Source organism: Streptomyces microflavus (assembly GCF_014650075.1).
Taxonomy (GTDB): Bacteria; Actinomycetota; Actinomycetes; order Streptomycetales; family Streptomycetaceae; genus Streptomyces; species Streptomyces microflavus.
Genome location: NZ_BMUG01000006.1, coordinates 230685 through 287996, shown reverse-complemented (window position 1 = coordinate 287996; position 57312 = coordinate 230685). Strand labels below are relative to the sequence as shown.

The following is a 57312-nucleotide window of genomic DNA, read 5'->3' as shown; positions in this document are numbered from 1 at the left end:
GGGGGCGCTCGCCAGCGCGAGGAGGGCGCCGAGGCCGAGGAAGGGCAGGATGCGCAGCACGGTGGAGGCGTCCTGGTTGGCGAGCGATCCCGCCGACCAGAAGCGGAAGCGGTCCAGGGCGGCCGGGTCGGTGAGGACGACAGCGCTGGTCAGCGAGGACAGTACGGCGGTCACCGCGACTCCGGCGAGCGCCAGCTTCACCGGTGTGGACCCCGAACGCCCCATCCGTCCCAGCAGATAGACGACGATGCTCGCCGCCATCGCCCCGGCGAACGCGAACCAGATGTAGCCGAGGAGCGAGCCGATCCCGGCGACCCCGGCGGCGATCACGATGGCGAAGGCCGCTCCGGCGCTCACCCCGAGGATGCCGGGGTCGGCGAGCGGGTTGCGGGTCAGCGCCTGCATCACACAGCCGGAGAGGCCGAGGGCGGCGCCGGCGGCCAGCCCCAGGGCCGTACGCGGAACGCGCACCGACCAGATCACGTCCTCGATCCGGGGTCCGGTCGGCCGGCCGAGGAGCGCCTTGAGGACGTCGCCGGGCGGGATCCCGAGGGCGCCGAGACCGAGCGAGAGCAGGCACAGCACCACCAGCACGGTGGCGATCACGGCCACGAGCAGGGTGGGGCGCCATCGGGCGGGGCGGGTCACGGGGCTGGCTCCACGGTCCGGTTCCTCACGGGTGGTTCAGCAGGGATCAGCAGGGGGTCCGTCCCGCCGGCACGGGCGGTTCGGCGGGGGTGGTGCGGTCCGGCCCGCCGGGATCGCGGCGGGCCGGACCGGGGAAGGGCGTCAGGACGCGGGGTGGACGACCTTCGTCTCCGTCTTGCCGTCGACGGCGGCCGACAGCATCGGGACCAGGCGGTCGACGGTGTACGGGATGCTCAGCGGGGTCACGAAGGAGATGGCGCTGCCGAAGTGGCTGCTCTCCTTGATCATGAGCTCGCGGCCCTCCTTGACCGCGTCGAGCTTGCCGTACAGCGGGTCGGCGTGGAGCTTGCCGGCGTCCTTGGCCGGGTCGGTGACGATCCAGGCGACGGCGTCCGTGTCGAGGAGGTCGGTGCGCTCCTTGCTGATGTTGGCGCCGAACGCGTCGCCGACGACCTTGTCGAGGCCCGCGGGGAGCTGGAAGCCGAGGCCGGTGAGGACGCGGGAGCGGTTGTCCTGGGGGCCGTAGACGTACATGCCCTCGTACGGCGTCGCCATGACGGCGGTCCTGCCCTTGAACTCGGGGTGCGCGGCCGCGGCGTCGCTGATGTGCTTCTCGGTCTTCGCGACCAGCGCCTTCGCCTCGTCGCTCCTGCCCAGGGCCTTGCCGACCTGCTCGGTCTGGTCCTGCCAGGAGATCCCCCAGTCCGGGACGTCCTTGGGCTGGGCGACGACCGGGGCGATCTTGGAGAGGGTGCGGTACTGGTCCTTGGTGAGGCCCGAGTACAGGGCCAGGATCAGGTCGGGGCGCAGCGAGGCGATCTTCTCGACCTGGGGGCCGGTGCCGTCGTCGTGCAGGACGGTCGGGCGCGGCTTGTCGCCGAGCGCCTTCTCCGCCCAGGGGCCGACCGCGCCCTTGAAGTCGCCGAACCACTCGGTCGTGCCGACCGGGGCCTTGCCGAGGGCGAGGACCGCGTCCTGGTCGGAGAGGCCGACGGTGACGATGCGCTTCGGCTCGTTCTTGAGGGTGGTGGCGCCGTACTTGTGGTCGAGGGTGACCGGGTAGGCACCCTTCGGCGCGCTGTCGGCGGACGGGGCCGCGGAGTCGCCGCTCTCGCCGGACCCGCAGGCGGCGGCTCCGAACAGCAGCAGGGCGGACGCGGCCACGGCGGTCAGCCGGGTGCGCTGGAACATGCGGGACATGGGCGGATTCCTTCGGGAGGGTGGGCGTGCCACGGGAGGCGGGGGCGTGGGGGCTCGGGGGTCAGAGGTGGGGTGCGGCGCGGCTGCCGGACCAGGCCCGCCAGAGCGTCGCGTACGGGCCGTCGGCGGTGCGCAGTTCGTCGTGGGTGCCGCTCTCGACGACCCGGCCGGCCTCCAGCACCACGATCCGGTCGGCGGCGACGGCCTGGGTGAGCCGGTGGGCGACGACGAGGGCGGTGCGGCCGGCGAGGGCGGCCTCGGCGGAGCGTTCCAGGGTGCGGGCGCCGGCGCTTCCCGCCTCGGCGGTCGCCTCGTCGAGGACGGCGACCGGGGGGTCGGCCAGGACGAGCCGGGCGAGGGCGAGTTGCTGGGCGCGGGCGGGGTCGAGGCGGTGGCCGCCCTCCCCTACGACGGTGGCAAGCCCTTCCGGCAGGGCCTCGGCCCACTCCAGCGCGTACACGGTGGCCAGGGCGGTGCGCAGGTCGGCGTCGGTGGCGTCGGGCCGGGCGAGGCGGAGGTCCTCGGCGAGGGTCCCGGTGAAGACGTGGACCTCCTGGGTGACCAGGACGACGGAGGGGCCGGCCGGGCCGGGTGCGCTCTGCGCTACGGAGACCGTGCCGCCCGTCGGCTGCTGGACGCCCGCGACGAGCCGGGCCAGGGTGGACTTCCCGGCCCCGCTGGTCCCGACGAGGGCCACGTGTTCGCCGGCGCGGAGGGTGAGGGAGACCTCGTGGAGGACGGTGCGGCCGGGACCGTAGGCGTGGCTCACGGCGTCGACGGTGACGGCCGCCCCGGCCTCGGTCCGCTGGTGCGGCAACTGCACCGCGCTCTCCTCGATGTCGGTCACCCCCACCAGGCGCGCGAGTCCGGCCGCAGCCGACTGGGCGTCGTCGAGCAGGACGAGGGCGGCGTTGACGGGTCCGAAGAGGCTGTGGAAGTAGAGGGCCGCGGCCGTCGCCGTACCGATGGAGACGGATCCGTCGCGGACCAGGAAGAACCCGGTGACCAGTACGGCGGCCAGGCCGATGTACTCCGCGATGTGCAGGCGCGCGTAGAAGCCGAGCACCAGGTGGACGCTGCGCATGGTCAGCTCGACGGCCTTGCGCGAGCGCCGCGCGCTCTTCTCGGTGTGCTGCTCCTCCAGCCGGTGGCCGCGTACGGTCACCGCTCCGCCGATGGTCTCCAGGAGCTGTTGCTGCTGGGCCCCGTTGGCGACCCGCTGGTCGGCGTAGACCGTGACGGCCCGGCGTACGTACCACCGTGCGGTGAGCGCCTGGACGGGTACGGCGAGGAGCGCGGCGAGGAGGAACCGTACGTCCAGCAGGGCCATCGCGCCGAGGGTCAGCACGATCGCGAGGACCGAGCGGGCCATCTCGGGGAGGGCGGAGCGTACGGCCTCCGCGACCCGGGCGACGTCTCCGGTGACCCGGGCGGTGAGGTCGCCGGCGCCGGCCCGCTCCAGGCGGTCGGCGGGGAGCTGGAGGGCGCGCTCGACGAACTGCTCGCGCAGCCGGGCCAGTACGGTCTCGCCGAGCCGGGCGACCTGGGTCAGCCCGAGCGTGGTGGTGACGCCCTGGACGACCGCGACCACCAGGAGGAGGACGACGGGCAGGGTGAGGGCGTCGGCGGGGCGGCCGTCGGCAACGATGTCGACGATGCGGCCGAGGAGCGGCTGGACGAGGAGCCCCACGGCGGTCGCGCCGACGAGGACGCCGAGGCCCAGGAGTGCCCGGCCCCGGTCGGGGCGGATCAGGGTGCGCAGGGCGGCCCGGGTGCGGGCGCCGGAGGCGATGGGGAGCAGTTCGGCGCTGTCGTCGGCCGTGCCCGGTATGCCCGATGGGGTGCTGGTCATGTGAGGACCGCCGTGCGGTAGACGGGATGGTCGCGTACGAGGTCCTCGTGCGGGGCCTCGGCGGTGATGGTGCCGCCGTCGATGAGGACGACGCGGTCGGTGGCGGCGAGCAGCGCGGGGCTGCTGGTGACCAGGACCGTGGTGCGGCCGGTGCGGGCGCGGCGGATGCCGGTGGCGATACGGGCCTCGGTGGCGGCGTCGACGGCGGTGGTCGGGTCGTGCACGACGAGGACGGACCGGTCGGCGGCGAGCGCGCGGGCCAGGGCGACGCGCTGGCGCTGGCCGCCGGAGAGGGAGCTGCCGCGCTCGCCGATCCGCCCCGAGGTGCCGCCGGGCAGGGTGGCGGCGACCTCGTCGACGGCGGCGGCGTCCATGGCCGGTCGCGGGTCGGCTCCGGCGGGGGCAGCGGCCGTGACGTTGTCGAGGAGGGTGCCGTCGAAGAGCTGGGCGTCGTGCTCGGCCACCAGCAGCGCGGAGCGCAGGGCGGCGGGGGCGAGCTCGGTGACGGGGGTGCCGTCGAGTTCGATGCGCCCCCGGTCGGGGTCGCAGCGGCGGGCGAGGCAGTGCAGCAGGGTGGCGGCGTCGGCGGTGTCGGTGACGACGATGCCGAGGTGTTCGCCGGGGCGCACGGTCAGGTCGATCCCGTCGAGCCCGGCGTGGCCGAGGCCGTGCAGGCGCAGTTCGCCGGTGGCGGGGGCCGCGGGCTCGGCGGTGCCGCCGGTGGTCTCGCCGGGCGCGGCCAGCACGTCGGCGATGCGGGCGGCGGAGGCGCGGGCCCTGGCGAGTTCGGCGCCGACCCAGGCCAGCACGCTGATCGGGCCGGGGAGGAAGAGGGCGAGGCCGACGGCGGAGACGAGGGCGCCGAGGCCGATGGAGCCGCTGAGCACCAGGCGGCCGCCGACGAGAGCGACCAGGGCGATGAAGGCGCCGGTGAGGGTGAGCATCAGGCCGGTCTGGAGTGCGGCGGCGCGGGCGGCGCGCACGTTGGCCTCCCGGGAGGCCTGGCTGGTGGTCCGGTAGCGGGCGACGGCGGCGCGTTCGGCCCGCAGGCCCTTGAGTACGCGGACCCCGGCGACCAGGTCGGCGGCGACCCCGGAGGCGTGGGCGGCGCGCTCCTGTTCGGCCTCGCTGCGGTGCTCCAGGGGGCGGGCGAGGTAGTGGCCGAGCGCCATGAGGACCGGGGCGCCGATCAGGACGAGGAGGCCTAGGGGGACGGAGGCGCGCAGCAGGAGGACCGCGCCCGCGACGACTCCGACGACGGCGGCGATGCCGAGGGTGAGGGCCATGTTGAGGGCCCCGACCCGCCGGGCGTCCTCGGTGGCCACGTTGACCAGGGCCCCGGGGGGCCGCCCTGCCTCGGCGCCGCCGTGCGGGGCGAGCACCCGGCGTACGACATCGAGGCGCAGCTGGTGCGCGGCCTGTTCGGCGGCGCGCTCGCCGGCCCGGGCGCCGAAGCGGAAGCCGTAGGAGAGCATCGCGTAGACGACGGCGAGGACGACGAGCCAGGCGGCGAGCGCTCCCCCGTCGGGACGGACCACGGCACGGTCGACGATCAGGCCGATGAGTACGGGGACGAGCGCCTCGCCGGTCTGGTGGGCGGCGCCCAGCAGCGAACCGACGACGACGTCCCGGCGCTGCCCTGCTACGGCGCGCCGGATGACACCGCGCCCGGACGTGTCAGCCCCCACCCACCCGCTCCTCAAGCCTGTACCGGACAAGGCAGGAGGGGCGACTTCCGGCCACCCGTCTCCAGCCAAACGAAGGTAAGGCTAACTTGTCCGGCGCCCGGTGCGGAACGGGCCCCCGGTGGACGTTCCGCGGGGGCGCGCTCAGCGTTCGGCGAACGTCCTCCGGCGCGTCGGCGGGCAGGTTCTCGCGAAGGACACGCTCTGCCGCGCGGGGTGAGCGCCGGTACGGGAGTGGGCGGCCGGCTCACCCCCGTACCGCGGGCTCCACGTCCGCCCCGGAAGCTCAGACCTCGGCGAACGGGTCGTCGATGAACGGGGTCGCCTGGTGGAAGTAGAGCCGCCACCCCGCCCCGGTCAGCCGCCACAGGGAGCTGCGGTGCGAGCGCAGCCCCTTGGACTCGGTGTCGAAGGTGAGGTGCACCAGATCCGAGCAGAGCTCCACGCCCTGCATCCGGGAAGCGGTCAGCGGGCCGGGGCGCGGGGCGTCGTCGGCGGTGAGCGCCTCGATGATCGTCTCCCGGTTCCAGAGCCGTCCGCTGGTGCCGATCTCCCGGAACCCGGGGTGCAGCAGGGAGGCGAGGAGATCCGCGGAGGCGCGTACCACCGGGTCCAGCAGGCGGAGTTCGCCTTCGATGGCTGCGGCCACGGCGGGCGACGGCTCAGACACGTGTCATCTCCACAAGTTTTGCCACGGTGTTCCAGTTGCGGGTGGTGGCGGTGAGGCCCGCGGTCTGCCGGGGGCGTGCCAGTGCCTCGGCCAGCTTGGAGCGGCCGAGTCCGTCGGGAGCGTACAGGTAGAGGCAGCGGTCACCGAGCTCGAAGGCCTCCGGCCGGTAGGCCTGTGCGTCGAGTGCGGCGAAGCGTCCGCTCTCCACGGCCCGGTCGAAGTAGGTGACGTGGAGCTGCTTGCCCTCCAGCTCGGCGGCGGGGAAGGGGCAGGCGTCCGCGACGGCGGCGAGATAGGAGGCGCTGCGGACGATACAGCTGACGGAGAATCCGAACCGCTCGTGCAGGGCCTGTTCGAGAGCGGCGGCGAGCGCGGTCTCGTCCTTGCTGTCGCTGCGGAAGACGGCGTTGCCGCTCTGCAGGTGGGTGGCGATGTCGGTGTGCCCCAGTTCGCCGAGCACGGTGCGCAGTTCCGGCATCGGGACCCTCTTGTGGCCGCTCACATTGATCCCGCGCAGCAGCGCCGCGTACTTCGTCGTCATGGCCCCACACACTAGAGCGATCTTTCCTCCGGCGCGCAGCCGCCGCGCCCCGTGGGGGAGGGCGCGGCGGCTGCTGTGCGCGAGCGTTGCCGGACGGGGGCGGTGGGGCGCCACCGTCCGGCGGTGGGTCCTACTCGACGATCTTGAGGAGCTTGTTCGCCGTGCCCTCGGTCGCGTTGGAGATGGCGTCCGGGGTGGCTCCCTCGGTGAGCGCCGTGGCGACCTGCTCCGGGGTGGCGTCCTGGTGGCCCGCCAGGTAGACGGCGGCCGCGCCGACGACGTGCGGGGTGGCCATGGACGTACCGGAGATGGTGTTGGTGCCGGTGTCGCTGTCGTTCCAGGTGGACGTGATGTCCGAGCCAGGGGCGTAGATGTCCACGACGGGGCCGAAGTTGGAGAACGAGGACTGCTCGTCGGCCTCCGTGGACGAGGCGACGGTGATCGCCTCGGGGACGCGGGAGGGCGAACCCTGGCCGGCGTCGCTGGACTCGTTGCCCGCGGCGACACCGAAGGTGATGCCGGCGGCGATGGCCTTCTGGACGGCCTCGTCGAGAGCGGGGTCGGCGCCGCCGCCGAGGCTCATGTTGGCGACGGACGGGCCGGACGCGTTGGCGGCGACCCAGTCGATGCCGGCGATGACCTGCTCGGTGGTGCCCGAGCCGTTGTCGTCCAGGACGCGGACACCGACGATCTTGGCCTTCTTGGCGACGCCGTGCGCGGCCCCGGCGATGGTGCCCGCCACATGGGTGCCGTGCCCGTTGCCGTCGTCGGCGTCGTCGTCGTTGTCCACGGCGTCGAAGCCCGAGGTGGCCCGGCCCTCGAAGTCCTCGTGGGTGACCCGGACGCCGGTGTCGATGACGTACGCGGTGACGCCCTCACCGGCGGCGTCGGGGTAGTTGTACGCGTTGTCGCCCGCGGTCTCGGCCTGGTCCACGCGGTCCAGACCCCACGACGGCGGGTTCTCCTGGGTGGCGTTGATGCTGAACTTCTTGTTCTGCACCACCTTGGCGACGGACGGGTCGGCGGCGAGGCGCTTGGCCTCGGTCTCCGAAAGTCCGCTGGCGGAGAAGCCGTTGATGCTGGAGGAGTAGTTGCGCTGGAGCTTGCCGCCGTACTCCTTGGCGAGCTTCGACTTGTCCGCCTTCTCGCCCAGCATGACGATGTAGCTGCCGGAGACGGCGGTCTCGGCGTCCGCGCCGTAGACCGTGCCCATGGGAGCCGGCGCGGCTCCGGCGAACGAGGTTCCGAACAGGGTGACTCCGGCTGCGGCCGCCACAGCGGTGATCGCGGCGGTGAGCTTGGTCCGGCGGGTGGTGCGCTGGTGCTTGGCCATGAAGAGGGGTCTCCTCGTCAATCTCTGTGGGGGGATTGACCTCCGGCCGGAAGATCTCCGGGGGTTGGCTCGAAACCCTGACCGATTGACGAGCACAGATCAAGACCCCCTTGCAGCTGTGACTTACTCAACAAGGTTTCGTAACAAGAAATCGGCCATGGCGGGCCACAACGGGCAGTGGCCGTCAACGCCCTTGCAACAAAGCTATGTCGGCGGGGCGCGAGGAAGGACCGAGCACAGAAGACCTCCAGCTCAGAGGCGCTGCCGGGCCGTTCGCAGCACCTCACACCGCACCCGGTTGCACCCGACGCCGACACCGCCGGAGGGAGGCGGGTATGCGTGAAGACATGTGAACGTGCGTGAAGAAGTGCGCGAGAGGGGTGAAGTCCCCCGCCGGAGATGTGGAGTCACCCGGGGGGTGCGTGCAGATGCAACGACCACCGGCATCGCACAGACGAACGCCCCGCCCCGCACGGCCGCTCTGGACGGCGGTGCGGGGCGGGGCGAGAACGTCCGGATATCATTCCGGCCGATCCGCTCAGAGCGACAGCTCGGCCTCGATGAGATCGGCCGCCCGGGGCGTACCGCCCTCCTTCGCCATCTGCTCGCGCAGCCGGGCGGACCGCTCGGCCACCTCCGGGTCGCCGAGCAGGGCGAGCACGGCGGCGCGCAGCGTGGCGGCGTCGGCCTCCTCCATGGGCACGTGCCGGGCCACGCCGAGCGCCTGGAGCATGTCGGCGTTGCCGAACTGGTCGACGGCCTGCGGCACGGCCACCATCGGCGTCCCCGTGGCGAGCCCCTCCTGACTGCCGCCCGCCCCGGCATGGGTGATGAACGCGTCGGCCTGCCTCAGCACCGCCAACTGCGGCACCCACGCGTACACTTCCACATTCGCCGGTACGTCACCGAGCTCGTCCGGGTCGACATGCGCGCCGATCTGGAGCACCACGTGCCAGCCGGGCAGATCGCCGAAGGCCGCGACGCACTCCCGGTAGAAGGCGGGCTGCTTGGTGAACGAGGAGCCGAGCGAGACCAGCAGCACCTTCTCGGCCCCGGCCGGCCGCTGCCACTCCCCCTGGTCGGCCCGGTCGCCCTGGCAGGCGCCGACGAAGGTGTACATCTCGCGGTCCACCCGGTCCGCGTTGGGCTGGAGCGCCTCGGGGATCAGGACGATGCCTCGGCGCGGGCGGGCCACGAAGTCGTCGCTGGAGAGATGGCCGAGGCCGTTGCCGGCGAGCCAGCTTTCGAAGCGGGCGTAGTACGCCCTGCCGCGCTCGGTCTCTTTCAGCCCGGCGGTCATCGGCTCGCCGACCTCCTTCTCGTACCCCTCCCAGGGGACCAGGTTGGGCCAGAGGGAGACGGCGGGGACGCCCCAGCGATGGGCGAGGACGCGGGCGGGATAGGAGGTGATGTCGTGCAGGACGAGGTCGGGCTCGTCGCCCTCGAAGGCGGTGACGAGCTGGGGGAAGGCCTGGATGGCGTCGGCGAGGAAGGGTTCGAGGTTGTCGATCAGCTCGGTGCCCCAGGCCTCGGGGTCGTCGTCCGTCGGCAGGGTCGAGGTGTAGATCACCGGCTCGGCGCCGGTGCCCGCGACCTTGTCGGCGAACGAGGCGGGGATGGCGTAACTGACGCGGTGCCCACGGCTGACGAGCTCCCGGATGACGTCGAGGCTCGGGTTCACATGTCCGTGGGCGGCGATGGAGAACATGGCGATGTGGGCACGCGGGGATTCCGTCATGCCGCCCACCATAAACGAGACGGCACGTCTCGTCTAGCTATTTCTGGTGCCCTCCTCAGCGCTGGTAGCGGGCCAGGACCCGGTTGCCGTCGTCGACCAGCCGTTTGCGCAGCTCATCGGCGCCGATCGCGCCGCTGTAGTACTCCTGGAGCGCGGGGGTCGCCACCTTGTCCTTCCACTCGAGGTAGCCGCGTACGGTCTGCGCGGGCGCCGGGCGCAGATACCGGGCCAGCGCGGTCCCGGTGGCCCAGCCGTGCTCGGCGGTGTGCAGGGAGGGGTGGGCGAGGGCGGTGGTGCCGGTGGGCAGCATCCAGTCGCCCCGGGCCAGCCGGACCATGTTCGGTGGCCGCAGCAGGAAGTCGATGAAGGCGACGGCCTCCTTCTTGTGCGGGCTGTCCTCGGCGACGGAGAGGGTCTGCGGGCTCACCCCCTGGGTCGGCCCCCCACTGCCCGCCGGGGCGGGCAGGACCGTCCACTCGAACCCTTCGGGGGCCTGCTCGACGATCTGCTGGCGGTAGGCGAACCCGAGCGGAAGCATCGCGTACCGGCCGCCGAAGAAGCCGGGCAGGGCGTCGGAGCCGCCCATCCCGAGCGCCGTACGGGCCGCGCTGCGGTCGGTGTTGACCTGGTCGTGGATGGTGCCGGTCACCACCTTGTCGCCCTCCTCGAAGCGCAGCTCGACCCTGCCGTCCGGCTCGCGGTGGAAGAGCTGCCCGCCGCCGGAGAGGCCCAGGTTGAGGGTGACGGAGACGGGCTCCTTGAGCGGCCAGGCGACCCCGTAACGGTCCTTGCCGGTCAGCTCTTTGCTGACCTTGCGGAACTCCGCCCAGCTCCAGGGCTGTTCCGGCGTCGGGATCCGCACGCCCGACGCCTTGAGGATCTTGCTGTTGGCGATGAGGACGCGGGGTTCCTGGAGGAAGGGGACGCCGTAGGTCCCGCCGTCGAAGGTGGTGGTGCGCCAGGACTGCTCGGGGATGTCGGCCTTCAGCCGGTCCGGGAGGAGGGTGCGCAGGTCGGCGAGGTAGCCGCCGTACGCGAAGTCGGCGAGGTCATCGGATGCGTCGTGGATGATGTCGGGCGCCTCGCCGCCCTCGAAGGAGGTGAGCAGCTGGTCGTGGACGTTGTCCCAGCTGCCCTGGACATAGTCCACCTGTACGCCGGGATGGGCGGCGTTCCACTCCTTCACCAGCTGCTTGTTGGCGTCGACGGACTCCTTCTGCCAGGCCAGCGACTGGAACCTGAGGCGGATGGTGCCGTCGGCGTCCCTGCCGTCGTCGGTGCCCGAGCAGCCGGTGAGGAGGAGCACGAGGACGGTGGCGGCGACCGCGGCGCGACGGGTCGGGGTGCGGCGCATCAGCCCCTCACCGCCCCGGCCGTCATCCCGCCGGTGATCCGGCGCTGGATGAAGGCGAAGAGGACCAGGGAGGGCAGTGTGGCGAGGAACGCGGCGGCGGCCAGCGGACCGAGGTCGGCCACGCCCTCCGCGCCGAGGAAGTGGGTGAGGACGACCGGCAAGGTCTGCTTCTCCGGGGTCTTGAGCAGGACGAGCGCGAAGAAGAACTCGTTCCATGCGGTGATGAACGCGAAGAGGGCGGTGGCGACGATTCCGGGGGCGAGCAGCGGGGCGACGACCGAGACCAGGGTCCGTACGCGGCCCGCGCCGTCCACTGCGGCGGCCTCCTCCAACTCCGCGGGTACAGCGCGCACATAACCGGCCAGCATCCACAGCGCGAAGGGCAGCGACCAGACGACGTAGACCAGGATCAGCCCCCAGAGGGTGTTGATCAGATGCAGGTTCTTCAGCACCAGGAAGAGCGGGATGATCACCAGGACGAACGGGAACGCCTGGCTGACCACGACCCAGCCGGTCGCGGCGGTGGCGAGGCGGCCCCGGTGGCGGGCCATCACGTAGGCCATCGGCGTGGCGATGACGACGGCGATCAGGGCGGCGGAGACGGCGGTGATCAGCGAGTTGGCCGCGGCCTGGAGCAGCGGCTGCTCGTCGAAGGCCTGCCGGAAGTTGTCCAGGGTGGGCTGCTCGGGGATCCAGGTGGGGTGGAGCGAGCCCAGTTCGCGGGCGGGCTTGAAGGCCGTGGAGAGCAGCCACAGGAACGGGAAGGCCAGGAACACCAGGTACGCCAGGAGCGCGAGGTACTGGCCGGCGCGGGCGGCCCTGCTGGTGGGAAGACTCATCGCGTCCCGCCTCCTTCGGGGATCCTCATCGCTCCTCGCCTCCCTTGATCCGGCCGACGAGGTAGCAGGCGAGGATCACGGAGATCACCGCGACCATCACACAGCCCATCGCGGCGGCGTACCCGAACTGTCCGTAACGGAAGGCCTCCTCGTACGCGAAGAGCATCGGCAGCCGGGTCCGCCCGCCGGGACCACCGCTGGTCAGCACATAGACGAGGGCGAAGGAGTTGAAGTTCCAGATGAAATTGAGGGCGGTGATGGCGAGGGCGATGGGTTTGATCGCGGGCCAGGTGACCGTACGGAACCGGCGCCAGGCGCCCGCCCCGTCCAGGGCCGCCGCCTCGTGGAGTTCGTGCGGGGTGTTCTGGAGCCCGGCGAGCAGGGCGACGGTGGTCTGGGGCATGCCCGCCCAGATGCCGACGAGGATCACGGCGGGGAGCGCGGTGGCGAGGCCGGTGAGCCAGTCCCGGCCGTCGCCGAGGCCGAGGTCGCGGATGGTCTCGTTGAGGATGCCCGCGTCGGGGTTGTAGACGAGCCGCCACATGATGCCGACGACGACTTCGGGCATCGCCCACGGGATGATCGCCAGCGCCCGGGCCAGCCAGCGCATCCGCAGCTTCTGGTTGAGGAGCAGGGCGAGACCGAGGGCCAGCAGGAACTGCGGGACGGTGACGCCGAACGCCCAGATGAGGCCGATCCGGAAGGAGTCCCAGAACAGGGTGTCGTGCAGGAGGTCCTGGAAGTTGAGGGTGCCGATCCACTGGGTGGAGCGGGTGCGGCCGGACTGGGCGTCGGTGAAGGCGAGCGCGATGCCGTAGAGGAGGGGCCCGACGCTGAGGATCAGGATCGGGAGGAGGGCGGGCAGGACGAGGAACCAGGCCGCCCGGTCCCGGGCCGCGGCGCCGGGCGGCCCTTTCTCCTGTGCCCGCCTCGGCCTGGACCGCCCCTTAAGGGACGTTGATGTCACGAATAGGACCTCTTCGCCGTCTAAGTGAGGTTCATACCGTTCTGGCAGCCCTGGTGGCCTCCGTCATCGTGCTGACGGGCCGTCGGTTCGTCAAGGTGGCCTGCGCGGATGCAAAATCGCACCCATGGACGAGATGCGTGCGCGTGAGGTGCTGACGGCCGCCGGTTTCCCAGGCACGGCGGAGCTGCTGGCGCTGGGCGAGAACGCGGTCTTCGCGGCCGGCGACCTGGTGGTGAAGGTCGGCCGGGACGCCACCGGCCACCCGGAGCTGGCGGCCCGGGCCGAACGGGAGGTGGCGGTCGCCGACTGGCTCGCCGCGTCGGGTGTCCCGGCCGTGCGGGCCGCCGAGCACCGGGTACGCCGGGTCGAGGGCCACCCGGTGACGGTCTGGCACCGGCTCCCCGCCCCCGTACGCCCCACCGAACCCCGCGATCTGGCGCCCCTGCTCTCCCGGGTGCACGCCCTGCCCGCCCCCGAGGGCTTCACGCTGCCGCGCCGCGAACTGCTCGGCGGGGTGGAGCGCTGGCTGACCCTGGCGGGCGACACCATCGACCCGGACGACGCCGACTACCTCCGCGGCCGCCGCGACGGCTTCGCGGCCGCGGCCGCCGCCCTGGTCCCCCACCTGCCCCCGGGCCCGATCCACGGCGACGCGCTTCCCCGCAACGTGCACGTCGGCCCCGACGGCCCGGTCCTGGTCGACCTGGAGACCTTCTCCACGGACCTGCGGGAACACGACCTGGTCGTCCTCGCGCTCTCCCGCGACCGCTACGGCCTCGCCCCCTCGGCCTACGACGCCTTCACGTCCGCGTACGGCTGGGACGTACGGGAGTGGGAGGGCTGCACGGTCCTGCGCGGCGCCCGCGAGACGGCCAGCTGCGCCTGGGTCGCCCAGCACGCCCCGGCCAACCCGAAGGCGCTCACCGAGTTCCGCCGCAGGGTGGCGTCACTGCGTGAGGACGATCCCGAGGTCCGCTGGTACCCCTTCTGAAGGGACAGCGGGCCGGCGGCCGGACGAGGTCGCCGAGCGTAGGTTGATCTCATGGGATTCTTCGACAAGCTGACCGGAACCAAGCGCCCGGAAGCCGGGGTGGCGCCGCGACCGGCCGAGGAGTTGCGGACGGCCCTGCTCGGTCTCAACCGGCCGGACGTCCCCTACGTCATCAGCGACGGCGCGGCGCACGGCGCCGGTCTGGTGGCGGAGTGGCGGATCGACGAACCGGCCTGGCAGACCTTCTTCATCGGATCCCAGCTGACGCACGCCGTCCGGATCAGGATGCGCCTGGCCGAGGACGTCACCGAGGTGCGTGCCGTCGAGGAGAGCTGGGAGGTCACCCGTGTCGGGAATCCTCCGCGGCTCCGGACTTCGGCGGCGTACGCGCGCGGCGCGGGCAGGACCGTGTCACGCCGCTACACACTCCACCGAGGGGAGAGCGGCCGCCTCGAAGCGACCGAGTCGTTCAGCTTCGACAGCGCGCAGCTGACGGCCCCCCTACGGAACACCACCCTCGAGTCCGGCTGGACCTGGCGAGGAGTGATCTTCGGCAAGCTCTGACTCCGGCTACGCCCCCTGCCGGTCACCTGCTCCGCGGAATCACCGGCCAGGCCTGTTCCACCACCGCCGCCGGGTTCGCCGTGCGGCGCAGATAGGCCTGGAGCGAGGCGGACTGTTCGGCCGCCGCCCGGACCTGGAGGGCGTGCAGTTCGGCCGGGGGCAGCGTGCTGACCGGGCGGTGGCGCTCGCCCATCTGCCGCACCACGCGGACGGCGGCCACCGCGTCGGCGGTCGCGTCGTGGGCGTCGGACAGGGTCACGCCGTAGTGCTCGCACAGGGCTTGGAGGGCTCGCTTGCCCTTGCGGTACTTGTCGACGTGCTTGTCGATCACCAGCGGATCGATGACGGGCGAGGGCACTCCGCCGATCCGCTCGTCGACGGAGTCCAGTCCGTACCGCCCGCATTCGCGGTCCAGGAGCGAGAGGTCGTAGCGCGCGTTCATCACCACCAGCGGCACCCCGGAGCGCAGCACCCCGGCGACCGCGTGGGCGATCTCCTCGACGGCCGAGGCGGCCCGCGCGCCGTGCTTGCGGGCGTGGTCGGTGCCGATGCCGTGGATCGCGGACGCCTGCTCGGGTATCGCCACCCCCGGGTCGAGCAGCCAGGTCCGCTGCTCGGTGACCGTCCCGTCCGCCTCCAGCCGGACCAGTGCGGCGGTGACGATCCGGTCGGACTCGACGTCGGTCCCCGTCGTCTCCAGGTCGAAGCCGACCAGTGGTCCCTGATGCCAGCTCATCCCGATACCTCCTTCGTGGTGCTCCCCCGTGGTGCTCCCCCCGAGTGATGACCACCTTCGCACGCAGCACTGACAACACCGGGAGGGGTGTCGGGGCGGGGCCTCACGACACCGGTCGCGAGTCCGTCCAGACCGACTCGAACTCCTCGCGGTAGGTCTCGAAGAGACCGTGCTCGGTGTCCTGCCCCGCCCGCACCACCGTGCGCCGCCCCCCGCCGCGCAGGACCAGCACCGGTGCCTCCATGCCCCGGGCCCGCCGCAGATAGGGCTGGACGACGCCCACGGCGTCCGCGCCGTCGCCGTCGACCAGGTACGCGGTGAAGCGCGGGGTCTCGTCGAAGACCTGGATCTCGAAGGCGCCCGGGTCGCGGAGCTTGGAGCGGACCCGGCGCATGTGGAGGATGTTCATCTCCACCGAGCGGCTCAGCTCGCCCTTCTTGAGGCCCAGTTCCCGCTCCCGGCGCTTCACCGCACTGCTTGCCGGGTTGATGAAGAGCAGCCGGACCCGGCACCCCGACTCGGCGAGCCGGACGAGCCGGCGGCCGGAGAAGTTCTGGACGAGCAGGTTGAGGCCTATGCCGATGGCGTCGAGCCGCCGCGCCCCGCCGAACAGGTCCTCGGCGGGCAGCTGGCGCTGGAGCCGGACCCGGTCGGGGTGGACCGAGACCACGTCCGCGTACCGGTCACCGACCAGCTCCTCCACCGCGTCCACCGGCAGCCGGTCGGCGGAGGGCACCGCGGCCCCGCTGCCGAGGATGTCCAGCAGTCGGGCGGAGGCCCGCTCGGCCTGGGCGAGCACCGCCTCGTTCAGCGCCCGGTTGCGGGAGACGACGTTGCGGGCCACCTCCAGCTCGTCCAGAGCCAGCTCGACATCGCGCCGGTCGTCGAAGTACGGCTCGAAGCACGGCCAGTGCTGGACCATCAGCTCGCGCAGCTGCGGCAGCGTGAGGAAGCTGAGGACGTTGTCGTCGGCCGGGTCGAGCAGATAGCCCTTGCGGCGCGAGACCTCGCGTACGGCGACGGCGCGCTGCACCCACTCCTGCCCGGCGGGTCCGGCGGCGGCCACCACCCAGTCCTCACCGTGCACCGGCTCGTAGATCGGCCGGAGCACCGCGGCGACCACCGCGCGCAGCCGCTGTTCGACCAGATTCAGCCAGATATAGGCGCGGCCCGCCCGCTGGGCTCGGGTGCGCACCTCGCTCCAGGCCTCGGCGCCCCAGTCCAGCTCGGCGCCGATCTCCATGGGCTGCGCAAGGGACACCGCCCCGGGCGGCGCATCGGTCGATTCCCCCTCGTGACCTGCGTCACCTGGGGGTAGCTCGAACCCTCCCGAGCTCACCCGCGTACCGCCTTCCACTCCCCCACCCAACGATCAAGGAAGGGTACTCCGGGAGCGGGATCCGGTGCAGCCCGATGGTCAGGCCGGTTTCTCAACTCCCGTATCGGAACGGCCTGTTCCTTTCGGCGAGATCGGGTGGAGTGAGCTGATTCATAGTGATTAGGGACCCCGACGAAGGCCGCGATCCGGACGCCCGCCGGGCGGGGCCGTCCGTAATCGCGTCCGGAGCGGCACCCCGGTGTCCGAAGTTGACCGCTGTGGCCGGAGACGGGCGACGGGACCCGGCCGCACCGCGTGACGTACTAGGTGCGCGCCCCACTTTCGGGGAGTATTCGGGGAGTAACGGGCCGAGGAAAGCCACCGCACCCGGATCAGAAGTGGAAGAGTCTCATCTATGCAGGTCTGGCCGGGACACGCTTATCCCCTCGGCGCCACCTATGACGGCGCCGGCACCAACTTCGCGGTCTTCTCCGAGGCCGCCCACCGGATCGAGTTGTGCCTGTTGCACGACGACGGTTCAGAAACGGCGGTGGAGCTCCGCGAGACCGACGCCTTCGTACGCCACGCCTATCTGCCCGGGGTGATGCCGGGTCAGCGCTACGGCTTCCGGGTGCACGGGCCCTACGAGCCCCAGCACGGACAGCGGTGCAACTCCGCGAAGCTCCTGCTCGACCCGTACGCCCGTGCGGTCGCCGGGCAGATCGAGTGGGGCGAGTCGGTGTACGGCTACCCGTTCGGGAAGCCGGACTCCCGCAACGACCTCGACTCGGCGCCGCACACCATGAGCTCGGTGGTGGTCAACCCGTACTTCGACTGGGGCGACGACCGCCGCCCCCGTACGGACTACCACCGCACAGTGATCTACGAGGCCCATGTCAAGGGCCTCACGATGCTCCACCCCGGGCTCCCGCCCGAGCTGCGCGGCACCTACGCGGGGCTCGCGCATCCGGAGGTCATCGCCCACCTGACCGAACTGGGCGTCACCGCGATCGAACTGATGCCCGTTCACCAGTTCGTCCAGGACCACCGGCTGGTGGACATGGGGCTCGCGAACTACTGGGGCTACAACACCATCGGCTTCTTCGCCCCGCACAACGCGTACGCCTCCTGGGGCGAGCGCGGGGAGCAGGTGCTGGAGTTCAAGCAGGCGGTGAAGGCCCTGCACCAGGCGGGGATCGAGGTCATCCTCGACGTCGTCTACAACCACACCGCCGAGGGCAACCACCTGGGTCCCACCCTCTCCTTCCGCGGCCTCGACAACGCCTCCTACTACCGCCTGACCGACGATCAGCGGTACTACATGGACACCACGGGCACCGGGAACTCCCTGCTCATGCGGTCCCCGCACGTACTCCAGATGATCATGGACTCGCTGCGGTACTGGGTGACCGAGATGCATGTGGACGGCTTCCGCTTCGACCTGGCGGCGACCCTCGCCCGCCAGTTCCACGAGGTCGACCGGCTCTCGTCCTTCTTCGACCTGGTCCAGCAGGACCCGGTGGTCAGCCAGGTGAAGCTGATCGCCGAACCGTGGGACGTCGGCGAGGGCGGCTACCAGGTGGGCAACTTCCCGCCGCTGTGGACCGAGTGGAACGGGAAGTACCGCGACACGGTCCGCGACCTGTGGCGGGGCGAGCCGCGCACCCTGGCCGAGTTCGCCGGGCGGCTGACGGGCTCCTCCGACCTCTACCAGGACGACGGGCGCCGCCCGCTCGCCTCGATCAACTTCACCACCTGCCACGACGGTTTCACCCTGCACGACATGGTGTCGTACAACGACAAGCGGAACGACGCCAACGGCGAGGGCAACCGGGACGGCGAGAGCCACAACCGGTCCTGGAACTGCGGCGCCGAGGGCGAGACGGACGATCCGGAGGTCCTGGAGCTGCGGGGCCGGCAGATGCGGAACTTCATCGCCACGCTGATGCTGTCGCAGGGCGTGCCGATGCTGAGCCACGGGGACGAGTTCGCCCGGACGCAGAAGGGCAACAACAACGCCTACTGCCAGGACAACGAGCTCTCCTGGATCCACTGGCCCGACCCGGACGCCCCGGACGACGAGTTCCGCCGGAATCTGCTGGAGTTCACCCGGTCCATGGTGTGGCTCCGCCGCGACCACCCGGTCTTCCGGCGCCGCCGCTTCTTCCACGGGCGGCCGGTGGAGGGTACCCACGACGAGCTGTCCGACATCGCCTGGTTCACCCCCGAGGGCCAGGAGATGGCCCAGCGGGACTGGCAGGCGGCCCACGCCAAGGCGATGACGGTCTTCCTCAACGGCCATGCGATCTCCGAGCCGGGGCCGCGCGGGGAGCGGATCTCCGACGATTCGTTCCTGCTGATGTTCAACGCGAGCGCCGAGACACTGGAGTTCGCCGTCCCGGTGGACCACGGGGAGCAGTGGCAGGTCGTCGTGGACACGGCACTCCCGGAGGGGGTGCCCCCGGGGACGGGCCCCAAGGTGGCCGAGGGCGAGCAGGTCACGCTGATCGGCCGCAGCCTCGCCGTGCTGAAGCGCCCCGTCTGAAGCCCTGCCCTCCGTACCGGCGGGGGTGAGCGTCCCGCCCGGGGTGACACAGTTCGCCCCGGGCGGGGTACGTAGAAGTCCATGACGCCCACCGCCACGTACCGGCTTCAGCTCCAGCCCGACTTCCCCTTCCCGGCGGCCGAGAAGGCGGTGCCGTACCTGGCCGCGCTCGGCGTCTCCCACCTCCACCTCTCGCCCGTCCTGGAGGCGGTTCCCGGCTCCCGGCACGGTTACGACGTGGTCGACCACAGCCGCGTACGGGAGGAGCTGGGCGGTGAGGAGGGGCTGCGGAGCCTCGCCGCCACCGCCCGGGAGCACGGGCTCGGGCTGGTCCTGGACATCGTGCCCAACCACATGGCCGCCGTGCCCCGGCACAACCGGCAGCTCTGGGAGGTGCTCCGCGAGGGCCGGGCCTCCCCGTACGCCCGCTGGTTCGACATCGACTGGGCGGCGGGCGGCGACAAGGTGCTCCTCCCGGTCCTGGCCGGTCCGCTCGGCGGGGAGCTGGACGCCTTCTCCGTCGACGTCGGCGAGGACGGGGAGGTGCTGCGCTACGGCGAACAGGAGTTCCCGCTGCGGGCGGGCACGGCGGACCTTCCGCTTCCGGAACTGCTGGACGCCCAGCACTACCGGCTCGCCTGGTGGCGCCTGGCCCGCACCGAGCTGAACTACCGCCGCTTCTTCACCGTCTCGGAGCTGATCGGGGTCCGCGTCGAGCACCCCGAGGTCTTCGACGCCACGCACTCCAAGGTCCTCGAACTGCTCCGCGACGGGGTGCTCGACGGGCTGCGCATCGACCACCCGGACGGCCTCGCCGACCCGGCCGCGTATCTGCGGCAGCTGAACGAGGCCACCGGCGGCCGGTGGACGGTCGTGGAGAAGATCCTCACCGGCGACGAGCCCCTCCCGGCCGGCTGGGCGGTCGCCGGGACGACCGGGTACGACGCCCTGCACCGGATCGACGGGCTGTTCACGGACCCGGACGGGGCGGCGGAGCTGCTCGGCCGCTACCGGGAGTTCGCGGGCCCGCCCGGGGACCGGGGCGGCTACTGGAAGGCGACCGTCCGCCGGGCCGCGTACCGGGTGGCCACCCACGAACTGGCCTCCGAGACGGCCTGGCTGACCCGGCTGGCCGCCTCCGTCTGCGCCGGGGACCCGGCCCTGCGCGACCACGCGCCCTGGGCGCTGCGGACGGCAATCCGGGAGCTGCTGGTACGGGTGCCGGTCTACCGGCCGTACGTCACGGCGGGCGAGGAGCCGACCCTGATCGCGGAGGAGACCCTTCCGGACGATGCCGTACGGGACGCGAAGGCGGTGTTCTCCGTGCCGGAGGAGGCCGCCGCCGTCGATGTCGTACGGGATCTGGCGCTCGGGCGGCTGGGAGAGGGGGAGGAACAGGTGTCCTTCTGCGCCCGGTTCGCGCAGACGGCGTCCGCGCTGCACGCCAAGTCGGTGGAGGACACCGCGTTCTACCGGTACGTGCCGCTGATCTCGGCCACGGAGGTGGGCGGGGACCCCGGGCAGCCCGCGGTGACGGTGGACGGGTTCCACGCCTTCGCCACCCGGATCGCCCGGGACTGGCCCGCCACGGGAACGGTCCTGACCACGCACGACACCAAGCGAAGCGCCGATGTCCGGGCCCGGATCGCGGTGCTGTCGGAGTGTCCGGAGCGGTGGGCCGGGCTGGTGGCCGAGCTGACCGAGGCGACACCCGTCGCGGCGCCGGACCCGCAGCTCGCCTGGCAGGCCTGGCAGTCCTCGTACGGCTGCGCCCCGCTGCCCGCCGAGGAGCTGGGCGCCCGGCTGGAGCCCGCCCTGCTCAAGGCGGTGCGTGAGGCGGGGCTGTTCACCAGCTGGACGGAGCCGGACGAGGCGTACGAGAGGGCGGTGACGGACTTCGTGGCGGCCGGTTCGGGCAGCGGGTCGGGTACGGCCCGGCGGCTGGTGACCGCCTTCGCGGAGTCACTCGCGCCGCACGTCCGGGCCAATGTGCTGGGGGCGGCGCTGGTGCAGCTGACGATGCCGGGGGTGCCGGACCTGTACCAGGGCACGGAGAGCGAGTACCTGGCCCTGGTCGATCCGGACAACCGGCGCCCGTTCCGGCGGCCGGAGGGGCCGGCGGAGGAGAAGCAGGTGGTGACGGCGGCGGCGCTGGGGCTGCGGCGGGAGCTGCCGGAGGTGTTCGGGGAGTCGGGGACGTACGTACCGCTGGAGGCGCGGGGTCCGGCGGCCGGGCATGTGGTGGCGTTCTCCCGGTCGGGCGAGGTGGCGGTGGCGGTGACCCGGCTGTCGCTGCGGCTCGCGGAGGGCGGGGGGTGGCGGGACACGGTGGTGGAGCTGCCGGACTCGGGGCCGTGGCGGGATGTGCTGGACCCGGGGGCGGGGCGGGAGTTCACGGGGGGTGCGGTGGCGGCGGCCGAGCTGTTCGGTGAGCGGCCGGTGGCGCTGTTGCGGAGGGTGCGGGGGTGAGCCGGGGGGCGGCGGTGATCCCTCGCCCTGCGGTGCAGGGCCCTCGCCCTGCGGTGCGGCGGGGGTGGTGCCCGTATCGGCCGTCCTGATCAGGACGGCCGTACGAGCAGGGCCCGCGGCCCCCGTGTGAGTACCCCGCTGGACGCCGGGCGGAAGCCCTCGGCCCAGCGGATGCGGGGCATCGCCGTCAGCAGGGCGCGCAGTCCGTGTTCCGCCTCCAGCCGGCCGAGCAGGGCGGCGGGGCAGCCGGCCGGCCCGGTGAGCAGCGGGTCGGCGTCGGCGCGCAGCGGGTCGAAGCGGTCGGGGGCGGCGAACCGGGCCGGGTCGCGCCCCGCCGCGCCGATGAGGCAGGCGACAGGCGCCCCGGCGGGCAGCATGCCGCCGCTGACGCGGACCTCGGTGCGGGTGCGGCGCAGCACGATCTGGACGGGCGGGTCGCGGCGCAGCGTCTCCGTCCAGGCCCGGCCCAGCAACATCCCGGCCCCGGCCCCGGAGCCCGCCACGGCGGCCAGCAGGTCGGGGTCGTCCAGCATGTTCGCGAGGAACGAGGCCAGGGCCCTCTCCCGGAGCCCGGTGTGCCGGGCGCAGTCTCCGGTGCCCCCGCCGGGCCGCTGGTGGGCGGCGGGGCGGGGCGGGGCGTTCAGGTCCGGGTAGGAGAGCCCGGCCGCCACCGCATCGGCCCCGGCGGGGAGCCACCGGCAGAACTCGCCGACCAGGTCCGCCCGGTCCCGCCCGGCTATCCGGCGCGCCAGGACGTACGCGGTGCGCTCGACGGCGGAGAGGGTCGCGGGTGTGCTCGCCGGAGTCGCACGCGGACTCGAATCCGCACTCGGACCCGGTGCCGTGACGCCGTCCGGCAGCGGTGTGCAGACGAGGCTCCCGCGGCAGAGCCCCAGCGGGGCGGGGACCGGTCCGCGCGGGGCCCCGTCGTGCGGGTAGCCGGTGAAGCGGGGGTCGGTGAGGGCCAGGGCCACGTCGGCGTACCGGCTCAGCAGCCAGGCGCCGAGCCCCGGGTCGTAACCGAGCGGGAAGTCGGTGCGCAGGACGCAGTAGAGGCGCAGGCGGTACGGATCCGTCGAGGCGCCCGGCTCCAGCAGTCCCGGCTGTCCGCCCGCGAGCCGGTGCGGACGGCGGGCGGTGGGCAGGGCCTCGGAGCGGTCGGCCGGCATCCCTCGTCGCCCCCTGCGGTCATGGCGCCGCCTGTCGGCGCACCTGGCTCTCAGCGGACCACTGACGGGGGCCCGGCGCAGTCGACGTACGCCCGTTCGGGTGAGGGGGCTCCGGGGCGGAAGGGCCTCGGCGGCCGGATTCCGGTGTCCGGCAGGGTGGTGAGCAGCTCGGTGAGGGCCGCCGCCCCGCCGGTCAGGGGCACCCGGGAGAAGACGGCGAGGGCGCGCAGCCAGGGTGGGGGCCCGGCTGCTGGAGACGGAGGTGGTCGAGGACGGGGTGCGGGCGGTCGTGCGGGCCGCGCGGGGCGGGACGGTCACGGTGGCGGCCGAGCGGCTGCTGGTCGCGGTCGGCCGGGAGCCGGCGAGGGACGGTCCGGGGCTCGCGGCGGCGGGGCCGGCCACGGACGGACGGGGCCATGTGGTGCCGGCCGACCGGTCGCGGCTGGAGACGGCGGTGCCGGGCATCCACGTGGTGGGCGACCTGCTGCCGCCGCCCTCCCTCGGGCCGGCCCACGCACCGTTCGCCGAGGGGCTGTTGGTGGCGGAGGCGCCGGCCGGGCTGCGTACGGCCCCGGTCGACCACGCCACCGTCCCCCGGGTCACGTACTCCTCGCCGCAGACCGTGGCGGTGGGCCTGACCGAGGCTCAGGCCCGGGACACCGGGCACGACGTGGTGGTGAACACCCTGCCGCCGACCGCCGTCGCCAAGGGCATGGTGCACGGCTGGGGTGGGGCCCGCACCAGCAGCACCGATAGCGGGCGTGACCGGATCAGGCGGGCGGGTGGAGTGACAGGGCGGTCAGGCAGGCGGGCGGAGCGAGGGTGCCGTCAGACGGAAGCTCATCCGGCCGAAGCTGACCTGGTCCCCGTCGCGCACCGGGATCGAGCCGACGAGCCGTTGGCCGTTGACGCAGGTGCCGTTGGTGGAGCCGAGGTCGCGGAGCACCCAGCGGCCGTTCTGCACGGTGAGTTCGGCGTGCAGCCGGGAGACCGTCTCGTGGTTGAGGCGCAGCCCGTTGCCCGGGTCGCGGCCGATGAGCAGCGGATAGGGGCTCGGTGCGGGGAGCAGCAGCTTCGGGAGCCGCTCGGTCTGCCAGGCCCGGCGCAGCCGTCCGGGGAAGGCGGATATTCCGCCGACGGCCCTGACCAGCCCCTGTGAGAAGCGGCTGCCGGAGTCCAGGTCCGAGGTGAGGGCCGCCAGCTCCTCGGGACGGCGGGCGACGAGGGCGAGCTCCATGCGCCGCATGAAGGTGTCGTGCGACAGCTTGCCCTGTGCGGCACCCTCTCTGAGCACGCCGAGGACACGGTCGCGCTGGGCGTCCGACAGCCGCGCGGGATACGTGTTGAACTCGAAGGAGGACGTCACATCGACGATTGTCGGGCCGAGGGGCCCGAAGTGTCCAGAACAGCTCTGCTTCCCGCCCGTGCTGACCTGCGCCGGGGCTCGGCGCGTTAATCGGTGGACACGGTGTCCGGGCCCCGGCTACGGTCGGCACCGACATCGGCCCAGGCCGTGGAAGTCCTGGAAGGGGGCGAAACCGTGCGTGAGAACACCACCGGCATGACCGGCATCCGCAGCTTCTCGCCCCCGCGCTCCCGCCCCGTCCACCGGGCGGTGTCGGACTCCGTCTGACGTCCGGGAAAACCTGACGTCAGACGTTCGACCGGGAGCGCGGTATCCCGTCCCCGGAGGACACTTTCATGACCGATCTGGTCATTCGCGCGCTCACCCCGAGCGACGCCGATCTTTTCCATTCCCTTCACGACACCGCTCTCGTCGGCCGTGGCGCCTTCGGCCACCGTTACGCCACTGTGGCGGACGGCGGCGAGTACCGCCCCGACTGGACCTGGGCCGCCCTGCGCGGCAACACCGTGGTGGCCAGGGCCGCCTGGTGGGGCTCCCCCGACGACACCGCGCCCATCGCGCTCGACTGGTTCGACTTCGCGCCCGGCGAGGAGGAGGCGGGCGCCGAACTCCTGCGCCGGGCCCCCTTCCGTAGCGAGTACTCCCTGCTGGTGCCGCCCGGCTGGCGGGAGGCGCCCGAGGTCCGGGCCGCCGCCGAGGGCCAGATCGCCGCCGCGCGGGCGGCCGGGATGGAGGTCCTCGTCGAGCGCTACCGCTATACGTGGACGCCGGACTGCCCGCTGCCCGAGCGGCCGGGCCGGCTCATCTTCCGCCCCGAGCCGGACGACGCCGTGATCCTCGACGTCCTGCGCCGGGTCCACTCGGTCACGCTGGACGCCCACGCCCGGCGGGACATCGAGGGCCCGGGCGGACTGGAGGCGGCGGCCCGGTCGGAGCTGGACTTCTTCCACTGGTGCCCCTCGCCCCGTGAGTGGTGGCAGCTCGCGTACACGCCGGACGGCGAGGTGGCGGGCATCCAGGTGCCGGCGCACAACCCGTCCGGGCCGTGCATCGGCTTCATCGGGGTCGTCCCCGAGGCGCGCGGCCACGGGTACGGCTACGACCTGCTGGTGGAGTGCACCCGCTTCCTGGTGGAACAGGGCGCGGAGTCCATCGCGGGCGCGACGGACCGCGCGAACGCGCCGATGGCGGCCGCGTTCGCCCGCGCCGGTCACCCCGTCACTCAGGAGCGGATCGACCTGGTGTTCGCTCAGGAGTGAGTGACCCGCTCGCCGTCTCCTCGGCGAGCCAGTCCAGCCGGAGTTGCTGCTCGGCGGGGATCGTCGCGTCCTCGCCGCGCGGCCCCACGTTGAGCAGCAGGTTCCCGCCGTCGGCCGCCGTGTCGCGGACCAGTGAGGTCAGCGCGCGGCGGTCGATGAAGGCGTCCGGGCCGGAGTTGCGGTTGTAGCCGAAGCTGTGGTCGATGCCCCGGGTGATCTCGTACGGGTCGGAGCCGGTGTACCGGGCGTACTCCGGCGTACGGAAGTCGAAGTCGGGCGGGGTGCGGGGGACGAACCCCTCGCCCTGCGCCACCGTGCGCCGGTCCCACCAGTTGTAGAGGGACTTGGCGCCCGGCAGGCCCAGTGCCCGCCAGTGCGGGGCGTACGGCAGCAGGCGGTCGTTGACGACGCCGTGCGGGACGGTGAAGCGGTAGAAGTCGGTGAGGGAGCGGATCCCGGTGGCGGCGGCCGGCCAGGCGATGTCGTTCCAGAGGATGTCGGGGCGGTAGCGGCGGATCAGCTCCCTCAGCTGCGCATCGGCGTAGGCGGGGTAGCGGCCGCGCGGGACGGCGGAGAACATGTCGGCCGCGGTGCCGATGGGCCGGTCGTCGAAGGTCCAGTCGAGCCCGCCCGAGTAGTAGACGCCGAACCGCAGGCCCTCGGCCCGTACGGCATCGGCGAACTCGCCGACCACGTCCCGGGCGGTGTGCCAGCCGGTGCGGTGGGGGTTCTCCGTCTCGGAGGGCCAGAGGCAGAAGCCGTCGTGGTGCTTGGTGACCAGGACCGCGTACCCGGCGCCCGCCTCGCGGAAGGAGCGGGCCCAGGCGGCCGGGTCCCAGCCGCTGAGCCCGTCCTCGAAGTCGTGGCCGAAGTCGGTGTAGGGGCGCGTGCCGTAGGTGGCGCGGTGGTGGGCGGCGGCCGGGGAGCCGGGGAAGCGCAGGGAGTTCTCGTACCACTCCGCGTACGAGGTCCAGCCGAGCGGCGCACGCCGGCCCGCCGCCGGGAGCTCCGACGGAGGGACGTAGGGCGGGGCCCAGCCGGGGACGGAGGCGGGAGTCCAGTGGACGAAGATCCCCAGCCGGGCCCGGGACCACCATGAAGCGACCATGGCGGGAGTATTGATCATTCGGGGGGAGCCGCGTAAGCCCCTTCGACCGCTTCCTTCCGGATCTGATGGTTCTGCGGCTGCTTCTGGGCGCGGATCAGGTCGCGGTACCAGGCGTACGAGGCCTTCGGCGTACGGGTGAGGGTCTCGTAGTCGATGTGCACCAGGCCGAACCGCTGCGAGGCCCCCTCCGTCCACTCCACGTTGTCGGTGAGCGACCAGGTGAAGTACCCCCGTACGTCGACCCCCGCGTCCATCGCCGCGCGGAGGGCGGTGAGGTGGCTCTCCAGGTAGGCGATACGGCGGTCGTCGGCGAGCGGCTCGTCCAGGGCGCAGCCGTTCTCGGTGATGTGGAGCGGCGGGAGGCGGTCGCCGTAGCGGCGGTGCAGCAGGGTGAGGATCTCGGTGAACCCCTCGGGGACGACGGGCCAGCCGAAGCCGGTCTTCTCGTACCCCTCGATCTCGCGTATCCCGAAGGGGAGTCCGGCGGGCATCGCGAAGCCGGAGAAGGTCTCCAGGGCCTCCGGCCGTGGGGCGCCGACGAGGGTCGGGTTGTAGTAGTTGACGCCGTACCAGTCGAGCGGGGTCGAGATCACCTTGAGGTCGTCGGCGACCGGGCCCGGCATCAGGGCGGCGAGGCCGTCGTCCGGGTAGCGGCCGGTGAGGACGGGGTCGGCGAAGAGCCAGTTGGTGAGCGTGTCGTACAGCTCCGCGCCGAAGCGGTCCTCGTCGGAGTCGCCGGCCGTCCAGACCGGGGCGTGGGAGAGCGCGATGCCGATGTTGTCGGCGCCCGCCGCACGCAGGGCCCGGACGGCGAGGCCGTGGGCGAGGAGCTGGTGATGGGCGGCGGGCAGGGCGTCGAAGAGGAGGGCGCGGCCCGGGGCGTGCTCGCCCAGGGCGTAGCCGAGCATCGTGACCTCGGCGGGTTCGTTGATGGTGATCCACATCGGGACCCGGTCCGCGAGCCGTTCGGCGACGATTCCCGCGTACTCGGCGAAGCGGTACGCGGTGTCCCGGTCGAGCCAGCCGCCCGTCTCCTCCAGCGGGAGCGGGGTGTCCCAGTGGTAGAGCGTGGGGGCGGGGGTGATGCCGTGGGCGCAGAGCTCGTCGACGAGCCGGTCGTAGAAGTCGAGGCCGTCGGCGTTGACGGCTCCGCTGCCCCCCGGGACCACGCGGGGCCAGCTGATGGAGAACCGGAAGGCGTCGGCGCCGAGCCCGGAGAGCAGGGCGACGTCCTCGCGGTAGCGGGCGTGGAAGCCGGTGCCCCGGGTGGTGTCGGTGCCGTCCTTGATCCGGCCGGGCAGGGCGGCGAAGGCGTCCCAGCCCGAGGGGCCCTTGCCGTCGGCGTCCACCGCCCCTTCGGTCTGGAAGGCGGAGGCGGAGGCTCCCCAGAGGAAGCCGGGCGGGAACTGCGGTACGGGCATCTCGGCCTCCATGAGCCGTACGTATGAACAGAACCTGTATGAGCGGGAGCCGGCCGGGCAATGATCAGGACCAGACCTTAATGGCCGGTGACGGGCCGGTTCTAGGGGTGCGCGGTCGCGGGGTGGGGTGCGCCGGTCCCGGCGACCTCTCGCCCGGTCCGCGCGGCGATCCGGCGATGTGACGATCCGGTACGGACGAGGAGTGGTGGATGCAGTTCGAGGTGTGGGCCCCCGAGGCGGACACGGTCGTACTGGAGGCGGCGGAGGTCCGCTACCCGATGGAGCGCGACCCGCTGCGGGAGGGGTGGTGGAGCGCCGGGGCGGAGGCGGTGGACGGGGACCGTTACGGGTTCCGGGTGGACGACGGGCCGCTGCTGCCCGACCCCCGTTCGCGGCGCCAGCCGGACGGGCCCGACGGGCCGAGCGCGGTCGTCGACCAGGGGGCGTACGCCTGGCGCGAGGGCTGGGCGGGGCGGCGGCTGACCCGGGCGGTCCTGTACGAGCTGCACGTGGGGACGTACACCCCGGAGGGCACCTTCGACGCGGCGGCGGCCCGGCTGGGCCATCTGGCGGAGCTGGGCGTCACCCATGTGTCGCTGATGCCGGTCTGCCCGTTCCCCGGCACCAACGGGTGGGGGTACGAGGGGGTCTCGCTCTGGGCGGTGCACGAGCCGTACGGCGGCCCGGAGGGACTGAAGCGCTTTGTCGACACGGCGCACGGGCTGGGGCTCGGGGTGATCCTGGACGTGGTCCACAACCACCTGGGCCCGTCCGGCAACTACCTGCCCGCCTTCGGCCCGTACTTCACCGACACCCACCACACGCCATGGGGCGCGGCGGTCAACCTGGACGCGCCGGGCTCGGACGAGGTGCGGGCGTTCCTGCTGGGCAGCGCGCTGGCCTGGCTGCGGGACTACCGGCTCGACGGGCTGCGGCTGGACGCCGTGCACGCGCTCGCCGACACCCGGGCGCTCACCTTCCTGGAGGAGCTGTCCACGGCGGTCGACGCGCTGGCGGTGGAGCTGGGGCGGCCGCTGGGGCTGATCGCCGAGTCCGACCTCTGCGACCCGCGCACCACCACCCCGCGCCCGGCGGGCGGTCTCGGGCTGCACGCCCAGTGGAACGACGACTTCCACCACGCCCTGCACACCGCGCTCACCGGCGAGTCCCAGGGCTACTACGCGGACTTCGCCCGGGCCCCGCTCGCCGCCCTGGCCAAGACCGTGACGTCGGCGTTCTTCCACAACGGGACGTGGTCCAGCTTCCGGGGCCGCACCCACGGCCGCCCGGTCGACGTGACCCGCTCCCCGGCCCACCGCTTCGTCGGCTACGCCCAGACCCACGACCAGATCGGCAACCGGGCCCTCGGCGACCGCCTCGCCGCCTCCCTCTCCCCCGGCCTCCAGGCGTGCGCCGCCACCCTCGTACTGACCGGCCCGTTCACGCCGATGCTGTTCATGGGCGAGGAGTGGGGGGCGCGCACCCCGTGGCAGTTCTTCACCGACCACACCGATCCGGAGCTGGCGGAGGCCGTACGCAACGGCAGGCGGCGGGAGTTCGGCGCGCACGGCTGGGCGGAGGAGGAGATCCCCGACCCGCAGGACCCGGCGACCCGGGACCGCTCCTGTCTGGACTGGTCCGAACCCGAGCGTGAACCGCACGCGCGGCTGCTGGACTGGTACCGCCGACTGATCGCGCTGCGGCGGACGTTGCCCGACCTCCACGACCCCGACCTCGCCTCGGTGAAGACCGCGTTCGACGAGGACGCCCGCTGGATCGCGTACCGCAGGGGCGATCTGCGGATCGCGGTGAACCTGGCGGACAAGCCGGCCGCGATCCCGCTCGGCTCGGGCCGCCACCGGCGCGTCGGAGGACGGGTGGTGGCGGCCTGGGAGCCGGTCGGGGCGCCGGGGGCGGACGGGGTGCTGCATCTGCCGCCGGAGTCGTGCGTGGTGCTGGCCGACGAGTGAACTCCCCTGCTCGCAGGGCTACTCGACGATCGCCAGCTCGCGTGCGGTGGTGTTGAGGCGGCGGCCGCCGTCCTCGGTGACGGTCACGATGTCCTCGATCCGGACCCCGAAGCGGCCGGGGAGATAGATGCCCGGCTCGACGGAGAAGCACATGCCGGGGACGAGCGGCTGCTCCTCGCCCTCGATCATGTACGGGGGTTCGTGGGTGGTGACGCCGATGCCGTGGCCGGTGCGGTGGATGAAGCGGTCGCCGTAGCCGAACTCCAGGATCACCGCGCGGGCGGCGCGGTCGATCTCCTGGCAGGCGACCCCGGGCCGGACCGCCGCGCAGCCCGCCTGCTGGGCCTCGCGGACGATGTCGTGGACGCGCTGCTCCTCGGCGGTGGGCTCGCCGACGTGGACCGTACGGGAGGTGTCGGAGCCGTAACCGTGCTTCAGGCCGCCGAAGTCCAGGACGACCATGTCGCCGCGCTCGATGGTGCGTTCACCGGCCTCGTGGTGCGGGTTGGCGCCGTTGGGCCCGGAGCCGACGACGGTGAAGTCGACCTGGGAGTGCCCGAAGTGCTGGAGCAGCGCGGCGAGATCGGCGGCCACATCGGTCTCCCGGCGGCCGGAGAACCGCACCTTCAGGATCTCCTCGTACGTGGCGTCCGCCGCCGCCCCCGCCGCCGCCAGGCGCTCCAGCTCGGCGGCGTCCTTCACCGCGCGGAGCATCGGGAGCGCCTCGGTGAGGGCGATGTACGTGGTGTCGGGCAGCGCCCGCTGGAGGCCCAGGATGTGCATCGCCCAGGCGTTGTCGCTGACGGCGAAGCGGCCCTGGGCCGCGAGCAGCGGGGAGGCCACCGCGTACGGGTCCACGCCGTCGGTCCAGTCCCGCAGGGCCAGCGCGGGCGCCCCGGCGGCGGCCGCCGCGTCGGGCGCCTCCAGGGTGGGGACGACCAGGACCGGCTCCTCGCCGGCCCGCAGGACGAGGAGGGTGAGGCGTTCGGTGGAGACGGGCCGGTAGCCGGTCAGGTGGACGAGGTCGGGGCCGGGCGCGACGATCACCCCGGCCAGCCCGGCCTCGGCGGCCGAGTCGGCCGCCCTCGCCATCCGGGCCCGGTAGTCCTCGGCGGTGAAGGGCACGGGGTGCGGCGCGGGCGGGTTCGGGCTGGACATCGGGGCCTCCTGGCGGTGCGGGGGTGCGGCAGGGCGTGGCTCCCTGCATCCTGCCCGCCGGGCGGGGCGTACGCGAACAGGTTCGGGGGCGTACGGGAGTGGGCTGCCGGGAAGCCGGGCGAGGCAGCCCGGTCACAACGGCAGCCGCACCACCACGCCCGCCCGGTCACGACGGCAGCCGCACCACCACGTCGGCCAGGTCCCGGCCGCGCTCCACCAGCCGGGCGTTCGCCTCGTCGGACCGCTCCACCCACGCCCGCGCCACCGCCGGAGGCTTCCCGTACCGCACATGGCGCTCGACGAGCCGCCGCACCCGGACCTCCGGATCGAGCTCCAGGAACCACACCTCGTCCAGCAGCCCGCGCACCGGCGCCCATGGCCCCTCGTCGAGCAGCAGGTAGTTGCCCTCGGTGATGACGAGCGGGACGTCCGGGATGACGGCCAGGGCTCCGGCGACCGGCTCCTCAAGGGCGCGGTCGAAGGCGGGGGCGTACACCGGGTGGTCGGGGTCGGGGTCGCGCAGGCGCCGCAGGAGCGCCGCGTACCCCGGCGCGTCGAAGGTGTCGGGGGCACCCTTCCGGTCGGCCCGGCCGAGGCCCTCCAGCTCGGCGCCGGCGAGGTGGAAGCCGTCCATGGGGACGAGGACGGCGCGCCCCTCCAGAGCCTCGGTCACCCTCTCCGCCAGGGTGGACTTCCCGGCCCCGGGCGGCCCGGCGATCCCGAGGACGCGCCGCTCTCCGGTCTCCGCCAGCCGGCGGGCCCGGTCCGTCGCGTCGGCGAGGCCGCCGGGGGTCGTGAGGTCCAGGAAGTCCATGCGGGGCATTGTGCGGGGGCGGGGACGGGAAGCGTTAGTGTTACGTATAACCACGTTTCGATCCTCTGGAGAGGCCCATGTCCCACATCGCCCTGGTCACCCTGGTCGTCCGCGACTACGACGAGGCCGTCGCCTTCTACCGTGACGCGCTCGGCTTCGAGCTGGTGGAGGACACCGACCGGGGCGACGGATCCCGCTGGGTGGTGGTGCGCCCGCGCGGGGCGGCGTCCGGTACGGGGCTGCTGCTGGCCCGCGCGAAGGACGGGGCGCAGGAGGCGAGCGTGGGGGCGCAGACCGGCGGGCGGGTCGGCTTCTTCCTGCACACGGAGGACTTCGCGGGCGACCATGCCCGGATGAGCGCGGCCGGTGTGCGCTTCCTGGAGGAGCCCCGGCACGAGACGTACGGCTCGGTCGCGGTCTTCGAGGACCTGTACGGCAACCGCTGGGACCTGCTCCAGCCGACGGACTGACCCGTCGCCATTCGGCCCACAGTCGAGGCGCGTCCGGGCGCCCTCCGCCGACCATGGGGCCATGGAGTCCACGGAGAGCGCCGCCCCGGCCGAGCGGCACGCCGGGTGGAACGAGCTGTTCTTCGACCTGGTGGTCGTCGCCGGGGCGGGGCAGCTGGCCCATCTGCTGCACGAGGGCCCGCAGCCGGCGGACATCGCCCTGTACGGGGTGCTCTACCTCGCCTTCTGGACCGCCTGGGCCGGATTCGCCGTCTACGGGGACATCGCCGCCGCCGCGACCCGCGTCCGTACCCTGCTGGTCGCGATGCTCGGCATGGCCGTGATGGCGGCCTCCGTCCACGCGGTCCTCACCCACCACGCCGTCACCTTCGTCGTCGCCTATGTCGCGCTGCGCTGGCAGGCGGGGCGGGTCTGGCAGCGGGGCAGCGTCATCGTCGACTGGCCGCTGGCGCAGTTCGGCGCGGGGTCGCTGCCCTGGCTGGTCTCCCTCTTCGTGGAGCCTCCGTGGCGCTACTGGCTCTGGGCGCTGGGCATCGCGGTCGACATCGTCACCCTGCTCGTCTCCACCCGCGACCGCACCCTGCGGCGGATGGCCGAGGGGATGGCCGCACGCCGCAGTGACCGGCCGCCGCCGGGACCACCGCACGCCACCGCGCCCTCGCCGCCCCGGCTCAGCGAGTCGCGCGTCGACACCGCGCACATGGGCGAACGGCTCGGGCTGTACGTGATCATCGTGCTGGGCGAGGGCGTCATCCAGATCATCGACGCCGCCTCCGAACGCGACGACTGGGACCTGCCGCTGGCCGCCACCGGGCTCGGGGCGTTCGGGCTGCTGGCCGGGATCTGCACCCTGAGCCTGCTGTACGGCACCAACGGCATCCCCCACCTGCGCAAGGACGCGCTCGCTCCCCGTCTCGCGATGCTGCTGCACGCCGTGACGACCGGATTCCTGGTCGCGCTGGCGACCGCCCTGGGCTCGGCGGTCGCCCACTTCGACGACGTACTGCCGAAGGGGCAGCACTGGCTGCTGTGCGGGGCGATGGCGGGGTATTTCGCGGCGGGCGTGGTCGCGGCGCTGCCGCTCGCGGAGCGGGCCGACCGGGTGTGGGTGCTGGGCTGGGGGCTGCCGTGCGTGGCGGTGGCCGTGGCGCTGGCTCCGCTGGGCGTACGGCTGCCCGCGTGGGCGACGATCGGGATCCTGGTGGCGCTGGTGGGCTGGCAGATCCTCTACGACCCGGGGCGGGCGGGGATGTCCCCGTCCGGGCGGTGGTGGGGCGGCAGGATCCGGAGCCGCCGTACGGCCCGGATCGGCTGAGCGGAGAGCGCTGCTCAGGGGCGGGGGCGGCGCTCAGGAGCGGGAGCGGCGCTCAGGGGCGGGGGCGGTGCTCAGGAGCGGGGGCGGTGCTCAGGAGCGGGAGCGGTGCTCGCGACCGTGAGCAGTGCTCACGCCCGCGCCAGCCCCGCCTCCCGCACCGCCACCGCCTCCATCGCGTCCAGCACCGGCCGGATCAGCGGATGACCCTCGGCCCCCTGGCGTACGGCCGCGAAGACGCGGCGGGTGGGGGCGCTGCCCTCCACCGGGCGGACGACCACCCCAGTCAGCTCCATCCCGCGCAGGGCCGACCGCGGCACCAGCGCCACCCCCGCGTCCGCCCCGGCCAGCGCCACCACCGCCCGGAAGTCGTCCGACGAGTGCTCCAGGCGGGGTTCGAAACCGGCGAACTCGCAGGCCAGGACCACCACCTCATGGCAGGGGTTCCCCGGGTACGGCCCGATCCACGGGTCCTTGGCGAGGTCGGCGACCGCCACCTGGTCCTGGCCGGCGAGGCGGTGGCCCACCGGGAGCACCGCGTCGAACGGCTCCGAGTAGAGCGGGACCCGGGTGAGGCGCCGGTCGTCCTCGGCGGGCGCGCCCCGGTACTCCACCGCCACCGCCACATCGACCTGCCGGTCCAGCACCATCGGCACGCTCGCGTCGCCCTCCGCGTCCTGCACCTTGACCCGGATGCCGGGCGCGGTGCGGGCCAGCTCGGTGAGGGCGGGGGCGAGGACGAGGCCGATGCCGGTGGCGAACGCGGCGACCGTGACCGTACCGGCGACACCCGCGCTGTAGTCGGCGAGCTCCGCCTCCGCCCGCTCCAGCTGGGCCAGGACCACGTTGGCATGGCTGAGGAGGATCTCCCCGGCGGCGGTGAGCCGGGCGCCGCGCGCACTGCGTTCGACGAGGCGGTGGCCGGTCTCCTGCTCCAGGGCGGCGAGCTGCTGGGAGACGGCGGAGGGCGTCAGGTACAACGCGGCGGCGGCCGCGGTCACGGTGCGGTGGTCGGCCACCGCACGGAGGATTCGCAGCCGCCGCGCATCGATCATGTGCCCATTGTCCCAGGTCGCGGCCGGGGCCCCGACCCGGTGGTCACGCCTCCGCGTCGAGGGCCGCCCGGGCGTCGACGAAGGCGTCCACGGCGCGGTTGACGTCGGCGGTGGAGTGGGCGGCGGAGAGCTGAACGCGGATGCGCGCGGCGCCCTGCGGGACGACGGGGTACGAGAACCCGATCACGTACACACCGCGCTCCAGGAGCAGCTCCGCCAGCCGGGCCGCCTGCGCCGCGTCCCCGATCATCACGGGGGCGATCGCGTGGTCGCCGGGCAGGATCTCGAAGCCCTCCTCGGTCATCCGGGTGCGGAAGAGCGCGGTGTTGGCGTTGAGCTGGTCGCGCAGGTCGCCGGCGGACTCCAGCAGGTCGATGACCTTGAGGGAGGTGGCGGCGATGACCGGGGCGAGGGAGTTGGAGAAGAGGTACGGGCGCGAGCGCTGGCGCAGCAGGGCGACGATCTCGGCGCGGGCCGCGACATAGCCGCCGGAGGCGCCGCCGAGCGCCTTGCCGAGGGTGCCGGTGATGATGTCGACCCGGTCCATCACGCCGTGCAGCTCGGGCGTGCCGCGGCCGCCGGGGCCGACGAAGCCGACGGCGTGCGAGTCGTCGACCATGACCATGGCGTCGTAGCGGTCGGCCAGGTCGCAGATCTCCTGGAGCGGGGCCACGTACCCGTCCATGGAGAAGACGCCGTCGGTGACGATCAGACGGCGGCGGGCGCCGGACGCCTCCTTGAGCTGCTTCTCCAGGTCGGCCAGGTCGCGGTTGGCGTAGCGGAAGCGCTGGGCCTTGCAGAGCCGGATGCCGTCGATGATCGAGGCGTGGTTGAGGGCGTCGGAGATGACCGCGTCCTCGGGGCCGAGGATCGTCTCGAAGACTCCGCCGTTGGCGTCGAAGCAGGAGGAGTAGAGGATCGTGTCCTCCTGGCCGAGGAAGGCCGAAAGGCGCTGCTCCAGCTCCTTGTGGACCTCCTGGGTTCCGCAGATGAAGCGGACCGAGGCGAGGCCGTAGCCCCAGCGGTCCAGCGCCTCGTGGGCGGCGGCGACGACCTCGGGGTGGTCGGCGAGGCCCAGGTAGTTGTTGGCGCAGAAGTTGAGGACCTCACCGGCGCGGCCGCCGGAGGTGACGGCCACGGTCGCGGACTGCGGGGTGCCGATCACGCGCTCGGGCTTGTGCAGCCCGGCGGCGCGGATCTCGTCGAGGGTGGTCCGCAGATCGTCGCGTACGGATTCGAACATGCTGGATTCCTTAAAAGGGATGCGAGAAGAGGTTCGAGAAATGCGAAAAGAGGTTCGGCGGGTCAGGCGGTCCAGTCGAGGATGACCTTGCCGCCGAGGCCGCTCGCCGCGTCGTCGAAGGCCGCTTCGAAGTCACGGAAGCCGTACCGGCCGGTGATCACGGGGGCGAGGTCGAGGCCGCCCTCCAGCAGGACGGACATGGCGTACCAGGTCTCGTACATCTCGCGGCCGTAGATCCCCTTGATGGTGATCATCGAGGTGACGATCCGGGACCAGTCGACGGCGAACTCCTCGGCGGGCAGGCCGAGCATCGCGATCCGGCCGCCGTGCGTCATGTTCGCGACCATGTCGCGCATCGCCTCGGGGCGGCCGGACATCTCCAGGCCGATGTCGAAGCCCTCGCGCAGGCCCAGCTCCCGCTGCCCGTCCGCGATGGTCCGGTCCGCGACATTGAGGGCGAGGCTGACGCCGACCTTGCGGGCGAGGGCGAGGCGGGCCTCGCTGACGTCGGTGATGACGACGTTGCGGGCGCCGGCGTGCTTGGCGACGGCGGCGGCCATGATGCCGATGGGGCCCGCGCCGGTGATCAGGACGTCCTCGCCGACCAGCGGGAAGGAGAGCGCGGTGTGCACGGCGTTGCCGAACGGGTCGAAGATCGCCGCGATGTCGAGGTCGACGGGGACCCGGTGCACCCACACGTTGGAGGCGGGCAGGACCACGTACTCCGCGAACGCCCCGTCCCGGCCGACGCCGAGGCCGACGGTGGAGCGGCAGAGGTGGCGGCGGCCGGCGAGACAGTTGCGGCACTTGCCGCAGACCAGGTGGCCCTCGCCGCTGACCAGGTCACCGACCGCGATGTCCGCGACGCCGGAGCCGAGGGCCGCGACCTCGCCGACGAACTCGTGGCCGAGGATCAGCGGGGTGGTGACCGCCTGCTGGGCCCAGCCGTCGTAGGCGCGGATGTGCAGGTCGGTGCCGCAGATCCCGGTACGCAGGACCTTGATCAGGACGTCCCCGGGGCCGTACTCCGGCTCCGGCACGTCCATCAGCCACAGTCCCGGTTCGGCCTTCTGCTTGACGAGTGCCTTCACGGCTGCGGCTCCCTGCACGTGGTACGCGGGTGGTGGATACCCCGGGCCTCGGGGCATGTCGGAGGAACCCTGCGGCCCGGGGTGGTCTTTTCGGGGTCACCCCCATGGTGGGGGCGGGGATACGGCGGGACGGGCCGGAACACGCCCGTGCGGCTCCACGCACCGTCCCCGGCCGTCACGGAGAAGGCTGCCGTACGACGGGGGCCCGGGTCCATCGAGGATTTCTTAAGCGCGGTCGCAGGTGTGCTTCACACCTGGCCGTGGGTTCACAGACCGGTGCGCTTCAGCCGTGGCCGTGAGGTCACAGCCCGGTGTGCTCCACCCGTGGCCGGGAGGTCACAGCGCGGTGTGGTTCACCCGTCCCCGGGAGGTCACACGCCGGTGTGCTCCGACCGTGGCCGGGAGGTCACAGACCGCTCGTGGTCAGACCTCGCCGTACGGGCCCAGGAAGCGGGGGCGGCCCTTCTCTATCCGGTAGAGGAAGATCCCGTTCTCGTACCGGACCTGGCGGGTCGGGGCGTGGAACGCCAGGGTGCGGACGATCCCCCGGTGCTCGGTCCTGAACAGCCGCTGCGCCAGCCCGTCGCGCTCCGCGCCCGCGGCACTCGTCGCCGCCGCGGCCCGGGCGATCAGGCCGACGGCGTCGTACGCCTCGGCGGCCCAGGTGGCGGGCGGTGCGCCGAAGCGGCGGCGGTGGGCGGCGGTGAACCCGGCGGCCGTCGGGAGCGCGGCCGGGTCGGCGTACGCCTCGGCGAAGACCCAGCCGTCGGCGGCCTTCCCGGCGCCCTTGAGGAAGGCGGGCCCGAGGGCGGGTCCGGCGCCGACCCGGGTGCCGGTGAAGCCTTCGGCCGCGAGCGCGCCGGCCAGGCGGGCGGCGCGGGATGCCGAGCGGCCCGCGTGGATGACGGCGTCGGCCCTGATGGCGGTGGCCCGGCGGGCCGCCGGGCGGAACCCCGACGCGCCCTCGGGGAGGAGGTGTTCGGTGAGGGTGGCGCCGGTGAGGGCGGCGTCACGGAAGTCGGAGCCGATCTTCCAGCTCCGGTCGGAGTCCGCCGCGTCCGACACGAGGAGGATGCGCTCGGCGGGACGGGTGTGGACCAGGTAGCTGACGAGGCCGGGGGCGAGGCTGCCGTCGTAGGGCCGGGTCACGCAGATCGGGAGGCTCGCGCCGGAACCCGCGGTGGTGGAGCCCGCCGCGACGACGACCGTGGCGAGCCGCGCCTTTCCGTACCGCAGGACGACGTCCTCGGGCAGCACGTCACCGGTCGGGCCGAGGACCGCGATGACGTCGGGGTCCGCCACCAGCCGGTCGGCCGAACGCAGGGCCCGCGCCGGTTCCCCCGCGTCGTCCTCGGTGCGCAGGGCGAGGCGGAAGGCTTTGCCGGTACGGGAGTTGTGGTCGGCGACGGCGAGCTGGGCGCCGCGCAGGTGGGCCAGTCCGGTGGCGCGGCCGGGGCCGGTGAGGTCGGCGTGTACGCCGATGGTGCGGGTGGGCGGCTCGCCCGGCTGCCCCTGCGGTCCGGCGCTCCCGTTCCGCCGCCGCGTGGCGATCCAGGCCGCCGTGGAGCCGCCCGCCACGAGGACGGCCCCGGCCGCCCCGGCGGTGAGGAGCCTTCGGCGGGTGAGGTCGCGGCCGGAGGGCGGGCCTCCGTCGGGTACGGCGGTGGCGGGGAGGAGGGGGTCGGGGTCGGGCAGCGCGAGGGCGGCGGCCGAGCGTTCGGCGATCAGGGCGGGGAGGCCGGGGAGCGACCAGGGGGCGGGTGCGGTGACCAGGGCCAACGCCTCGCGCGGGTCCTCTCCCCCACTGCCTCCCGCCAGCGCGTCCGCCACCTCCACCGCCGTCGGCCGGTCCTCCGGGGCCTTCGCCAGACAGGCCGTGACCAGGGGCAGCAAGGCGTGCGGTACGCCGTCCAGCTCCGGTTCCTCGTGGACCGTCCGGAACAGGACGCCCGCCGGGCCGCCCTCGCCGAACGGGCGCCGCCCCGTGGCCGCGTACACCAGGACGCAGCCCAGCGAGAAGACGTCGCACGCCGGTCCGACCGGTCCGGCCGACGCCTGTTCGGGCGCGAGGTAGCCGGGGGTCCCGATCACGGCGTCGGTCGCGGTGAGGGCGGTCGCACCCGCGTGCCGGGCGATCCCGAAGTCGATGAGCCGGGGCCCGTCCAGTGCGAGCAGAACGTTGCCGGGCTTCAGGTCGCGGTGGATCAGCCCGCCCCCGTGCACCGTGACCAGGGCCGCCGCGAGCCGCGCCCCGAGCGCCCGTACGGTCGCGGCGGGCAGCGCGCCCCGGGCGCCGACGACCTCGCCCAGGGACGGCCCGGGGACGAAGGCCGTCGCCAGCCACGGTTCGCGCGCCTCCGTGTCCGCCCCGAGCACCGGCACCACCCACGGCCCGGTGATCCGCCCGGCGGCCTCCGCCTCCCGGCGGAACCGGGCCCGGAAGCCGGGGTCGGCGGCATGGTCGGCGCGGATGACCTTCACGGCGGCGAGCGTCCCGCCGGCCGAGCGCGCCAGGTAGACCACGCCCATGCCGCCCGCGCCGAGCCGGGCCAGCGTGCGGTACGGGCCGACGGCACGCGGGTCCTGGGAGGTGAGGGGGTGCACGTCAGCTCTTCGGTTTCGGGGCCGGGCCGAGGTAGCGGTAGCGGCCGCCCTCCGCCCGGTAGAGATGGGCTTCCTGGCCCACCAGTTGCTGCCGCTCCTCGTCGAAGACGTAGGTCCGGGAGATGCCCTCGTACCGGGAGGCGGCGATGGCGGCGACGAGTGCGGCGCGGCCGGGGCGGCCGTCCGCGGAGGGCGTGCCCGCGGATGGTGTGTCCCCGGAGGGCGTGCTTCCGGAGGACGTGCCCCCGGAGGGTGTGGCGGTCGGTGAACCGGTGGGGCCCGCGCCGCCCTTCGTGGCGGAGCCCACCAGGGCGGCCACCTCCTGGGCGACGAGCCCGGTGACGTCGTACGCCTCGGCGGACCAGGCGGCGGGGGCGGCACCGAAGCGTTTCCGGTGTGCGGTCACGAAGCCGGCCGCACCGGGCACGCCGGGTTCACCGGACACGCCGCCCGCGTCCGTGAAGGGGGCGATGAACTCCCACCCCTCGGCGGCCTCCCCCGCCCGCTCCAGGAACTCCGCCCGCATGACGGTGTGTTGCGCCATGCTCGGCCCCTTGAACGGCGTCGCGGCCAGAGCGCGGGCGGCCCGCGCTCCACCCGCCGCGTCCCCCGCGTAGAAGAGCGCGTCGCTGCGGTGGCCGAGCAGGTCCTCGATCACCGGCCCGAGGTCGGAGGTCCCGGCCGGGACCACGCGCGGGTGGGTGGTCCCGGTGGTGAGGCTCGGGGTCATCAGGTTGGTCGCGTATCCCGCCTGGTACGCGGCCTGCCCGCCGGACCGGTCGATCAGGACACCGAGCCGCTCCACATCGGGGCGCAGGAGGAGCCGGTTGACGATGGGCATGGAGAGGGCCGCGTAGGACGGAGAGGCCTGGAAGAAGGCGGCGTTGACGCGGGCCGGATAGGAGATCTGCAACGACGACACCGTCAGCAGGGGCAGCACCGCTTCGTCGTACGCGGGCAGCGCGGCCCCGGTGGCCGCGTCGCCGGTCGGGCCGATGACCGCGAGGACGTCCCGGTCGCGGGCGAACTCCTCGGCGACCCGGACGGAACGTGCCGGGTCTCCCCCGTCGTCGAGCACCTTCACCGCGAGCGTGAAGGGCTTATCCGTACGGGAGTTGAACCGGTCGACGGCCAGCCGCACCCCACGCTCCTGCGCCCGCCCGGCCGCCTTCTGGGCGCCCGTGAGATCGGCGTGTACGCCGATGACCCAGCGCCGCCCGGCCGGAGAGGCACCGCTCCGGCCGTCGGGTTCGTCACCGATCAGCCGTACGGCGGCGAAGGTGCCCGCCCCGAGGGCCACCGCACCGCCTGCCGCGAGCGTGAGGAACCGTCGCCGGGCGGGGGCGGGGGCCGGGGTGGTGGCCGACGTGTTCACGGTGGCTTCGATGTCGGGCAGGGCCAGCATCGCCGCAGACCGTTCCGCGATCATCCGGGCGACGTCCTCGGGCAGCCAGTCGGCGCTCCCACCGTCGCCCGGCACGTCCTCCGCGATCCTGGTGTCCAGGTCGGCGGCGGCCGGACGGGCGGCCGGATCCTTGGCCAGGCACTCCCCGAGCAGGGCGCGGAGTGCGGGGTCGTCGACCCCGGCGAGGTCGGGTTCGTCGTGGACCGTGCGGTAGAGCAGGGCGTCGACGGCCCCGCTGCCGAAGGGCGGCCGGCCGGTGGCCGCGTACGCCAGGAGACAGCCGAGCGAGAAGACGTCCCCCTCCGGTCCGGCGCCCGCCCCGGCCCCGGCCCCGGTCGCCTGCTCGGGCGGGAGGAAGCCGGGGGTGCCGACGACGAGACCGGTGGCGGTCAGCGCGGTCGCCTCGGCGGCGCGCGCGATCCCGAAGTCGATGAGCCGGGGGCCGTCCGCCGTCAGGAGGACATTGCCCGGCTTGACGTCCCGGTGGACAAGTCCCGCCCCGTGTACGGCGGTCAGGGCGCGGGAGAGCAGCCGGCCGAGGACGTGGACGCTGCGGGTGGGCAGCGGACCGCAGCGGGCGACGACCTCGGAGAGTGTCGGGCCCGGCACGAACTCCGTTGCCAGCCAGGGGGTTTCGGACTCGGTGTCGGCGCCGGTGACCGGGACGGCCCAGGGGCTGTCCACCTGCCGGGCGGCCTCGGTCTCGCGGCGGAAGCGGGTCCGGAAGTCCTCGTCCCCGGCGTGCTCGGGGAGGATCACCTTGATGGCGGCGAGCGCTCCGGCCTCGGTGCGCCCGAGGTAGACGACACCCATGCCGCCCGCTCCGAGGCGGCCCAGGAGCCGGTGGCCGCCGATGCGTGCGGGGTCGCCCGGTCGTAGTGCGTCCATCGCCCGGCCTCAGCTCTGCTTCTCGACGGCGGATTCCAGCCGGACCAGCATGGTGGCCTGCGCCTGGGTGACGAGGGCGTCGATCTCTTCCTCGGTCCGTCCCTCGGCTCCCTTGCCGGTCACGGCGACGGTGACCTGGTACGTCTGCGCCTGCTGCCAGGAGTAGTGGTGCGGCCCGCCGAGCTCGGTGGACCGGTACTCCCCGACCTCGGTCAGCGCGTCCTCGGAGTTGCGCTGGGTGTCCTCTCCCCCGAGCAGTGCGGCCGCGACCATGCCCCCGATCTGCTCGTCGGCGGTGAGCTGTTGCGTGGGGCAGCGCATGGTCTCCTCGATGGACTCCGCCATCTCCCACTCCGCGTCCTCGCGGCTGCGGTGGACGGTGACGACGGCGGCGAGCCGGACGGGCCCCTTGCCCTGGGCCGCGGGCACCTCGAAGGACCGGGTGCGGGTGGCCAGGACGGTGTCGGCGGGCTTCTGCTGGGTCCAGACGCAGTCCGGGCCGAGCACGGGCCAGGTGACCGCCCCACTCTCGTACGGGCTCCGCTTCACCACTCCGGGGCCGAAGCTGTCGGGCCCGGCGATGACCCGGCCGATGAGGTCGAGCGCGGCGGCCCGGGTCCGGGGAAGACGGGCGGGGTCGGGTTCGGGCAGAGCCGGGGTGCCGGCCCCGGTGGCGGCACCCGTGCTCCGGCCGCCGCCGGCCGGAGCCTTCCGGTTCTCCGTACCGGGGCTGTCGCCACCGTCTCCCGAGCATCCGGCGAGCAGCACCGGCACGATCACGAGGACCAGCGCGGCGCACCTCCCCCGTCCACCGAACCAGCGTTCACCTAACGGCCCTTGACAGCCCACGGCACTTCCCCCGCTCTCCCTCGACACCGTGCCGATCATAGGTTCGCCCGCCGTCCCCGCAGCGGCGCCGGCCGGGGACTGTTGCGCCATCGGAACATGTGTAACGGGGCCCGCACACACGTGACTTCAGCGGTCAGGCGGTGGTCTCCGCCAGGAACGCGGTGATGTGTTCGACGAGGGCGTCCGGCCGGTCCTCCGGAAGGAGCGTGTAACTGTCGGCGACCTCCACCAGCCGCCCCTGCGGGAGGAGTTCGGCGAGCCGCCGCCCGTGGTCGAGGGGCATGACCCGGTCCTCGGTGGCCCAGATGACGAGCGCCGGGCGGTCGAAGGTGCGCAACTCCTCAGCCCAACGCAGAAGTTCGGACCTGCCCGGCACTCCGAGCACATACGTCCGCAGGTCGCGGCGGATCTCCTTGGAGGCCCACAGCGACCGGAACCAGCCGTCCATCACGGCATCCGGGACGGGTCGCTTGCTCATCCACCCCCAGGTCATGGGCAGCCGGCGTGCGGGCTTCAGCCGGAGCAGGGAGAAGGCGAGTTCCAGCCCTGCGGGCAGCTTGGCGAGGGTGGCCAGGTTGCGGCCGGGGAGTCCGGGCGGGTAGTTGTCGAACGCCTCGCAGGACGTGATGACGAGCCTGCCGATCCGGTCGGCCCGCCCGTCGGCGACCAGGGCCTGGGCGCCGCCCCAGTCGTTCATCACCAGGGTCACGTCGTCCAGCCCGAGCGCCTCCAGGAACTCCGCGACCAGCCGGGCGACACCGAGCACCGTCAGGTCCGCGTCGGGCTCCATCGGCCTGCGGTGCCCGCCGAGCGGCAGGGTCGGCACGATGCACCGCACCCCGTTCCCGAGCCCGGCGACGACGTGGCGCCAGAGCGTTCCGTCCATGGCGACGCCGTGGAGGAGGACCACGACCGGTCCGTCGCCGCCACTGTCCTCGTACGCGATCACACCGGCGGAGAGCCTCACTTCATTCATGCCGTCAACGTAGTACGAGCACATGGCTGACATACCGACAGAAACTCTCAGCTCCCCCAGCCTTCGGCTCTTTGCACGATTGCCTGCGAACTTTGAACACAGTGGTGACGAAGTATGGACGGCGTCAGCAGAAGCCTCCTACTGTTTCGGTCGCACGAGGTCGCACGAGGTCCAACGAACTCGCACGAGGACGCACGAAGTCGCACACCCTCTCGACCTGCTCGACCTGCACTCCCGCACGAGCCGCTCGACCCGCTCGACCCGCACGAGCCGAACGTTCACCCCCGGGCGCCGGGTGGCCCCACCCACCGCCGCGACGTGCCTCTCGCTGCGAGGGGCCAGGAGGAAGAATGCATCCACGGCCGTTCCACCCCTTCCGCAGACGACCCGCCCTCGGGCGAGGGCCGTTCCGCAGGCACCTGACCGGCCTGCTGGTCTCCTCGTTCCTCGTCGGCGCCTTCGCCGCCGTCCCGGCCACCGCCGCACCGGGGGCGCCGGACGAACTCCCCCCGCAGGAACCGGGGGTGACCCTGCGCGTCTTCGACGTACAGGTCCCCCTGGACGAGCTGTGCGACATCAAGGCGGGCCAGACGCCCAACGTCGACAAGCTGATGCCGCAGATCGACTGGGACGCGCCGGACGACTTCGGCTTCGAGGACCGCTTCGTCTCCCAGGTGACGGGCAACATCGACGTCCCCGAGGACGGTTCGTACGCGTTCCGCCTCACCAGCGACGACGGGTCACGCCTGCTGATCGACGACCGACTCGTCATCGACCACGACGGGTTGCACGGCGCCGACCCGAAGGACGGCACGGTCACCCTCACGACGGGCCACCACTCCCTCCGTATCGACCACTTCGACCGCACCGGCGGCCAGCAGATCACGCTCGCCTGGCAGCCGCCGGGCGCCGGCGGCTTCACCGTCGTACCGAACTCCGTGCTGTCCACCGACGCCGACGTCGTACGGGTGACGGCGCCGGGCCGCAAGGAGTGCGAGGGTGCGCTCGACTCCCCCGGCGACGGGCTGCCGCTCACCGAGACGCACCCGGACTACGCGCTCACCGATCTGCGCCCGGCGGGCTTCGAGCCGCAGGTCTCCGCGATGGACTGGCTGCCGGACGGGCGGCTCGCCGTGACCACCTGGGGCGGTACGGACAACGAGACCGGCGAGGTCTATCTCCTCGACGGTGTCCGGGGCGAGAGCGGCCCGGACAAGGTGCAGGCGAAGAAGGTGGCCGAGGGGCTCAAGGAGCCCATGGGCATCAAGGCCGTCGACGGAAAGCTCTACGTCTCGCAGAAGCACGAGCTGACCGAGCTGACCGACACGGACGGCGACGACGTCACCGACGAGCGGCGGACCGTCGCCACCTGGCCGTACGGCGGCAACTTCCACGAGTTCGCCTTCGGCCTGCTCTACCGGGACGGCTACTTCTACCTGAACCTGTCCGTCGCGATCAATTACGGCGGCGCGACGACCGACCCGCAGCCGGCCCCGAACCGCGGCTCCACCATCAAGGTGAACAAGGAGACCGGCAAGGTCGACTACATCGCCGGTGGCCTGCGTACGCCCAACGGCATCGGGTGGGGCCCGGAGAACGACCTGTTCGTCCTGGACAACCAGGGCGGCTGGCTGCCCTCCTCGAAGCTGGTCCATGTGAAGCAGGACCGCTTCTTCAACCACTACACCAACCCTTCGGGCCCCTTCGACACGAAGCCGGTCACCAAGCCGGTGCTCTGGCTCCCGCAGAACGAGATAGCCAACTCGCCCTCCACCCCTCTCCAGTTGACCAAGGGCCGGTTCGCCGGGCAGATGCTGTTCGGGGACGTGACGTACGGCGGTATCCAACGTGCCTACCTGGAGAAGGTCGACGGCGAGTACCAAGGCGCGGTCTTCCGCTTCACCCAGGGCCTGGAGGCGGGCGTCAACCGGATCAGCATGGGTCCGGACGGCGCGATCTACGCCGGCGGTCTCGGCGCGGGCGGCAACTGGGGTCAGGAGGGCAAGCTCGCCTACGGGCTCCAGAAGCTCTCGCCCAGCGGTGACAAGGCGTTCGACATCCTGGCGATGCGGGCGAAGCCGGGCGGCTTCGAGCTGGAGTACACCGAGCCCCTCTCAGACGAAACGGCGGCGAAGCTCGCCGAGAGCTACCAGGTCGAGCAGTGGACGTACGCCCCCACCCCGGCCTACGGCGGCCCCAAGATCGACGAGGAGACCCTCCAGGTCGGCTCGGCAACGCTCTCCGAGGACCGTAAGAAGGTCACGCTCGCTCTCCCCGGCCTCAAGGCGAACCGGGTCGTCCACGTCCGCTCCCCGCGCCCCTTCTCCTCCGCGAACGGCACGGAGCTGTGGTCCACGGAGGCCTGGTACACGCTCAACTCCCTTCCCGGCGACCAGCCTCCGCCCACCCTGTACGAGGCGGAGGAGGCGGCCCTCACCGGAGGCGCGGGGGTCGACACCGAGCACGCGGGCTACTCGGGCGGCGGCTTCGTCGACAACTTCGGCAACGAGGGCGCGGCGGTCACCTTCGACGTGGAGACCACGAAGGCGGGCCCGCACGACGTCGGTCTGCGCTACTCCAACGGCCCGAACCCGGCCCCCGGCACCAAGACGATCAGCGTCCACGTCAACGGGACGAAGGTCCGGCAGACGAAGCCGGCCTCCACCACCGACTGGAAGACCTGGGCGACGAAGAACGAGCAACTGGAGCTGAAGGCAGGCCACAACACCATCACGTACTCCTACGACAGCGGCGACACCGGGCATGTGAACCTCGACATGATCGCCGTCCACCCGAAGGGCGCCCGCATCCCGCTCTTCGACGGTACGGACCAGGCGTCCTGGCAGCATCCGGACGGCCGCAGCCCCGAATGGCCGGTGAGCGGCGGGGAGATGGAGATCAGGAACGGTGACCTGCGCACCAAGCAGGGGTTCGAGGACTTCCGCGTCCATGTGGAGTTCTGGCTGCCGAACCTCCCGCCGGACGTGACCGGCCAGGACCGCGCCAACAGCGGGGTCTACCTCCAGGAGCGGTACGAGGTACAGATCCTGGACTCCTACGGTGACGACACGCTCGCCGACAACGAGGCCGGGGCGATCTACACGAAGAAGGCCCCGGACGTGAACGCGGCCACGGCGCCGGAGACCTGGCAGACGTACGACATCACCTTCCGCTCGGCCCGCTTCGACGCATCGGGCAACAAGACGGAGGACGCCAGGATCAGCGTCGTCTGGAACGGAGTCACCGTCCACGACGATGTGGCGGTGGACAGCCAGACGGGCGGCGGAGCGGCCGAGGCCGCGACGGCGGGGGCGATCAAGCTCCAGGACCACGGCAGCAAGATCAGGTACCGCAATGTGTGGGTGGAGCCGCTGACGTAGGCGGCGGACCCGGAAGAGGGGGCGGCGGTGGCCCACCGGCCACCGCCCCTCCGACCCCGGCGTCAGCCGCCGAGCATCGACATCAGCTGCCCGTGGGTCTCCTCGTCGGCGGCGGCCACCAGCCCGTGGCCCTCGCCGACCGGGGCGCCGTCGATCCCGGTCACCACGCAGCCCGCGGCCCGGCACAGAGCGATCCCTGCGGCGAAGTGGACGCTCCCGGAGAGGTCGCCTCCATCGGTGACGTACGCGGCGCGCTTGCCGGCCGCGACCCAGGCCAGCGCCAGGCTCGTGGAGACGACACGCGGCCGGAAGCGTCGGACGAACTCGGGGTGGGCCAGCAGGTTCACGGCCCGGATTCCCGGCGCGCTCGGGAACGGCGGATCAAGGTTGACGTCCACCAGCCGGGTGGTGGACGTCGGCGTCAGCGGCTCGTCGGCCCCCTCGCGCCGCACCCGGGCGGTCTCCCCGTCGGTGAAGAAGACCTCACCGCTGAAGGGGTCGGCCACCGCTGCCGCCCCGTCGCGCAGCGCCACGTTGACGGCCACCAGCATGTTGCCCACGGCGTAGTTCAGCGTGCCGCACAAAGGGTCCACCAGCCACTGGCGCTCCGCGTCGGCGGCGCCCCGGTACCCGCCCTCCTCGCCCAGCACCGCGTCGTCGGGCCGGGCTCCACGGATGGACCCGAGGATCGCCTTCTCAGCCTCCACATCGGCGGTGGTGGCGAAGTCCCCGGCACCTTTGTCGATACGGTCGAGCCGCCGGCCGTACAGGGCGCGGACCACCTCGGCACCGGCGCGGGCCCCGGCTATCGCGACTTCGGCATCCCCGGGACGTGCGAATGAGTTGATCATGCCGTGCAGGCTACCGAGTCGGGGCGGCCGACCGGGGAACGGCCTTCGGGCCAGTACCTGACGCAGCGTAGGGATACCGCCGCTCTCCTTGATAACGTCGCCCCCGCGGCCGTGGACTTCTCTCCCCCGACCCGGTCGCGTGGTGGGTGGAGCGGGGACCGGTCGCGGCAGGACGAAGAGGGCCGACAATTGAGCCTTGCACAGGTGCACTACATCTCCGCCGCGCCGGGGGACGCGGAGAAGACGGCGGGCCGGTTCACGGCGGTCGGGCCCGGGGTGTCGCAGGCGCTGCTCGCGGAGATCGAGCCGTTGGTCGGGTACGCCCTGCCCGACGGGGCCTCGCACCGGCCCGCCGACGCCGAACTCCGTTCACTGCCCCAGGCGTTCACGTACGCCGCCCTCTCCGACGGCAGCCGTCTGGTCGGCCGTACGGCTCCGGCGCGCGGCGAGGGCCCGGCGCCCGTCCGGTTCCACGCGCACGCGGTGCACATACCCTCCGGCGTGCCGTTGCCGGGCGACCGGCTGCCGGTGGAGGCGTGGCGGTCGCCGCACTGGGTCTCCGTGACGCCCGTGGGCGGCACGCTGCCCGACCCGCTCGGCGCGCTGCCGCCGGGCCCCGCCCCCGTACGCGAGGGGCTCGACGACTTCGCCGTCTCGCGCGGCCCCTGGCTGGCGGCCGTCCTCGCCGATCTGCGCCGGGCGAGCGAGGAGGCCCCCGCGGGCGGGCCGGTGGTGCTGGTGGAGAGGCAGAACGCGGATGTGGCCCGCTGGCTGGGGCTGGCGGCGGTCACCCTGCCCAGGGAGAGCGTGGAGCGGCTGACGTTCACCACCTACACGCGGCGGCCGGGGAGTTCGGCGCTGCGGGTGGTGGGGGCGCTGCCGGAGGACGCCGCGGCGGCGCGGGAGGCGGGGCTGCGGGTCCATGTGTGCGCGGACCGGCCCCCGGTGGACGGCACGCCGGACATGTGGGCCCGGACCGCGGCCCGGGTGTGGCGCAGCCGGGCGCCGGAGCTGTTCCAGGAGGCGCGTGAGCTGCCCGGGGACCCTTTCGCCGCCGGGCCGTTGGCCGTGATCGCCCTGTGCAACGGGGTCGCGCTCGGGCCGGAGGAGCGTGCGGCGGCGGCCGGCTGGGCGGCGGAGCGGCCGTACGCGCTGGACGCGGAGCGGATCGGCCGGTTGGTGGAGGCGCTGGCCTCGCCGGGGATCGATGACCGTACGGGCTCCGAATTCGACGCGGTGGGGCGGCTGTTCGGCGCTCTGGACGGGCGGTGTCCGGCCTCGGTCACCGCGCCGCTCGCCGCGATGCTGGTGACGGAGGCGGTGCGGGGCGGCAACGGTTCGCTGGAACTGCCGCGCCGGGACGCGTTCGTGGGCCCGGACGGGGAGGCGATCGCCGGGGTGCTCGGGCCGGAGATCCTGACCGAGCTGGAGAGCGGGGCGGGCGGGGCGCGCCCGGTGGCCAGGACCGTACAACTGCTGCGGGTGGCGAGGCTGTTGGGCGTGAACGGTACGGAGCTGCTGCCGGGTGTCGTCGACCGGCTGGCCCCTGCGCTGCTGGCGGAGGCGTCCGAAGAACCGGGGCCGTCCGCCTTCGCACCGGCGCTCCTGGAGTTGCTGGACGAACAGTTCGATGTGCGGACGGCGTTGCTCGGCGCGCTGGACCGGACAGCGCCCGAGGACCCCGGAGCGGTGGCCCGGTTCCTGGAGCGGGTCGCGCTGCCGTTCACCGGGACGCAGGCGCTGCCGCACCTGCGGATGTGCGCCGAGGTGCCCGGCGCGATGACCACCCTGGGCCGGGACCGTACGGCCGTCTGGCACCGCGTCCTGCGGGCGGCCGGCCTCTCCCCCTTCGCCGAGCCGCTGGTCCTGCGTACGGCGGTGGGCCTGGTCTGGGAGGACCGGGCGCCCACCGTGGAGGAGGCCCGGATGCTGCTGGAGGCGGCGACCTCGGACGCACATCGGGCGGCGGGTACGTGGGCCCGCCTGGTCGATGCGGCGCTCGGCGCCCCGGCGGACACGGAGGACGCCACCGCGCTCGCCCACGACCTGCTGCAGGCCTTCCCGCAGGAGATCGGCGGCCGGGAGCGGGCGGCGCTCCAGCTCCTGGACCTCTGCCGCGACCTGCGGACGGGGGCGCCCGAGCCCGGCTGGGCCGAGCAGGTCCGCACGCTCCGCGACCGGGCCGAACCTCTCGAACCAGCAGTCCAGGAAAGGGCGTTCACCGCCCTGGTGGAACGCCTGCTGGCCCCGGACCGGCCGGGAGCGGAGCTGTACGACTTCGTCCGGAGCGACGACGCCGAACTGATCGCCGCCTACGACCGCGCGGCCCGCTCGGAGCCGACCCGCGCCCGGCTGCGTACCCACCCCGCCTACGCGGCCGACTGCTTCACCCACTGGACCGCCCACCCCCACGCGGGCGCCGCCTGGACGACCACGGCCGCCGCCCTCCTGGACGAGGTGCTGCGCCCGGCGGTGCGCGCGATGACGGCGGAGGCCGTCGCGGAGGTGGAGGAGACGGTGGGGCGGACCGGCAGCAGCGGCCGGGCGGTCGCCTTCCGCGACTGGAACAGGTCGAGCGCGCTGGGCCGCCTGGGGCGGCGGATCGCGGGGCGGGTGCGGCGGGGCTGACCCCGAAGCCGCCATGGCCGGACGTGCGTTCAGTACAGCAGGTCCAGTTCGGCACGGACCGTCTTGCCCGGCGGTTCACGGTCGATGACCGCCCAGCGGTCCGCCAGCGCGTCCACGATCAGCATCCCCCGCCCGCTGTCGTCCCCGTCCTCCGGTACGGCGATCTCGCCGGGCCCGGGCGGCCGGCACTCGGTGCGGGTGTCGGACACCTCGATCCGCAGGACGCCGAGGATCTCCCGGCCGCCGGGGGTGTGCGAGAGGCACAGCTCGAAGTCACGGCCGGGTACGCGCCCATGGGTCGCCGCGTTGGCCGTCAGCTCCCCGATGATCAGGGCGGCCGACTCCGAGGCGTCACTGAGGTACGGGATGCCCCAGGTGTGCAGCCGGTAGAGACCGATCCGGCGGGCGAGCCGTGCACCGCGCGGATTCGAGCTGAACTGCCGCTTGAACACACGTACGGTTACATTGGGTTGGGTCTTCGTAGGTGCTTCCATGCCCCCAGATTCCCGGCCCCGACCCTCCACCACCAGGTCACCGATCCGTACGCTGAGTCAGCGTACGGGTGCAAAGGGTAGACAGTACGGATCACGTTCCGTGAGCATGGACGGGTTGCGAACCAGGACAGCGCACGGGGAGGTGGCCGTACATGACGCACGGCACGGATGGCATCGACAGCACGTACGGGACCTTCGGCAACGGCGGTGGGCGCAGCGGCGAACCCGAACCGCATTACAGCCTCAAGATGTTCGGAGAAGTCGTCAAGAACTTCCGCAAGCGGGCGGGCCTGACGCAGGAGCAGTTCGCCCCGCTCGTCGGGTACTCCCCCGAGACCGTCGCCTCCATCGAACAGGGCCGCCGGCTCCCACCGCCGGACTTCGCGGAGCTTGCGGACGAGATCCTGGACGCGTTCGGGGTGATCCTGGGCGCGGCAAAGCACCTGACGCGACGGAAGGGGTTGGCGAGCTGGTTCCGGCAGTGGGCGCAGCTGGAGTTGGGGGCGCTGAGCCTGTACACGTACGAGTGCCGGTTGATTCCGGGCCTGTTGCAGACGCCTGCGTACGCGCGGACGCTGTTCGCCGACCAGTTGCCGCCGCTCGACGATGAGCAGATCGAGGCACAGCTCGCGGCTCGGCTGGAACGTCAGCAACTCCTGCGGAACCGCCCCAACACCGCGTTCACTTTCATCCTCGAAGAGCACCTATTCCTGCGGGACTTGGGCGGCGAGGAGGTGACGAGGGAACTGATCGACCACATTCTCGACCTGTCCGAGCTGCGCAATGTGGACATCCAGATCATGCCGCTGGTACGGCATCACCACGCGGGACTGGACGGACCGATGCAGTTGCTGGAGACGCCGGAGCACCAGTGGTTCGGCTACTTGGAAGGGCAGAAGTACGGCCAGTTCATCTCCGACCCCAAAGTGATCAGCGCACTCCAGATGCGGTGTGCCAGTATGCGTTCACAGGCTCTCTCGTTGGACGACTCAAAGAGCCTGATGCGGCGGATGCGAGGAGCGAGATGAGCACCACAGACCTGGCCTGGTTCAAGAGCAGCTACAGCGGTGGCGACGGCGACTCGTGCGTCGAGGTTGCGATGGAGTGGCACAAGTCGAGCTACAGCAGCGGCTCCGGGGACTCCTGCGTCGAGGTCGCCGCCTGCCCCTCCAGCGTCCACGTCCGCGACTCCAAGATCGAGGAGAGCCCGCAGCTCGCCCTCGCCCCGGCCGCCTGGACGCACTTCCTCTCGTACGCCGCCCAGGGCTGAGCCTCGCGCCGAGCATCCAGGCGTAGTCCTGCGAAGGGTACGCCCGGAAGCCGCGCTCACTGGCGCGGGGGAACGCCTTGATCACCTTCGTCCTGGAGCGCGCACTCGCCGTCGCTCCTGGTCATCGGGATCGGCCTCATCGCCCTGGGGTACGTCGTGAGCCGATACCTCGACGGCACGTGCCGTAAGGCCACCGGCGCCCGGACAGGTACCGTAAAGGCGTACTGACACGACTCATGGGCCTCCTGGCGGGCCGCGTGCGTGAACCCCAGGAGGAGCCGACATGACGACCAACCGTGGACGCAAGGACGTCATCCGCGACCGGATGGCCGCCACCGGCGAGTCGTACAACGTCGCCGCCCGCAACCTCAAGGCCATGAAGGACATGGGCGCCACCCGCGAGGCCGTCCTCGTGCAGCGCTGGAAGCCCGCCGACAGCTTTGATGTGCCCTGTCCGTGCGGCGGGACCTGTGAGCCCGGCGAGACCTGCGAGCACTGCCACGCCCGCCACCGCCATGTGAAGCGCTACCCGGGCTCCACCACCGAGGTCGAGACGTGGGCCGACCGCTACGAGTGCACCGGCTGCCCCTCCTCGTACACCCTGACCATCCACCTGGCCGGGCGGCCCTGGGGTGTCGCGGAGACGGTCGTGCAGGGCGGGTCGGCCGAGGAGGTCGTACGGGCCCGGGTCTTCCCCGGCGTGATCCACCCGCTGCTGCGGTCGGAAACGGGCGGGAGCGACGACGACGAGGAGTGATCCTCGGGGGGCTGCGCCCGTCTGGTGGAATCGGTCCGGTATCCCCGGGGGGCGTGACAGCGCGGTGCCCCCGCCCTGCTATACGCGCAGGGGCGGGGGCACCGGCAGACGGTGGGGCTCAGCTCTCGTCCGGCGCCAGGGTCAGCGAGATCGAGTTGATGCAGTACCGCTGGTCCGTGGGGGTGGGGTAGCCCTCACCCTCGAAGACATGGCCCAGGTGCGAGCCGCAGCGGGCGCAGCGCACCTCGGTGCGGACCATGCCGTGGGCGCGGTCCTCGACCAGCTCGACCGCGTCCGTGTCCTTCGGGTCGTAGAAGGACGGCCAGCCGCAGTGCGACTCGAACTTGGTGTCGGAGCGGAACAGCTCCGCCCCGCAGGCCCGGCAGGAGTAGAGGCCCGCCGTCTTGGTGTCGGTGTACTCGCCCCGAAAGGCGGGTTCGGTGCCGGCCTGGCGCAGAACCGCGTACTCGGCGGGGGTCAGCTCTTCCCGCCACTGCTCGTCCGGCTTCTCGACGTCGTACGACACGTCCCGCTCCTCAGCTCGACAGGTGGTCGCTCGAACCGGTCGCCACTCGGCTACCGGCCGCTCGACAGGTGGTCCAGGATGCGCGGGCCGAGGTCGGTGACATCGCCCGCTCCCATGGTGAGAACGAGATCACCGGGCTTCGCCATTCCCGCGACGGCGGCCGGAACCGCGTCCTGGTCGTGGACGGCGGTGACCTCGGCGCCCGCCGCCTTCGCCGCGTCGATGATCAGGGCGCTGGTGATGCCCGGGATCGGGTCCTCGCGGGCCGGGTAGATGTCCAGGACCACCGAGGCGTCGGCCAGCGCGAGGGCCTGGCCCATCTCGGTGCCCAGCTCCTGGGTACGGGAGAACAGGTGCGGCTGGAAGACGACCAGGATGCGGGCGTCGGCGGCGGCGCCGCGCATGGCCTCCAGGTCGGCGGTCATCTCGGTGGGGTGGTGCGCGTACGAGTCGATGACCTGCACGCCCGCCGCCTCGCCCTTGAGCTGGAGGCGGCGCTTGACCCCGGTGTAGCTGCCGATCGCCGAGGCGAGGTTGTGCGCCGGGATACCGAGGGCGACCCCGGCGGCGAGCGCGGCGACCGCGTTGTGGGCGTAGTGGCTGCCCGGTACGGAGACGGTGAAGGTGAGGAACCTGCCGTTGAGCAGGACCGTGACCTCGCTGGTCAGCCCGCGCGGGGTGACCTTGTGGACGCGGACGTCGGCGTTCTCGGCGGAGCCGTAGGTGACGACCTTCAGTTCGGAGAGGTCGCGGACCCGGCGGGTCAGCTCGACGGCGCCGGGCTGGTCGGCGGAGATGACCAGGGTGCCGCCGGGGACGACCTTGCCGACGAACGTCTCGAAGGAGTCGTAGATCTCGTCCATCGAGGCGTAGTTCGCGTGGTGGTCCAGCTCGACGTTGAGGACGATCGCGACCTCGGGGTCGTACTTCTGGAAGCTGCGGTCGCTCTCGTCCGCCTCCGCGACGAAGATGTCGCCTTCGCCGTGGGTGGCGTTGGTGCCGGGGCCCTCCAGGTCGCCTCCGATGGCGTACGAGGGGGCCAGGCCCAGCGAGGAGAGGGCGACGGCCAGCATCGACGTGGTGGTCGTCTTGCCGTGCGTGCCCGCCACCGCGATGGCGCGCAGGCCGTCCATCAGGGAGGCCAGCGCGTCGGAGCGGTGGACCACCGGGACGGACAGCTCGTTCGCCCGGAGCAGCTCCGGGTTGTCGGCGCGGATGGCGCTGGAGACGACCACGCAGGACGCGTCGTCGGCCAGGTGGCCCGCCGCGTGTCCGATGTGCACGGTCGCCCCCAGCGCCCGCAGCGACTCGGCGGTGGCGGACTCCTTGGCGTCGCTGCCCGCCACCTTCGCCCCGCGCTGGGCGAGGATCTTCGCGATGCCCGACATTCCGGCGCCGCCGATGCCGATGAAGTGCGGTCGTTCCATGGCGGCGGGAATGCCGGGTGCCATCTGTGCTCCTGCGGAGATCGGTGAGGTTCGGACTGCGGCCGAGGGCCAACCCGGACCGCGGGACCAGCCTATTCGCTGTGTGCGAAGAGCTTGAGCACCGGGACGCCGACCTTGTGCCGGGCGCGGGATGCCCAGTCGCGGTGGAAGAACTCCTCCACGTAGTGCGGGGCGGTCAGGACGATGACCTCGTCCGCGCCCGCCTCCTCGACGACGGTCGTCAGTTTGTCCAGGGGGTGGTCCTCGATCACTTGTCCGACCGCTTCGGAGCCCGCCTCGCGCAGGGCCCGTAGGGAGTACTCCAGGCCGATCTCGGCGGGCTCGCGGGCCTCCTTGCCCTCCGGCTCCTCGCTCTCGCGGACGGCCTCCTTGAGCTCCCCCATCGCCACGTCGTCGATCGCGCGCAGCAGGACATCGGCCTGGTCGCCGCGCGGCTGCAACAGAACGACGAACGAGATCCGCTCCTCGCCGTGGAGGGTGGTGACGAAGTCCACGTCCTCGGGAGTGAGCGGCTTCTCGATCATCAAAACGCTTGTGAACACGACAGGCGCCCTTCCGCTTCTGCGTCTCGTCGACAGCCGGCTCGACCGTCGACGGTCGTTTGCTGAAACCATCCTTCCCCGTGCTTCCACGGGGACTGCAGAGGTAAGTGTGCCCAGCCGGAGCTAACCGGAACGGGTAATTCCGCTAAGTGTCCCCCCGTCGGTGACCCCGTGTCCCTCCTCCGGTTACCGCGCGTCCCTCCGTGGGTTACCGCGCGTCCGCCCGCCGGTACCGGCCGAAGAGGAAACCGTCCTCTTCCAGCAGCGATGCCAAGGCGAAACGTTCCGGCACGGTGACTCCGGGGCCTCCGGCGATCCGCTGCGCGTCCCCGGCCGTGAGCATCGGGGAGAGCGTCAGGCAGAGCTCGTCCAGCACCCCCGCCGCCACGAACTGGCCGAGCAGCCGGGGCCCGCCCTCCGTGAGCTGGCGCCGCAGCCCCCGGTCCGCCAGCTCGCGCACCGCGCGGGCCGGGTCCACCCGGGCGCCCTCGCCCGCGATCACCACCTCCGCGCCCGCCTTCCGGGCCGCCGCGATCCGGTCGGCGGGGGCCCCGGCACCGGTCACCACGAGGGTCGGGACCAGCGGCTCGGTGAACAGGGGAAGCGAGAAGTCCAGGTCCAGCGAGCCGCTCACCACGGCGACGGCGGGCGCTGGGCCCTGCCCTGCGGCCGCCCGCCGCCCGGCGAAGGCCTCCCGGGCGCGGGCCGGACGGTACCCCTCCAGGCGTACGGTCTCGGCCCCGGCGATCACCACGTCGGCGAGGCCCCGCAGGGTGCCGAAGATCCGCATGTCGGCGGCGCAGGAGATGCCCTGCGAGCGGCCGTCGTGCTGGGCGGCCCCGTCGAGGGTGGAGACCATGTTGGCGCGCAGCCACGGGTCCCCGGTCGCCGGGTAGGCGTACGCGTCGGCCAGCTCGTCGAGGCTCCACTCGCGGTCCGTGAGCAGCCCCGAGGGGTCGGGTGCAGCGGCTGTTGTTGTCAGGTCCGTCACAGGGAACAGGCTTCGCATGGGTTGCAGTCTGGCACGGGCCTTAGGGTGGAGAGTTGTGTCGTCCTCCACCGCGTTTCCGGGGCAGAGCCCCCTCGCCGAAATGGCCCCGCTGTCCCTGTGCGCCCGCGAGCCGCGCGTCCCCGCCGACCGTCTGGTCGCGGAGATGGTGCCGCCGCCGCGCTTCGATTCGGTGCGCTTCGACACCTACGTACCCGACCCGAACCAGCCCAGCCAGAGCGAGGCCGTCACCGTCCTCGCGGGCTTCGCCGCCGGGCTCGGCGGGTCGCACGCGACGGGTTCCGGGCGCCGGAAGTGGTTCGGGAGCAAGAAGCCGGCCGCTCCGACCGGGCCGCGCGGGGTCTATCTGGACGGCGGCTACGGCGTCGGCAAGACCCACCTGCTCGCCTCCCTCTGGCACGCCACGCCCGCCGAGCCGTCGCTGAAGGCGTTCGGCACGTTCGTGGAACTGACAAACCTGGTGGGCGCGCTGGGTTTCCAGCAGACCGTGCAGACGCTGAGCGGTCACCGGCTGCTGTGCATCGACGAGTTCGAGCTGGACGACCCGGGCGACACCGTGCTGGTCTCCTCGCTGCTCAGCCGGCTGGTGGAGCACGGGGTGGCGCTGGCCGCGACCTCGAACACACTGCCGGGCAAGCTCGGCGAGGGCCGGTTCGCCGCCGCCGACTTCCTGCGCGAGATCCAGGGCCTGTCCGCGCACTTCCGCCCGTTGCGCATCGACGGTGAGGACTACCGGCACCGCGGGCTGCCCGAGGCCCCGCCGCCGTACACCGACGAGCAGGTCACCCGCGCCGCGTAC

46 protein-coding genes and 2 pseudogenes (2 of these 48 running past the window's edge) are annotated in these 57312 nt (G+C 72.8%); 15 read left to right on the top strand and 33 right to left on the bottom strand.

What is annotated here, in order from left to right; all coding sequences use genetic code 11:
• From IE264_RS19295 to IE264_RS19245, 11 genes and pseudogenes are all read right to left on the bottom strand, one after another.
• Window positions 1-648: the 5' portion of a FecCD family ABC transporter permease gene (locus IE264_RS19295; RefSeq protein ID WP_032753658.1), read on the bottom strand. 378 nt of this gene lie to the left of the window's left edge; the window shows 648 of its 1026 coding nt (coding positions 1-648); the start codon lies at window positions 646-648; the stop codon falls past the left edge of the window.
• Window positions 649-789: 141 nt separating this feature from the next.
• Window positions 790-1848 carry an iron-siderophore ABC transporter substrate-binding protein gene (locus IE264_RS19290; protein ID WP_015612239.1) on the bottom strand — a complete coding sequence of 353 codons (1059 nt, stop codon included), beginning with the start codon at window positions 1846-1848 and terminating at the stop codon, window positions 790-792.
• A gap of 61 nt (window positions 1849-1909) precedes the next feature.
• Window positions 1910-3700, bottom strand: a complete 1791-nt coding sequence (locus tag IE264_RS19285; protein ID WP_032753655.1) for an ABC transporter ATP-binding protein — start codon at window positions 3698-3700, stop codon at window positions 1910-1912.
• A complete protein-coding gene (locus IE264_RS19280; RefSeq protein WP_032753653.1) occupies window positions 3697-5388 on the bottom strand; it encodes an ABC transporter ATP-binding protein in 1692 nt (563 codons plus the stop codon). The genes IE264_RS19285 and IE264_RS19280 overlap by 4 nt, the downstream gene beginning before the upstream one ends.
• A gap of 283 nt (window positions 5389-5671) precedes the next feature.
• The gene (locus tag IE264_RS19275) at window positions 5672-6055 is read right to left on the bottom strand and encodes a nuclear transport factor 2 family protein (RefSeq protein WP_015612236.1); all 384 of its coding nucleotides are present in this window, start codon (window positions 6053-6055) and stop codon (window positions 5672-5674) included.
• A complete protein-coding gene (locus IE264_RS19270; RefSeq protein WP_032753651.1) occupies window positions 6048-6596 on the bottom strand; it encodes a DUF1697 domain-containing protein in 549 nt (182 codons plus the stop codon). Before IE264_RS19270 ends, IE264_RS19275 begins: the two co-directional genes overlap by 8 nt.
• A 130-nt stretch (window positions 6597-6726) precedes the next feature.
• On the bottom strand, window positions 6727-7929 hold the full coding sequence (locus tag IE264_RS19265) for a S8 family peptidase (RefSeq protein ID WP_031127146.1): 1203 nt from the start codon (window positions 7927-7929) through the stop codon (window positions 6727-6729).
• A gap of 538 nt (window positions 7930-8467) precedes the next feature.
• Window positions 8468-9704: pseudogene (gene mgt / locus IE264_RS19260) on the bottom strand (macrolide-inactivating glycosyltransferase); the annotation flags it as partial.
• 18 nt (window positions 9705-9722) lie between these two features.
• A complete protein-coding gene (locus IE264_RS19255) occupies window positions 9723-11021 on the bottom strand; it encodes an ABC transporter substrate-binding protein (RefSeq protein ID WP_032753649.1) in 1299 nt (432 codons plus the stop codon).
• Complete coding sequence (locus IE264_RS19250; protein WP_015612231.1) at window positions 11021-11860, bottom strand: carbohydrate ABC transporter permease; 840 nt, start codon at window positions 11858-11860, stop codon at window positions 11021-11023. The genes IE264_RS19255 and IE264_RS19250 overlap by 1 nt, the downstream gene beginning before the upstream one ends.
• Before the next feature lie 25 nt (window positions 11861-11885).
• On the bottom strand, window positions 11886-12827 hold the full coding sequence (locus IE264_RS19245; RefSeq protein WP_032753647.1) for a carbohydrate ABC transporter permease: 942 nt from the start codon (window positions 12825-12827) through the stop codon (window positions 11886-11888).
• 124 nt (window positions 12828-12951) lie between these two features.
• On the opposite strand from IE264_RS19245, the gene IE264_RS19240 reads away from it, so the two are divergent.
• Both IE264_RS19240 and IE264_RS19235 read left to right on the top strand, forming a co-directional pair.
• Window positions 12952-13818 carry a phosphotransferase enzyme family protein gene (locus tag IE264_RS19240; RefSeq protein ID WP_032753646.1) on the top strand — a complete coding sequence of 289 codons (867 nt, stop codon included), beginning with the start codon at window positions 12952-12954 and terminating at the stop codon, window positions 13816-13818.
• 51 nt (window positions 13819-13869) lie between these two features.
• Window positions 13870-14382: a hypothetical protein gene (locus IE264_RS19235; protein ID WP_032753645.1), complete on the top strand. Its 513-nt coding sequence runs from the start codon at window positions 13870-13872 to the stop codon at window positions 14380-14382.
• Window positions 14383-14404: 22 nt separating this feature from the next.
• Here the strand turns inward: IE264_RS19235 and IE264_RS19230 are convergent, their stop codons facing one another.
• Both IE264_RS19230 and IE264_RS19225 read right to left on the bottom strand, forming a co-directional pair.
• Window positions 14405-15118 carry a 3'-5' exonuclease gene (locus tag IE264_RS19230; protein WP_032753644.1) on the bottom strand — a complete coding sequence of 238 codons (714 nt, stop codon included), beginning with the start codon at window positions 15116-15118 and terminating at the stop codon, window positions 14405-14407.
• Window positions 15119-15221: 103 nt separating this feature from the next.
• The gene (locus IE264_RS19225) at window positions 15222-16457 is read right to left on the bottom strand and encodes a DUF5919 domain-containing protein (RefSeq protein WP_032753643.1); all 1236 of its coding nucleotides are present in this window, start codon (window positions 16455-16457) and stop codon (window positions 15222-15224) included.
• A gap of 394 nt (window positions 16458-16851) precedes the next feature.
• Here IE264_RS19225 and glgX point away from each other — a divergent pair, with 394 nt between their 5' ends.
• Together glgX and treY are read left to right on the top strand one after the other, a co-directional pair.
• Entirely contained in the window at window positions 16852-18981 is a 2130-nt protein-coding gene (gene glgX / locus IE264_RS19220; RefSeq protein WP_032753641.1) for a glycogen debranching protein GlgX, read from the top strand.
• Between the two features lie 81 nt (window positions 18982-19062).
• Complete coding sequence (treY, locus tag IE264_RS19215) at window positions 19063-21450, top strand: malto-oligosyltrehalose synthase (protein WP_032753640.1); 2388 nt, start codon at window positions 19063-19065, stop codon at window positions 21448-21450.
• An 89-nt stretch (window positions 21451-21539) separates the two neighbouring features.
• On the opposite strand, the gene IE264_RS19210 is transcribed toward treY, so the two are convergent.
• Together IE264_RS19210 and IE264_RS19205 are read right to left on the bottom strand one after the other, a co-directional pair.
• Window positions 21540-22619: a cytochrome P450 gene (locus tag IE264_RS19210; RefSeq protein ID WP_032753639.1), complete on the bottom strand. Its 1080-nt coding sequence runs from the start codon at window positions 22617-22619 to the stop codon at window positions 21540-21542.
• 50 nt (window positions 22620-22669) lie between these two features.
• A complete protein-coding gene (locus tag IE264_RS19205; RefSeq protein ID WP_373301922.1) occupies window positions 22670-22822 on the bottom strand; it encodes a hypothetical protein in 153 nt (50 codons plus the stop codon).
• Window positions 22823-22854: 32 nt separating this feature from the next.
• On the opposite strand from IE264_RS19205, the pseudogene IE264_RS19200 reads away from it, so the two are divergent.
• Window positions 22855-23352: pseudogene (locus IE264_RS19200) on the top strand (oxidoreductase dimerization domain-containing protein); the annotation flags it as partial.
• A gap of 66 nt (window positions 23353-23418) precedes the next feature.
• On the opposite strand, the gene IE264_RS19195 reads toward IE264_RS19200, so the two are convergent.
• Window positions 23419-23985 carry a DUF1707 and FHA domain-containing protein gene (locus tag IE264_RS19195; protein WP_031127130.1) on the bottom strand — a complete coding sequence of 189 codons (567 nt, stop codon included), beginning with the start codon at window positions 23983-23985 and terminating at the stop codon, window positions 23419-23421.
• Between the two features lie 335 nt (window positions 23986-24320).
• On the opposite strand from IE264_RS19195, the gene IE264_RS19190 reads away from it, so the two are divergent.
• Complete coding sequence (locus IE264_RS19190; protein ID WP_032753638.1) at window positions 24321-25244, top strand: GNAT family N-acetyltransferase; 924 nt, start codon at window positions 24321-24323, stop codon at window positions 25242-25244.
• Here IE264_RS19190 and IE264_RS19185 read toward each other — a convergent pair.
• Both IE264_RS19185 and IE264_RS19180 read right to left on the bottom strand, forming a co-directional pair.
• Window positions 25204-26352, bottom strand: a complete 1149-nt coding sequence (locus IE264_RS19185; protein ID WP_032753961.1) for an alpha-L-fucosidase — start codon at window positions 26350-26352, stop codon at window positions 25204-25206. The two genes, IE264_RS19190 and IE264_RS19185, sit on opposite strands and share 41 nt — an antisense overlap.
• Before the next feature lie 14 nt (window positions 26353-26366).
• Window positions 26367-27773: a GH1 family beta-glucosidase gene (locus IE264_RS19180; RefSeq protein WP_031127126.1), complete on the bottom strand. Its 1407-nt coding sequence runs from the start codon at window positions 27771-27773 to the stop codon at window positions 26367-26369.
• A 209-nt stretch (window positions 27774-27982) separates the two neighbouring features.
• Here IE264_RS19180 and treZ point away from each other — a divergent pair, with 209 nt between their 5' ends.
• On the top strand, window positions 27983-29743 hold the full coding sequence (treZ, locus tag IE264_RS19175) for a malto-oligosyltrehalose trehalohydrolase (protein ID WP_015612218.1): 1761 nt from the start codon (window positions 27983-27985) through the stop codon (window positions 29741-29743).
• Between the two features lie 18 nt (window positions 29744-29761).
• On the opposite strand, the gene IE264_RS19170 is transcribed toward treZ, so the two are convergent.
• Complete coding sequence (locus IE264_RS19170; protein WP_032753637.1) at window positions 29762-30901, bottom strand: aminopeptidase P family protein; 1140 nt, start codon at window positions 30899-30901, stop codon at window positions 29762-29764.
• A gap of 166 nt (window positions 30902-31067) precedes the next feature.
• Window positions 31068-31715 carry a nucleoside/nucleotide kinase family protein gene (locus IE264_RS19165; RefSeq protein ID WP_190167670.1) on the bottom strand — a complete coding sequence of 216 codons (648 nt, stop codon included), beginning with the start codon at window positions 31713-31715 and terminating at the stop codon, window positions 31068-31070.
• Between the two features lie 77 nt (window positions 31716-31792).
• On the opposite strand from IE264_RS19165, the gene IE264_RS19160 reads away from it, so the two are divergent.
• Together IE264_RS19160 and IE264_RS19155 are read left to right on the top strand one after the other, a co-directional pair.
• Window positions 31793-32185 (top strand): VOC family protein, encoded by a 393-nt coding sequence (locus tag IE264_RS19160; protein WP_030562306.1) that lies wholly within the window; start codon window positions 31793-31795, stop codon window positions 32183-32185.
• 61 nt (window positions 32186-32246) lie between these two features.
• Window positions 32247-33500 carry a low temperature requirement protein A gene (locus IE264_RS19155; protein WP_032753634.1) on the top strand — a complete coding sequence of 418 codons (1254 nt, stop codon included), beginning with the start codon at window positions 32247-32249 and terminating at the stop codon, window positions 33498-33500.
• A gap of 128 nt (window positions 33501-33628) precedes the next feature.
• On the opposite strand, the gene IE264_RS19150 is transcribed toward IE264_RS19155, so the two are convergent.
• From IE264_RS19150 to IE264_RS19120, 7 genes are all read right to left on the bottom strand, one after another.
• On the bottom strand, window positions 33629-34552 hold the full coding sequence (locus IE264_RS19150) for a LysR family transcriptional regulator (protein WP_015612213.1): 924 nt from the start codon (window positions 34550-34552) through the stop codon (window positions 33629-33631).
• Window positions 34553-34595: 43 nt separating this feature from the next.
• Entirely contained in the window at window positions 34596-35795 is a 1200-nt protein-coding gene (locus tag IE264_RS19145) for a glycine C-acetyltransferase (RefSeq protein WP_032753632.1), read from the bottom strand.
• A 62-nt stretch (window positions 35796-35857) separates the two neighbouring features.
• On the bottom strand, window positions 35858-36886 hold the full coding sequence (tdh, locus tag IE264_RS19140; protein ID WP_031127117.1) for an L-threonine 3-dehydrogenase: 1029 nt from the start codon (window positions 36884-36886) through the stop codon (window positions 35858-35860).
• A gap of 423 nt (window positions 36887-37309) precedes the next feature.
• A complete protein-coding gene (locus IE264_RS19135; protein WP_032753630.1) occupies window positions 37310-39490 on the bottom strand; it encodes a bifunctional serine/threonine-protein kinase/ABC transporter substrate-binding protein in 2181 nt (726 codons plus the stop codon).
• A 1-nt stretch (window position 39491) separates the two neighbouring features.
• A complete protein-coding gene (locus IE264_RS19130) occupies window positions 39492-41783 on the bottom strand; it encodes a bifunctional serine/threonine-protein kinase/ABC transporter substrate-binding protein (protein WP_032753628.1) in 2292 nt (763 codons plus the stop codon).
• Window positions 41784-41792: 9 nt separating this feature from the next.
• The gene (locus IE264_RS19125) at window positions 41793-42632 is read right to left on the bottom strand and encodes a hypothetical protein (protein ID WP_078657337.1); all 840 of its coding nucleotides are present in this window, start codon (window positions 42630-42632) and stop codon (window positions 41793-41795) included.
• 133 nt (window positions 42633-42765) lie between these two features.
• Window positions 42766-43608 (bottom strand): alpha/beta fold hydrolase, encoded by an 843-nt coding sequence (locus tag IE264_RS19120; RefSeq protein ID WP_032753956.1) that lies wholly within the window; start codon window positions 43606-43608, stop codon window positions 42766-42768.
• Between the two features lie 350 nt (window positions 43609-43958).
• On the opposite strand from IE264_RS19120, the gene IE264_RS19115 reads away from it, so the two are divergent.
• Window positions 43959-46988: a 3-keto-alpha-glucoside-1,2-lyase-like domain-containing protein gene (locus IE264_RS19115; protein ID WP_032753626.1), complete on the top strand. Its 3030-nt coding sequence runs from the start codon at window positions 43959-43961 to the stop codon at window positions 46986-46988.
• A 62-nt stretch (window positions 46989-47050) separates the two neighbouring features.
• Here the strand turns inward: IE264_RS19115 and IE264_RS19110 are convergent, their stop codons facing one another.
• The gene (locus IE264_RS19110; RefSeq protein WP_032753624.1) at window positions 47051-47839 is read right to left on the bottom strand and encodes an inositol monophosphatase family protein; all 789 of its coding nucleotides are present in this window, start codon (window positions 47837-47839) and stop codon (window positions 47051-47053) included.
• A gap of 189 nt (window positions 47840-48028) precedes the next feature.
• Between IE264_RS19110 and IE264_RS19105 the strand changes: the two genes are divergently transcribed.
• Window positions 48029-50467 (top strand): GTPase-associated protein 1-related protein, encoded by a 2439-nt coding sequence (locus IE264_RS19105; protein WP_078657336.1) that lies wholly within the window; start codon window positions 48029-48031, stop codon window positions 50465-50467.
• 29 nt (window positions 50468-50496) lie between these two features.
• On the opposite strand, the gene IE264_RS19100 is transcribed toward IE264_RS19105, so the two are convergent.
• Window positions 50497-50961, bottom strand: coding sequence for an ATP-binding protein (locus IE264_RS19100; protein ID WP_032753620.1), 465 nt, complete (start codon window positions 50959-50961; stop codon window positions 50497-50499).
• A 152-nt stretch (window positions 50962-51113) separates the two neighbouring features.
• Here IE264_RS19100 and IE264_RS19095 point away from each other — a divergent pair, with 152 nt between their 5' ends.
• The 3 genes from IE264_RS19095 to IE264_RS19085 all read left to right on the top strand — a co-directional run bounded on the left by IE264_RS19095 (window position 51114) and on the right by IE264_RS19085 (window position 52988).
• A complete protein-coding gene (locus tag IE264_RS19095) occupies window positions 51114-51989 on the top strand; it encodes a helix-turn-helix domain-containing protein (RefSeq protein WP_032753619.1) in 876 nt (291 codons plus the stop codon).
• On the top strand, window positions 51986-52231 hold the full coding sequence (locus tag IE264_RS19090; RefSeq protein WP_032753617.1) for a DUF397 domain-containing protein: 246 nt from the start codon (window positions 51986-51988) through the stop codon (window positions 52229-52231). Before IE264_RS19095 ends, IE264_RS19090 begins: the two co-directional genes overlap by 4 nt.
• A 283-nt stretch (window positions 52232-52514) precedes the next feature.
• Window positions 52515-52988 (top strand): hypothetical protein, encoded by a 474-nt coding sequence (locus tag IE264_RS19085; RefSeq protein WP_015612200.1) that lies wholly within the window; start codon window positions 52515-52517, stop codon window positions 52986-52988.
• 118 nt (window positions 52989-53106) lie between these two features.
• Here the strand turns inward: IE264_RS19085 and msrB are convergent, their stop codons facing one another.
• The 4 genes from msrB to IE264_RS19065 form a co-directional block, all read right to left on the bottom strand.
• Complete coding sequence (gene msrB, locus IE264_RS19080; RefSeq protein ID WP_015612199.1) at window positions 53107-53514, bottom strand: peptide-methionine (R)-S-oxide reductase MsrB; 408 nt, start codon at window positions 53512-53514, stop codon at window positions 53107-53109.
• A 50-nt stretch (window positions 53515-53564) separates the two neighbouring features.
• Window positions 53565-54965, bottom strand: coding sequence for a UDP-N-acetylmuramate--L-alanine ligase (murC, locus tag IE264_RS19075; protein WP_015612198.1), 1401 nt, complete (start codon window positions 54963-54965; stop codon window positions 53565-53567).
• A gap of 68 nt (window positions 54966-55033) precedes the next feature.
• Window positions 55034-55486: a hypothetical protein gene (locus IE264_RS19070; protein WP_031127100.1), complete on the bottom strand. Its 453-nt coding sequence runs from the start codon at window positions 55484-55486 to the stop codon at window positions 55034-55036.
• A gap of 226 nt (window positions 55487-55712) precedes the next feature.
• Window positions 55713-56513 carry a pyrimidine reductase family protein gene (locus IE264_RS19065; protein WP_032753616.1) on the bottom strand — a complete coding sequence of 267 codons (801 nt, stop codon included), beginning with the start codon at window positions 56511-56513 and terminating at the stop codon, window positions 55713-55715.
• A 37-nt stretch (window positions 56514-56550) separates the two neighbouring features.
• On the opposite strand from IE264_RS19065, the gene zapE reads away from it, so the two are divergent.
• A protein-coding gene (gene zapE, locus IE264_RS19060) for a cell division protein ZapE (RefSeq protein ID WP_015612195.1) crosses the window boundary here: on the top strand, window positions 56551-57312 show its 5' portion. The gene runs 333 nt beyond the window's last position; 762 of the gene's 1095 nt are visible here — the first part of the coding sequence; it begins with the start codon at window positions 56551-56553; the stop codon falls past the right edge of the window.

Coding starts and splice junctions, on each gene's coding strand:
- IE264_RS19290 (WP_015612239.1), bottom strand. CDS start 1,848: ATGTCCCGCATGTTCCAGCGCACCCGGCTGACCGCCGTGGCCGCGTCC.
- IE264_RS19285 (WP_032753655.1), bottom strand. CDS start 3,700: ATGACCAGCACCCCATCGGGCATACCGGGCACGGCCGACGACAGCGCC.
- IE264_RS19270 (WP_032753651.1), bottom strand. CDS start 6,596: ATGACGACGAAGTACGCGGCGCTGCTGCGCGGGATCAATGTGAGCGGC.
- IE264_RS19265 (WP_031127146.1), bottom strand. CDS start 7,929: ATGGCCAAGCACCAGCGCACCACCCGCCGGACCAAGCTCACCGCCGCG.
- IE264_RS19255 (WP_032753649.1), bottom strand. CDS start 11,021: ATGCGCCGCACCCCGACCCGTCGCGCCGCGGTCGCCGCCACCGTCCTC.
- IE264_RS19250 (WP_015612231.1), bottom strand. CDS start 11,860: ATGAGTCTTCCCACCAGCAGGGCCGCCCGCGCCGGCCAGTACCTCGCG.
- IE264_RS19240 (WP_032753646.1), top strand. CDS start 12,952: ATGGACGAGATGCGTGCGCGTGAGGTGCTGACGGCCGCCGGTTTCCCA.
- IE264_RS19235 (WP_032753645.1), top strand. CDS start 13,870: ATGGGATTCTTCGACAAGCTGACCGGAACCAAGCGCCCGGAAGCCGGG.
- IE264_RS19230 (WP_032753644.1), bottom strand. CDS start 15,118: ATGAGCTGGCATCAGGGACCACTGGTCGGCTTCGACCTGGAGACGACG.
- glgX (WP_032753641.1), top strand. CDS start 16,852: ATGCAGGTCTGGCCGGGACACGCTTATCCCCTCGGCGCCACCTATGAC.
- treY (WP_032753640.1), top strand. CDS start 19,063: ATGACGCCCACCGCCACGTACCGGCTTCAGCTCCAGCCCGACTTCCCC.
- IE264_RS19210 (WP_032753639.1), bottom strand. CDS start 22,619: ATGCCGGCCGACCGCTCCGAGGCCCTGCCCACCGCCCGCCGTCCGCAC.
- IE264_RS19190 (WP_032753638.1), top strand. CDS start 24,321: ATGACCGATCTGGTCATTCGCGCGCTCACCCCGAGCGACGCCGATCTT.
- IE264_RS19185 (WP_032753961.1), bottom strand. CDS start 26,352: ATGGTCGCTTCATGGTGGTCCCGGGCCCGGCTGGGGATCTTCGTCCAC.
- IE264_RS19180 (WP_031127126.1), bottom strand. CDS start 27,773: ATGCCCGTACCGCAGTTCCCGCCCGGCTTCCTCTGGGGAGCCTCCGCC.
- treZ (WP_015612218.1), top strand. CDS start 27,983: ATGCAGTTCGAGGTGTGGGCCCCCGAGGCGGACACGGTCGTACTGGAG.
- IE264_RS19170 (WP_032753637.1), bottom strand. CDS start 30,901: ATGTCCAGCCCGAACCCGCCCGCGCCGCACCCCGTGCCCTTCACCGCC.
- IE264_RS19165 (WP_190167670.1), bottom strand. CDS start 31,715: ATGGACTTCCTGGACCTCACGACCCCCGGCGGCCTCGCCGACGCGACG.
- IE264_RS19160 (WP_030562306.1), top strand. CDS start 31,793: ATGTCCCACATCGCCCTGGTCACCCTGGTCGTCCGCGACTACGACGAG.
- IE264_RS19155 (WP_032753634.1), top strand. CDS start 32,247: ATGGAGTCCACGGAGAGCGCCGCCCCGGCCGAGCGGCACGCCGGGTGG.
- IE264_RS19150 (WP_015612213.1), bottom strand. CDS start 34,552: ATGATCGATGCGCGGCGGCTGCGAATCCTCCGTGCGGTGGCCGACCAC.
- IE264_RS19145 (WP_032753632.1), bottom strand. CDS start 35,795: ATGTTCGAATCCGTACGCGACGATCTGCGGACCACCCTCGACGAGATC.
- IE264_RS19130 (WP_032753628.1), bottom strand. CDS start 41,783: ATGGACGCACTACGACCGGGCGACCCCGCACGCATCGGCGGCCACCGG.
- IE264_RS19120 (WP_032753956.1), bottom strand. CDS start 43,608: ATGAATGAAGTGAGGCTCTCCGCCGGTGTGATCGCGTACGAGGACAGT.
- IE264_RS19115 (WP_032753626.1), top strand. CDS start 43,959: ATGCATCCACGGCCGTTCCACCCCTTCCGCAGACGACCCGCCCTCGGG.
- IE264_RS19110 (WP_032753624.1), bottom strand. CDS start 47,839: ATGATCAACTCATTCGCACGTCCCGGGGATGCCGAAGTCGCGATAGCC.
- IE264_RS19100 (WP_032753620.1), bottom strand. CDS start 50,961: ATGGAAGCACCTACGAAGACCCAACCCAATGTAACCGTACGTGTGTTC.
- IE264_RS19095 (WP_032753619.1), top strand. CDS start 51,114: ATGACGCACGGCACGGATGGCATCGACAGCACGTACGGGACCTTCGGC.
- IE264_RS19090 (WP_032753617.1), top strand. CDS start 51,986: ATGAGCACCACAGACCTGGCCTGGTTCAAGAGCAGCTACAGCGGTGGC.
- IE264_RS19085 (WP_015612200.1), top strand. CDS start 52,515: ATGACGACCAACCGTGGACGCAAGGACGTCATCCGCGACCGGATGGCC.
- murC (WP_015612198.1), bottom strand. CDS start 54,965: ATGGCACCCGGCATTCCCGCCGCCATGGAACGACCGCACTTCATCGGC.
- IE264_RS19070 (WP_031127100.1), bottom strand. CDS start 55,486: ATGATCGAGAAGCCGCTCACTCCCGAGGACGTGGACTTCGTCACCACC.
- IE264_RS19065 (WP_032753616.1), bottom strand. CDS start 56,513: ATGCGAAGCCTGTTCCCTGTGACGGACCTGACAACAACAGCCGCTGCA.